The organism is Pseudomonas sp. SJZ074 (assembly GCF_007828215.1).
Lineage (GTDB): Bacteria > Pseudomonadota > Gammaproteobacteria > Pseudomonadales > Pseudomonadaceae > Aquipseudomonas.
Genome location: NZ_VIUE01000005.1, coordinates 224161 through 280729 on the forward strand (window position 1 = coordinate 224161; position 56569 = coordinate 280729).

The following is a 56569-nucleotide window of genomic DNA, read 5'->3' on the forward strand; positions in this document are numbered from 1 at the left end:
CTATTCGCAAGAGCCTGGAAAACCTTCAGCTCGAAGTACCGATCGAAGCCATCTCCGCCAGCCCGATGGCCGGCCTGTATGAAGTCAAGCTCAAGGGCAGCCGCGTGCTCTACGCCAGCGCCGACGGTCAGTACATCGTCCAGGGCAACCTGTTCGAGCTCAAGGACGGCAAGCCCGTCAACCTCACCGAATTGACCGAGCGCCAGGGCGTTTCCAAGCTGATCAACGGCATTCCGGTTGCTGAAACCGTGGTCTATCCGGCGGTGGGTGAAACCAAATCCCACATCACGGTGTTCACCGACACCACGTGCCCGTATTGCCACAAGCTGCACGCCGAAGTGCCGGAGCTGAACAAGCGCGGCATCGAAGTGCGCTACGTCGCGTTCCCGCGTCAGGGCCTGGGCTCGCCGGGCGATGAGCAGTTGCAGGCCGTATGGTGCTCCAAGGACAAGAAAGCGGCCATGGACAAGATGGTCGATGGCAAGGAAATCAAGTCCGCCAAGTGCGATAACCCGGTTTCCAAGCAGTTTGCTCTGGGGCAGTCAATAGGCGTGAACGGTACGCCGGCAATTGTTTTGGCTGATGGTCAGGTAATTCCGGGCTACCAGCCGGCGCCGCAAGTCGCCAAACTGGCCCTTGGCGCGAAATAATCATGGGCAATGTGCTGATGAAGAGCATGGCTCGGCGAAAACCTTCGCCGGGCCGTTAAACGCAGAGCCGCGTTGCTGCGCGGCTGTATTTCACGGCCGACCTTGTGTCGGCCGTTTCATGGGGAGTCAAGAGTGAATCCGGTCAAAGTAGGCATCTGTGGGTTAGGTACCGTCGGTGGCGGCACCTTCAACGTACTTCAGCGTAACGCCGAGGAGATTGCCCGCCGTGCCGGGCGTGGAATCCAAGTGGCACAAATTGCCATGCGTACGCCAAAGCCTCAGTTCCAGACGACCGGTATTTCGATTACCAACGATGTATTCGCCGTGGCAGCCAACCCTGAAGTCGATATCGTCATCGAGTTGATGGGCGGCTACACCGTGGCTCGTGATCTGGTGCTCAAGGCCATCGAGAACGGCAAGCACGTGGTCACTGCCAACAAGGCGCTGATCGCCGTGCACGGTAACGAAATTTTCGCCAAGGCCCGTGAAAAAGGCGTGATCGTGGCGTTCGAAGCCGCCGTGGCCGGCGGCATCCCGGTGATCAAAGCCATCCGCGAAGGTCTGTCGGCCAACCGCATCAATTGGGTGGCCGGTATCATCAACGGCACCGGTAACTTCATTCTCACCGAAATGCGCGAGAAGGGCCGGACCTTCGAGGACGTGCTCACCGAAGCCCAAGCCCTGGGTTACGCCGAGGCCGATCCGACGTTCGACGTGGAAGGCATCGATGCGGCACACAAGTTGACGATCCTGGCGTCCATCGCCTTTGGCATCCCGCTGCAGTTCGACAAGGCCTACACCGAAGGCATCACCCAGCTGACTACCGCTGACGTGAACTATGCCGAAGCCTTGGGCTATCGCATCAAGCACCTGGGGGTTGCCCGCAGCACCGCCAGTGGCATCGAGCTGCGCGTGCATCCGACGCTGATCCCGGCCGACCGCCTGATCGCCAACGTCAACGGTGTGATGAACGCCGTGATGGTCAACGGTGACGCCTCTGGCTCGACTCTGTTCTACGGCGCTGGCGCCGGCATGGAACCGACCGCCTCGTCGGTCGTGGCCGACCTGGTGGACGTGGTGCGTGCCATGACGTCCGATCCGGAAAACCGTGTGCCGCACCTGGCGTTCCAACCGGACTCGCTGTCGGCTCATCCGATTCTTCCGATCGAAGCGTGCGAAAGTGCCTACTACTTGCGCATTCAGGCCAAGGACCATCCGGGCGTACTGGCACAGGTGGCGAGCATCCTGTCGGAGCGCGGCATCAACATCGAGTCGATCATGCAGAAGGAAGTCGAGGAGCACGATGGCCTGGTGCCGATGATTCTGCTGACCCACCGTGTGGTCGAGCAGCGTATCAACGATGCGATCGCCGCGCTGGAGGCCCTGCAGGACGTCGTTGGCCCTGTAGTCCGTATCCGCGTAGAACATCTGAATTAATCAAAGCTGCAAGCTTCGAGCCTCAAGCTGCAAGTAAAAGCCGATCCGCTTTCAATTTGTAGCTTGCGGCTTGAAGCTCGAAGCTCAAACCAAAGGTTTGCCCTTATGCGCTATATCAGCACCCGCGGCCAGGCACCGGCCCTGAATTTCGAAGATGTCCTGCTGGCTGGGCTGGCCACGGATGGCGGCCTCTATGTGCCGGAGAACCTGCCGCGTTTCACCCAAGAGGAAATTGCCTCCTGGGCCGGCCTTCCGTATCACGAGCTGGCCTTCCGGGTCATGCGTCCGTTCGTCACCGGCAGCATCCCGGACGCCGACTTCAAGAAGATCCTGGAAGAGACCTATGGCGTCTTTTCCCACAACGCCATCGCTCCGCTGCGTCAGCTCAACGGTAATGAATGGGTGATGGAGCTGTTCCACGGCCCGACCCTGGCATTCAAGGACTTCGCCCTGCAATTGCTCGGTCGTCTGCTGGACTACGTGCTGCACAAGCGTGGCGAGCGCGTGGTCATTGTCGGCGCAACCTCCGGAGACACCGGTTCGGCCGCCATCGAAGGTTGCAAGCACTGCGAGAACGTCGACATCTTCATCCTGCATCCGCACAACCGCGTCTCGGAAGTGCAACGCCGGCAGATGACGACGATCTTCGGCGATAACATCCACAACATCGCCATCGAAGGCAACTTCGATGACTGCCAGGAAATGGTCAAAGCCAGTTTCGCCGACCAGGGCTTCCTCAAGGGCACACGGCTGGTGGCAGTGAACTCGATCAACTGGGCGCGGATCATGGCCCAGATCGTCTATTACTTCCATGCGGCCCTGCAGCTGGGCGGTCCGGCCCGTTCGGTGTCGTTCTCGGTGCCTACCGGCAACTTTGGCGACATCTTCGCCGGCTACCTGGCGCGCAACATGGGGCTGCCGATCAATCAACTGGTCGTCGCCACCAACCGCAACGATATCCTGCACCGCTTCATGAGCGGCAACCAGTACGTCAAAGAAACCCTGCACGCCACGCTGTCGCCCTCCATGGACATCATGGTGTCGTCGAACTTCGAGCGCCTGTTGTTCGACCTGCACGGTCGCAACGGTGCGGCGATTGCCGGCCTGATGGACAGTTTCCGCCAGGGTGGCGGTTTCAGCGTCGAGGCCGAGCGCTGGACCGAAGCCCGCAAGCTGTTCGACTCCCTGGCGGTGGACGACGCACAGACTTGCGAAACCATTGCCGAGGTGTTCGGGCAGAGCGGCGAGCTGCTTGATCCGCACACGGCCATCGGCGTGCGGGCTGCCCGTGAGTGCCGCCGCAGTCTGGATATCCCAATGGTGATCCTGGGGACCGCTCACCCGGTCAAGTTTCCGGAAGCGGTGGAGAAAGCGGGTGTAGGAAAAGCGCTTGAACTACCTGCACATCTTTCGGATTTGTTTGAGCGAGAAGAGCGCTGCACAGTGCTGCCTAATGACCTGAAAGCCGTGCAGGCCTTTGTCAGTCAGCATGGCAACCGTGGCAAGCCTCTCTGACCGCTGAAACCTGTCACATTTTGAAGCCCGTCTCCTGACGGGCTTTCTTGTTTCTGCATGCCAAACTGATCGGGTTTTCGCCCCTGGGAGGGACGGGCGAGTCATCTCGAAGGAAATGCAGATGTTGTTTTTTATCAAATGCAAACCAGCGCTGAGCTGGATGACAGGGCTGGCCTTGATGTGCTGGATGCAATGGAGCGTGGCGGCACAATTGGCAGCCTTTGAAGCGCCGCCGTTTCAGTCCGGCGAGCGGCTGGTGCTGGATGCGCAGGAATTGCAGTGGATCCAGGAACACCCCAGGGTCGTCGTGGCCTCGATGCAGTTTCCGGTGTACCTGTTCAAGAATGAACGTGGGCAATGGAACGGCCTGAACAACGACATCCTCCTGCGTATTGCGCGCATGACGGGCCTCGAGTTCGTGCACCGGGAGTCGTTCTCCCCCGACCAGTTACTGGCGATGCTGGAACGGGGCGAGGCCGATATGACGACCACCCTGGCGATGAACGACGAACGCCGGGATTTTCTCAACTTCAGTCACGCATTTGGCGGTTCCGGCTGGGTATTCGTCGGTCGCGACGGAGAGCCGGCGCTCCGTTCGCTGGAACAGCTGGAGGGAAAGGTCCTGGCGCTGCCAGCACGGCATGCCTTGGAGACGGAAATCCGCCGTGATCACCCTTCCGTCGCGCTGCGCACGGTCAAGACCTACGCAGAGGCGAGGGCCCTGGTCGAAAGTGGGGAAGCCCATGCCACCATCGAAAACGAGACCGGGGTGCATCTCTACCCGGCGGGACAGTTGAAGGTAGGGAAAAACCTCGATGGCAAATGGGAGCCGGACTATCTGGCCGTACGTCAGGATCTGCTGCCGCTGCTGAGTATCCTGAACAAGGCACTGGAAGCATTTCCGGCCGAGGAAATGCGTGCCCTGCGTTCCAAGTGGATGGCGGGTGTCATCCCCAGCAAGGCGCCGTCGCTTTGGTTGCGGGTGTCCCAATGGGGCTACTGGTGCGTCGTCGTGTTCGGCGTCTCCGGCCTTCTGTCGCTGCTGTGGAATCGCCGCCTGCAGATACAGATCGATCAACGCCACAAGGCCGAAGCCGTCCTCAGCGACCAGGTGATGCTCCAGAGGGCCTTGATGGATGCCATCCCCGATCCGATTTTCATCCGTGATCTGGAAGGGCGCTTGCTCATGTGCAACAAGAGCTACGAGGAACAGTTCGCGACTCGCTTCGAAAAGCTGCGAGGAACACGCCTGACCGATTGCCCCGCGTTTCCGGCGGCCACGGCTGAATTGTTGCATGGAGAAATGATGGAGCAACTGCGAACCGGACAGTCCCGCTTCAGCGACCGCCAGTTGATGTTCAATAGTGGATTACGGGATATCCACCATTGGTCGGTGCCATTCTACGGCGCCGATGGACAGTTGCGCGGTCTTCTGGGCGGCTGGAGCGATGCTGGGCGGCGATGGCGGCGTTCGCAGAGGATCCTGGCCTGATGCAAGCAGGCGATGAAAAATGGCGACCCGCGAAAGCTGTTCTTTCCCTGTCATATTGAACGCGCATGCTCGGTTGAACAGCGCCGGTTCGGTGCGCTGACGAACTTTCTACTGCGGCCCACGGTCATTTACTGTGTACACGCAGTTGTTTTCGGACTATTGAAGGGTGATCGAATGGAAAGTATCAGCCTATTGCTGGGTGAGGCTTTGAGCCCGTATCAGGTCACGCTGACCCCCTCCGGCGCCGGTGGCGAATGCCTTGTGACGCTGAAAAATGCTTCTGGAGCCATTATGGTTGAGAGGGTGTTCAATCAGGCGCAGTTGACCGACAAGCGTCAACTGACGGATGTGGTCGATGGTCTGCATCGGGATGTATTGATCGCCGAGGGGCGCCTGGAGCCCTGTGTGATCGCGGCACTGCGTAATCTGGATCGCGACAAGGTCATGACCGCAGCGAATTGAATGGCAGGTTGTGGGAACCTTCCTACCACCTGAGGAGTCAGACCTTTTACCAGCAAGATCGAGCATTGTGCTCCGGTGCTTGTCGCTTGTTGCACGGACCTCGAATGGTCACGTTTAACCCCGAGTCGTCTCCCCACTTCTCGGGGTTTCTTTTTGCCTATCGTTTGCCGCCTGGCGTGGAAATGCCTCAACGGACGGTTCCACGTTCGACAGCTTCAGATTGCCCCCTCCGCGCGCAGGCGAGCGACTTGCTGCGCGTCATAGCCAAGTTCGCCAAGCACCTGGGCATTATGTTCCCCCAGCGTGGGCCCGACCCATTCGGCGCTGCCCGGCGTGTCGGACAGTTTCGGTACGATACCCGGCATCTTGAACGCCTTGCCGTCTGGCAGCTTGGCTTGCAGGAACATTTCACGGGCCAGGAATTGTGGGTCGTTGAACATGTCTTCGGCGCTGAAGATCCGGCTGGCCGGCACTTCTGCACGGTTCAATTGTTCGATGACGGTATCGAGCGGCAGTGAATTGACCCAGCGGTCTATGACGCCGTACAGCTCGTCGCGGCGACTGTCACGGCCGTCGTTGCCGGCCAGTTGCGGATCATTGGCCAGGTCGTCACGACCGATGAGCTGCATGAACCGCTTGAAGATCGCGTCACCATTGGCACCGATCTGCACATGCTTGCCATCGGCGCTGGTGTGAATCGATGACGGGGTGATGCCGGGCATGATGTTGCCGGTGCGCTCGCGGATAAAACCGAACACGTCGAACTCCGGCACCATGCTTTCCATCATGGCGAATATCGCCTCGTACAACGCCACGTCCACCACTTGTCCGCTGCCGCCGTTGACTTCGCGGTGACGCAAGGCCATCAGTGCGCCAATCACGCCCCAAAGGGCGGCGATAGAATCACCGATGGAAATCCCGGTGCGCACCGGCGGACGGTCTTCGAACCCAGTGATGTAGCGCAGGCCGCCCATGGATTCGCCCACTGCGCCAAACCCAGGCTGATCTTTCATCGGCCCGGTCTGGCCGAACCCGGAGAGGCGCACCATCACCAGCTTAGGATTCAGTGCGTGCAGCACCTCCCAGCCCAGGCCGAGCTTTTCCAGTACGCCGGGGCGAAAGTTCTCGATCAGGATGTCGGCTTCGCCAATCAGCTGTTTCAGAATCGCCAGGCCGTTGGGGTGTTTCAGGTTCAGGGTCAAGGATTTCTTGTTGCGCGCCTGGACGAACCACCACAGGGAGGTGCCTTCATACAATTTGCGCCACTTGCGCAGTGGGTCACCGCCGTCAGGCGATTCGACCTTGACCACTTCGGCACCGAATTCCGCACAGATCCGCGAGGCAAAAGGCCCGGCGATCAGGGTGCCGAGTTCGATGACTTTGACCCCGGCAAGGGGTTTGGCTGTGAGCGACATGAAAGATCCTGTAGGACAAAACGGAACGAATGGAGCGTTTTATCATAGGCCAGCATCCGTCGCCGCGGGTTGATGGTCGGCAATTCGTGGATTTGCCGTTTCATCGGTTAGACTTGCCGCCTTTCCACGTATCAAGAAGCCCGTTCATGGCCCAGCCGTCCACGACCTACAAGTTTGAACTGAACCTCACCGACCTCGACCGCAACGTCTACGAGAATGTGAAGCAGACCATCGCCCGCCATCCTTCGGAAACCGAGGAACGCATGACTGTGCGGTTGCTGGCCTACGCGCTCTGGTACAACGAGCTGCTGTCGTTTGGTCGCGGTCTGTCAGATGTCGATGAACCAGCACTGTGGGAAAAAAGCCTGGATGACCGCGTGCTGCACTGGATCGAAGTCGGTCAGCCCGACGTCGATCGCCTGACCTGGTGCTCGCGCCGTACCGAACGCACCAGCCTGCTGGCTTATGGCAGCTTGCGGGTCTGGGAGGGCAAGGTGATCCCGGCGGTAAAGGGCCTGAAGAACGTCAACATCGCGGCTGTGCCCCAGGACGTGCTGGAAACCCTGGCCCAGGACATGCCCCGCGTGATCAAGTGGGATGTCATGATCAGCGAAGGGACAATATTCGTGACCGACGACCGTGGCCAGCATGAAGTCCAGTTGCAGTGGTTGCTGGGCGAGCGCGGTTGATCGGGCCACTGTGAAAGCGGGCTTGCTCGCGAATGCGGTGTATCAGTCGATGCGCGGCTGCATGCCGTACCGCATTCGCGAGCAAGCCCGCTCCCACATAAGCTTCTTCGCCAGAACTTCCATAATTAATAGAGAAATGTCTGTCCCCCCATGCGCATAGAACCCCGCCAGCTCCCCGACACCCTGCCGTTCCTCGGTGACCTGCCGCCCCTGCTGACCCGCCTTTACGCGGCACGCGGCGTGCAGTCCGAGGCCGAACTGGACAAGAGTCTGGCGCGCCTGATTCCCTACCAGCAACTCAAGGGCATCGATGCGGCGGTGGATCTGCTGGTGGTGGCCCTGGAGCAGCGCCAACGGATCCTGATCGTCGGCGACTTCGATGCCGACGGCGCGACGGCCAGTACCGTGGGCCTGCTGGGGCTGCGCCTGCTGGGCGCGGCCCATGTCGACTATCTGGTGCCCAATCGCTTCGAATACGGCTATGGGCTGACCCCGGAAATCGTCGAAGTCGCCCTGACCCGCGAGCCGCAATTGTTGATCACGGTGGACAACGGCATTTCCAGTGTGGAAGGCGTGGCGGCGGCGAAAGCGGCCGGGCTCAAGGTACTGGTAACCGACCACCACTTGCCGGGCATCGAGTTGCCGGCGGCCGATGCCATCGTCAATCCGAACCAGCCGGGCTGCGAATTCCCGAGCAAGGCGCTGGCCGGGGTCGGGGTGATTTTCTACGTGTTGATGGCGCTGCGCGCGCGGCTGCGCAGCCTGGGTTGGTACGCCAGCAAACCGCAGCCGAACATCGGTGAACTGCTGGACCTGGTGGCCCTGGGCAGTGTGGCCGACGTGGTGCCCCTGGACGCCAACAACCGGATCCTCGTGCATCAGGGGCTGGAGCGCATTCGCGCCGGGCGCGCGCGCCCCGGCATCAAAGCCATTCTGGAAGTGGCCAAGCGTGATCACTCGCGCATTACCTCCACCGATCTCGGCTTCATCCTGGGGCCGCGCCTGAATGCGGCGGGGCGCCTGGACGACATGAGCCTGGGCATCGAATGCCTGCTCACCGACGACGAGGCGCTGGCCAGGGAGATGGCCGCGCAACTGGATGGCATGAATCAGGATCGCAAATCCATCGAGCAGGGCATGCAGCGTGAGGCGCTGGCCCAGCTCAAGGAGCTGCCGGTGGAATCGATGCCGTTCGGCCTGTGCCTGTTCGATCCGCAGTGGCACCAGGGCGTCATCGGGATCCTTGCCTCCCGCATGAAAGAGCGTTACTTCCGTCCGACCATTGCTTTCGCCGATGCCGGAGACGGCATGCTCAAGGGCTCTGGCCGCTCGGTGCAGGGATTTCATATTCGCGACGCCCTGAGCGTCGTGGCGGCGCAACATCCGACCCTGATCACCAAGTACGGCGGGCATGCCATGGCGGCAGGACTGTCATTGCCAGAGGCGAATTTCCCGTTGTTCGCCGAGGCTTTCGATGCGGAAGTGCGCAGGCAGTTGCGTGAGGAAGACCTGACCGGGCGGCTGTTGTCGGATGGCACCCTGGCGGTGGAAGAGTTTCATCTGGAACTGGCCCGGGCGCTGCGTCATGCCGGACCCTGGGGCCAGCATTTTCCAGAGCCGATGTTCCACGGTGTGTTCCAGCTGGTGGAGCAGCGAGTGGTGGGCGAGCGGCACCTGAAGGTGGTCCTCAAGAGCGAATGCGGTTCGGTGAAGCTCGACGGCATCGCCTTTGGCATCGACCGCGACGTCTGGCCGAACCCGACCGTACGCTGGGTTGAACTGGCCTACAAACTCGACCTCAACGAGTTTCGTGGTCAGGAAACGGTGCAGTTGATGATTGCCCATATCGAGCCGCGGTAGGCACATGGATTTCCGGGGCGATGATCTTCCCTCGCCACAGGAGCTTGTTTTAAACGCGGAACCCTGCCTTATCCCACGTTGTCGACTAGGCTCTAAACACTGGTTGATAGCCCTTGTGACGTCTTGTCCATTTTCTTTGCCCGCGGGGGCGGGTGCTGCACCTTTTGTCACTCGTCGACTTTTCAAACAGAACCTGGAGCCTGCCCACTGATTCGAAGAGGTGCCCCATGAGTCTGCTGCTTGAACCCTATACCGTACGCCAATTGACCCTGCCCAATCGCATCGCGGTATCACCGATGTGCCAGTATTCAAGTGTCGATGGCCTGGCCAACGACTGGCATCTGGTGCACCTCGGTAGCCGTGCCGTGGGCGGCGCCGGCCTGGTGTTCACCGAAGCCACCGCCGTCACCGCCGATGGCCGCATCACCGCCCAGGACCTGGGGCTGTGGAACGATGAACAGATCGAGCCCCTGCAACGCATCACGCGTTTTATCACCGCCCAGGGCGCAGTGCCGGGCATTCAACTGGCCCACGCCGGGCGCAAGGCCAGTACCTGGCGGCCCTGGTTGGGCAAGCATGGCAGCGTGAAGCCTGCGGATGGCGGCTGGGTGCCGGTCGGTCCCTCGCCGATTGCCTTCGACCCGCAGCACACGCAGCCGTCTCAACTGGACGAAGGACAGATCAACGCCGTCATCCAGGCGTTCGTGGAGGCGGCCAGACGCGCCTTGACGGCCGGGTTCAAGGTGGTCGAGGTCCACGCGGCCCATGGTTACCTGCTGCATCAATTTCTGTCTCCGCTGAGCAATCAGCGGCGCGATCAATATGGTGGGTCGTTCGAGAACCGTATCCGGCTGGTGCTGCAGGTCACCGAAGCGGTCAGGGCCGTATGGCCCCAGGAGTTGCCGGTGTTCGTGCGCGTCTCTGCCACCGACTGGGTCGAGGACGGCTGGAATCCCGACGAGACTGTCGAGTTGGCGCGGCGATTCAGGGCGTTGGGGGTGGATCTGATCGATGTGTCATCGGGCGGTACCGCGGCGAATGCGGAAATCCCGACCGGTCCGGGTTACCAGACGCGTTTTGCTGAACGGGTGCGCAAAGAGTCGGAAATCGCCACCGGCACCGTTGGCATGATTACCGAACCGGCCCAGGCCGAGCACATCCTGCGCACCTGCCAGGCCGACATCATTTTCCTGGCCCGCGAGTTGTTGCGCGACCCCTACTGGGCGTTGCATGCCGATGATGACCTGGGTGGGCGCAAGGCCGTCTGGCCGGCGCAGTATCAGCGGGCGACCCATCGGGACCAGCCGATCCATGAGTCGGATCTGCGGGACTGAGTGCCCAGTAAAGCAAAAAGCCCCGGTCGTCATTGGCCGGGGCTTTTTCATCTCTGCGATCATTGGTGCCTGTACTGCCGTCTTCGCGAGCAAGCCCAGGCACCCGATCACTGTCCGGGATACTTGCGCTTATCCGGTGCGGGCGGGAAGTACTGGTACAGCCAGGTCTCGCTCAGGGTCCGGTCCTTGCTGCGAATGAACAGGCGCATCTGCACCGGGTCCACGCGGTCATCGGTCGGGTACCAGTCGAAGGTGATGCGATAGCCCTTGATCGCATCCATTACCAGCACGTTGAAGTCTTTCACCTCGCCATGGGAGCAGGTCACCACTGGTTCGATACCGGTTCCAGGAGGTAGCTGGTCGAGACCGCCGCCACTGAAGTCCACTGCAAAGCGTCGGGCCCAGACGGTCGGGTAATGCTCGCCCGGTGCCCAACCTTCGATGAACCCCCCCATGCCGGAACGGCTCGCGTGGACCTGGGCCAGCTCGGTGCTTACCGGTGGCAGGGCGCTCCAGTAGAGTTTGTAGCCGTAGTTCAGCGAATCGCCGGCCGCGACCGGTTTCTTCGGCGACCAGAACGCGACGATGTTATCCAGGGTTTCGCCGGTTGTAGGAATTTCCAGCAGATCCACAGAGCCTTCACCCCAGGCCGTTGTCGGCTCGACCCACAGGCTTGGGCGCTTGCTGTACCAATCGACCGTGTCCTGGTAGCTCTCGAAGCTATGGTCGGTCTGCACCAGGCCGAAGCCTTTCGGATTCTTGTCGGCAAAGGCGTTGAATTGCAGGGTGGCGGGGTTGTTCAGCGGACGGCAGACCCATTCGCCGTTGCCGCGCCACATGGCCAGTCGGTCGGAGTCGTGGATCTGCGGGTGAATGGTGTCGCACATGCGTCGCTCGACGGTGCCGCAACTGAACATGCTGGTCATCGGCGCAATGCCCAATTGCTCGATGGCGGTACGCGCATTGATATGGGCGTCGACTTCCATCACGACCCGTGTGGGCTGGCAATCGATGTCAAAACGATAAGCGCCGGTGGCGCTGGGGGAGTCGAGCAGGGCATAGACCACGAAACGGGTGCTGTTCTTGTCCGGGGTTTCGAACCAGAACTGAGTGAAATCCGGAAATTCTTCGGGGTGCTTGGCATACGTATCGATTGCCAGTCCGCGGGCCGAGAGCCCGTACTGACCAGTGGCGTCCACGGCGCGGAAATAACTGGCACCCAGAAACGAAACGATGTCGTGGCGATCCAGTTCCGGCGCCTTGAAGGCGCGGAACCCGGAGAACCCCAGGTCACCCTTCAGTTGCGCGGTGTTGACCGTGGTTTTCTCGTAGTTGAACAACTCCGGGCGGAAGTGTACTTCACGGGCCAGGCGGCTCTTCGGATCGACACTGTGCATGCGCACCGGCTGCTTGAACCCCATGCCGACGTGAAAAAACTGTACGTCAAGTTGGCCATCCAGCTCATTCCACAGCGAATGGTTGGCGTCATACCGGATAGCGTTGAACTGCAGTGGCGACATCATAGCCAGTGTTTCTGGCAAGACTTGCTTGGTATCGACGTACCGTTGTCCGGCCAGCCGCTTGGCCTGGTCTTTCAAGGTCTTGAAGTCGAAGGGACGGGCTTCGCCGTCTGCCGTCTGATCGGCGGCCCAGGCTCGTGCGGCCATGAGGCCTGAAGCCGTGAGTCCGGTATAGGCGGCAAAAGCCATGGAGGCCTTGAGCAGGTTCCTGCGATGCATAAATACAACCTTTCTCGAAACAATCCCCAGCCGTTCCTGGCAACAGGGACTGATACAACTGATAAAGGAGTTCGGACATGCCTTTGGCCAAACGAACGTTAAAACAGATGCCTGAGAACCGGATCGGTTCACCGAGGCGCAAAATCATAGGGGATACGTCGACGACTGAGAAAAGGAAAGCGTGGCTCGGTTAAATTTCCTTACAGATATTTCTTTTTTCTTGGAGGCCTCTGCATTTTTTTGACTAATTACTCTAAAACTGCCTCCTCGCTGTGTGAATCGCCCCTATTCTTAGCTTGGCAAGGGGTTCCGTCCGCGGGCCCGGCAGGCTCCGGGAATCAATTCGACGTACACAAGGACACCGTTCATGACGAAACTACAGGGCATTGCCGAAATGCTGGGGCTTCTTCCATGCCTGCATAGCGCGCGCCGGACGCGGCGCCTTAGCCTGGAGGAACTGCGACTGGTGGAACGCTACCGCGAGCTGTCGGAAAACGACCGGATCGCCATGCGTTACCTGGTGGATGCGATGAGGAGTGTTTCGCGGTTTTGAGCCGGTTGTCGTACTGGAGCCGGTCCGGGCGGCGTCAATGCTTATTCCATCGACCAGTCCCGGGGACGTTCTGTGCGCTGGTGCAATATGCGCAGGATCTGCAATTGATCTTGCACGACCCGGTAAGGTGCAACGAATGGGTAGCGTGTCAGCACCAGTTCTCGAACATCCGGAACGACTGAAGGACGGCCGCAGCCGGGGAAACGCTGCAGCTGTTGCAGCGCCTCCAGAATGAAGGTGATGACATCGGTGGCGTCTTGCGTGCCGATGGCACCCTGATAGTGTTCATGAATCGAATCGAGGTCACTTTGTGCTTTATCTGTCAGTACGATGCGCAGCACGCTTTGCCCACTTAGCCTTCACGGCATCCAGATCGGTCAGATTTCCAGCGTCGGCATCTGCCATGCCTTCGCTGATGGCTTGCAGATGCCAGGACTCGGCTTCCACATATCGGACCAGTGCACGCTTGAGGTGATACTGACGGTCGCGCTCGGTGGCGGCGGCTAACAAGTCCAGCTGCTGGGCCAGACCTTCTTCCACACGAAACGACAAAACAGGCGAGGCCATGAGAGATACCCTTGGGTGTATACGTTGTAGACAACCCTAGGGCCTGCCAGGATTTCCGTCAACCAGCGAGGGTGCACCGGTTGACGGAAACCTTAGCAAGACCAAGGCGGGCAGGCTGTGAGCATGTGTTTCCAGATACTTATTGCGCTCAATGCTTGAACATCACATGCCGTACCACTGTGTAGTCCTCCAGCCCGTACATGGACATGTCCTTGCCATACCCGGAATGTTTCTGACCACCATGGGGCATTTCGCTGACGAGCATGAAGTGGGTATTCACCCAGGTGCAGCCGTATTGCAAGCGTGCCGAGAGGCGATGGGCCCGGCCGACGTCGCGGGTCCATACCGATGAGGCCAGGCCGTAGTCCGAATCATTGGCCCAATCCAGCACCTGTGCTTCATCGAGGAACGGCGTGACGGACACCACCGGGCCGAAGACCTCCCGGCGCACGATCTCGTCGTCCTGCTGGGCATCGGCCAGTACCGTCGGTTCGAAGAAGAATCCGTTGCCGTCCACGGCCTTGCCACCGGTGATCAAACGGATATGCGGCTGGGCGATGGCGCGCTCGACGAGCCCGGCCACGCGGTCGCGATGCTGGGCGGTGATCAGCGGGCCCATCTCAGTGTCCGGTGCGGTTTGCAGACCGTACTTGATGCTGCCCACCGCGGCGCCGAGTTTTTCGACGAACTGGTCATAGACGCCTTGCTGGGCATAGATGCGACAGGCAGCGGTGCAATCCTGGCCGGCATTGTAGAAACCGAAGGTGCGGATGCCTTCCACGGCGGCGTCGATGTCGGCGTCGTCGAAGATGATGACCGGGGCCTTGCCGCCCAGTTCCATGTGGGTGCGCTTGACGCTGTCGGCGGTGCTGGAAATGATGTGCGAGCCAGTGGCAATGGAGCCGGTCAGCGAGACCATGCGCACTTTCGGATGAGTGATCAACGGCTGGCCGACGGTCTGCCCACGACCGAACACCACGTTGAGTACACCCGCCGGGAAAATCTCCGAGGCCAGCTCCGCCAGGCGCAATGCCGTCAGGGGCGTCTGTTCCGATGGCTTGAGTACCACGGTATTACCGGCGGCCAGGGCCGGGGCGATTTTCCAGGCAACCATCATCAGCGGATAGTTCCAGGGCGCGATGGAAGCAATCACGCCCACCGGGTCGCGACGGATCATCGAGGTATGCCCCGGCAGGTATTCGCCTCCCGCCGAGCCGTTCATGCAGCGACTGGCGCCGGCAAAGAAACGGAACACGTCGGCGATGGCCGGGATCTCGTCGTTCAGGGCGGCGCCCAGGGGTTTGCCGCAGTTGTCCGATTCCAGCTTCGCCAGTTCTTCGCCATGGGCTTCAATGGCGTCGGCCAGTTTGAGCAGCAATAGGGAGCGGTCCTTGGGCGGGACCTGCGACCAGCTGTCGAAGGCGTCATCGGCGGCGCGCACGGCGGCATCGACCTGGGCTTCGCTGGCTTCGTTGATTTCCACCAGCACCCGACCCAGCGCCGGGTTGAACACGGCCTGTCCGGGACCTTCGCCGTTCACCAGGCGACCGTTGATCAGCAGTTTGGTTTGCATGTCCATGTCCTCTTGAGTCTTGTTTGTGGTCTTGGTGGGAGCGGGCTTGCTCGCGAATGCGGTGTGTCATCCAACCTATCCATGACTGAAACACCGGCTTCGCGAGCAAGCCCGCTCCCACAGGCGATCTGGTTATCCATTGGCGAGTTATTTCCCCCCGCTACCCGCCACGCTCTCACCCCCACGGGTCAGGTAATAGGCGCCGAGTATCGGCAGCATGGTCACCAGCATCACCAGCATGGCGACGACGTTGGTCACCGGCACGTCGCGGGGGCGGCTGAGCTGGTTGAGCAGCCAGAGCGGCAGGGTGCGTTCGTGGCCGGCGGTGAAGGTGGTGACGATGATTTCGTCGAACGACAGTGCGAACGCCAGCATGCCGCCGGCCAGCAGGGCCGAGCCGAGATTGGGCAGGATGATGTAGCGGAAGGTCTGCCAGCCATCCGCCCCCAGGTCCATCGAGGCCTCGATCAGGTTGTGGGAGGTGCGGCGCAGCCGGGCGATGACGTTGTTGTAGACGATCACTACACAGAAGGTCGCGTGGCCGACGACGATGGTGAATATGCCCGGTTCGATCCCCAGGGTCTTGAATGTGGCCAGCAACGCGATGCCGGTGATGATCCCCGGCAGGGCAATGGGCAGGATCAGCATCAGCGAAATCCCCTGCTTGCCGAAGAAGTCGCGGCGGTACAGCGCGGCCGAGGCCAACGTGCCGAGCACCATGGCGATCAGAGTGGCGATGCTCGCCACCTGCAACGACAACTTGATCGCCTCCAGTACATCCGCACGGGCGAAAGCCACGCTGAACCATTTCAGGGTCAGGCCCTTGGGCGGGAAGCTGAACGCGGCGTCCTCGGTGTTGAAGGCGTAGAGGAAGATGATCAGGATCGGGAAGTGCAGGAACACCAGCCCGCCCCAAGCTGCGATGCGCAAACCCCATGAAGCCCGGGATGAAGAATCAGAGTGCATCGAAAGCCCCCAGGCGCTTGACGATAGACAGGTAAATGGCGATCAGCACGATGGGCACCAGCGTGAAGGCTGCGGCCATGGGCATGTTGCCGATGGCGCCTTGCTGGGCGTAGACCATGCTGCCGACGAAATAGCCCGGTGGGCCCACCAGTTGGGGCACGATGAAATCCCCCAGGGTCAGCGAAAAGGTGAAAATCGAACCGGCGGCGATGCCCGGGACCGACAGCGGCAGGACCACTTGCATGAACGTCTGGCGGGGCCTGGCGCCCAAGTCCGCCGAGGCTTGCAGCAGCGAGGGCGGCAGGCGCTCCAGGGACGCCTGGATCGGCAGGATCATGAACGGCAGCCAGATATAGACAAAAACCAGGAAACGTCCCAGGTGCGACGTGGACAACGTGCTGCCGCCGACGCCGGGGATGCTCAACACGAACTGCAACACCGGCTCCAGGCCAAGGTGCTGAATGAACCACTGCGCCACGCCGCCCTTGGCCAGCAATAATGTCCAGGCATAGGCCTTGACGATGTAGCTGGCCCACATGGGCAACATCACCGTGATGTAGAAAAACGCCTTGGTCTTGCCGCTGGTGTAGCGCGCCATGTAATAGGCGATGGGGAACGCGACGACGGCGCTGGCGATGGACACCGCGATGGCCATGCTCACGGTGCGCAGGATGATGTCGAAGTTCGACGGTTGGAACAACGCCGCGAAATTCGCCAGGGTCAGGTCGGGTGTGACTGCCATGGTGAAATCGTCGAAGGTATAGAAACCTTGCCACAGCAAGGTCAGCAGTGACCCCAGATAGATCGCGCCGAACCAGATCAGCGGCGGCACCAGCAGCATCGACAGATACAGGTTGGGTCGCCGGTAGAGCAGGTTGGAAAACCGTCGCAGCGAGCCTGGCGCGGGTGTCCGGGGCAGGGCTAGTGTGTTCATCTCAGGCCTCGCCGCCGACGGTATCGTGCAGAGCGATCATCGCCTCGCGGGCCCAGCGGACCGTGAGCTGCTGGCCGGTCTGGTGCAGGGCGCTGCTGTCGGTCCACTGAGTGTTGGCCTGGCTGAGATTCAGGGTCTGGCCGTTTTCCAGTTTCAACTCGAAGCGGGTGGCGCTGCCCTGGTATTGAATGTCGTGAAGCAGTCCCTGGACTTCGATTTCATGGCCGCCCAACGGGCCCTCGGCGAAACGCACATGTTCCGGGCGGATCGAAAACGGCTGTGGATAACCGCTCAGCTGTCGCGCCAGCTCGCCGCGAATCACGTTCGAGGTACCGACAAACTCCGCGACGAAGGTGGTCGCCGGTTTCATGTACAGGTTGCGCGGCGTATCCACCTGCTCGATGCGGCCCTTGTTGAACACCGCCACCCGGTCGGACATTGACAGGGCCTCGGTCTGGTCATGGGTGACGAAAACGAATGTGATACCCAACTGGCGTTGCAGTTTCTTCAATTCGCCCTGCATCTGTTCGCGCAGCTTCAGGTCGAGGGCCCCCAAGGGTTCGTCCAACAGCAACACCCGCGGGCGATTGACCAGTGCACGCGCCAGGGCTACGCGCTGACGTTGGCCACCGGAGAGTTGCACCGGTTTGCGCTCGCCATAGCCGCCCAGGGCCACCATCTCCAGAGCTTCGTCGGCGCGCTGGATTCGCTCCACCTTGGCGACGCCTTTGACTTTCAGGCCGTAGGCCACATTGTCGCGCACGTTCATGTGGGGAAAGAGCGCGTAATCCTGGAACACCGTATTGACGTCCCGTTGATAGGGCGGCAATCCGGCGGCCTCTTCGCCATGGATGCGGATGGAGCCGGCGCTCGGCTGTTCGAAACCGGCAATCAGCCGCAGGCAGGTGGTCTTGCCCGACCCGGAGGGGCCCAGCATGGAAAAGAATTCGCCGTCCTCGATGTCGATGGAGACCCGGTCAACGGCCTTCACCTCGCCGAATTGACGGGAAACCTGGGTGAACTGGACTGCGAGTGTCATGGTGCGGTGCTCCATAAGCGCAACTGCTGTTGAATCATTAATGATGACGGGCACCGAACCTGTGGCGAGGGGATAAATCCCCTCGCCACAAAGGCAGTGTTCGTCGCCACTTTTCGTGGCGACGGAATAACCCTACCGCCCGCCCATGATCGCGATGTAATCCTGGGTCCAGCGGCTGTACGGCACGAACTTGCCGCCCTCGGCCTGTGGGGTTTTCCAGAAGGCGATCTTGTCGAACTGGTCGAAGCCGTTGGTCTTGCACCCTTCGGCCCCCAGCAGCTCGCTGCCCTGGCACGCCGCAGGCACTGCCGGCAAGGAGCCGAACCAGGCAGCCACGTCACCCTGGACCTTCGGTTGCAGCGACCAGTCCATCCATTTGTAGGCACAGTTGGGGTGCTTGGCCTCGGCGTGGAGCATGGTGGTGTCGGCCCAGCCGGTGGCGCCCTCCTTCGGAATGGTCGAGGCGATCGGTTGTTTTTCGTTGATCAGGCCGTTGACCTGGTACGGCCAGGCGCCGGACGCCACCACGCCTTCGTTCTTGAAATCACTCATCTGCACGGTGGTGTCATGCCAGTAGCGGTGTATCAACGGTTGCTGGGCCCGCAGCAGCTCCAGCACGGCTTTGTACTGGGTTTCGTCGAGTTGATACGGATCCTTGATGCCCAGCTCGGGCCTGGCCGTCTTGAGGTACAACGCCGCATCGGCGATGTAGATCGGCCCGTCGTAGGCCTGCACGCGCCCCTTGTTCGGCTTGCCATCGGGCAGGCTCTGGGCACTGAACAACACGCTCCAACTGGTGGGCGCCTGCTTGAACACGTCGGTGTTGTACATCAGCACGTTCGGCCCCCACTGATACGGCGTGCCGTAGGTCTGCTGGTTGACCACGTACCACGGCGCGTCCTTGAGGCGCGGATCGAGGTTCTTCCAGTTGGGGATCAACGCGGTATTGATCGGCTGCACCCGCTTGCCGGCGATCAGTCGCAACGAAGCATCGCCCGAGGCAGTGACCAGGTCGTAGCCACCTTTGCTCATCAGGCTGACCATCTCGTCGGAGGTCGCGGCGGTTTTCACGTTGACCTTGCAACCGGTTTCCTTCTCGAAACCGGTCACCCAATCGTAGGCCTTGTCGCTTTCGCCCCGCTCGATGTAACCCGGCCAGGCGACAATATCCAGCTGGCCTTCGCCCGCGCCGACGGTCTTTAGCGGTTCGGCGGCCTGGACGCTGACGCTGGTCAGCAGCGCCAGGGTGATTGCACTGAGCAATACGGTGTTGTGCGCGTACATGGGAATCCCTCTTGCTTTAATTATGGTCGGGGCAGTGTTTTCAACGGGTGAAGCGCCATGGATGGCCTGTTATCAGCGTAGTGCTGTTTATAAATGCTGGCCGTGGCGGGCCATGATGTGACGCACCACGCTGTAGTCCTGGAGCGAGTCGCTGGAGAGGTCTTTGCCATAACCCGAGCGCTTGAGGCCGCCGTGGGGCATTTCGCTGACCAGCATGAAGTGACTGTTGATCCAGGTGCAGCCGTATTGCAGGCGCGCCGCCACCTGCATCGCCTTGTCCAGGTTCTGGGTCCATACCGAGGACGCCAGGCCGTATTCGGAATCGTTGGCCCAATCCATCGCCTGGCTGAGTTCGTCGAAGCGGGTCACGGTGACCACCGGGCCGAACACTTCTCTCTGGACGATTTCATCGCTTTGCTTGCAGCCGGCCAGCAAAGTCGGTTGGTAATAGAAGCCGGCACCGGAATGCACCGCCGCGCCGGTGATGCGCTCGATGTGCGGCTGGCCGAGGGCGCGTTCGACGAAACTGGCGACGCGGTCGCGTTGGCGAATGCTGATCAACGGGCCGATTTCGTTGTCGGCGTCGCGTTTTCCGGCAAAGCGCAGGCTGCTGACCGCCGCGCCGAGTTCGGTCACCAGCCGGTCGTGAATGGCGCCCTGGGCGTAGATCCGGCAGGCCGCGGTGCAGTCCTGCCCGGCGTTGTAATACCCGTAGGTGCGCACACCATCGACCACCGCGTGGATGTCGGCATCGTCGCAGACGATCACGGGGGCCTTGCCACCCAGCTCCAGGTGCGTGCGCTTGAGGGTTTTCGCCGCGGCCTGAAGGATTTTCTGGCCGGTGACGATATCGCCGGTCAGCGAGACCATGCGCACCTTGGGATGGCTGACCAGATGGCTGCCGACCCCTTCGCCGCCTCCGCAGATGACGTTGATGACACCCCGGGGCAGGATCTCGGCCAGCAGTGGCGCCAGGGCGAGGATGGACAGCGGCGTATGTTCCGAGGGCTTGAACACCAGGGTATTGCCGGCGGCCAGGGCTGGGGCGATTTTCCAGGCGGCCATCATGATCGGGTAATTCCATGGGGCGATGGACGCGACCACGCCGATGGGGTCGCGGCGGACCATGCTGGTGTAGCCGGGCAGGTACTCACCGCAGAGCTGGCCGGTCTGGCAGCGTACGGCGCCGGCGAAGAAACGGAACACATCCACTGTGGCGCTGAGGTCGTCCTGTCGCGCCAGGTGCAGTGGCTTGCCGCAGTTCAGCGATTCGAGGCGGGCCAGGTGATCGGCATGCTTTTCGATGGCGCCAGCGATCTCCAGAAGCAGGTTCGAGCGTTGTTGCGGGGTGGTGCGCGACCATCCGTCGAAGGCGTGGTGGGCGGCCAGGATCGCTGCCTCGACCTGTTCGATGCTGGCCTCGGCGATAGAGACCAGGACCTCGCCGGTGGCCGGGTTGAGGATCGGCTCGACAAAACCCTCGCCGGAAACGAGCTCCCCATCGATCAGCAACGCGGTGCACAGTGGAGTTTGCGTGCCAGCCATGTTTGATTTTCTCTTTTTGAATGGCCCGGAGGATGCAGCAAGACTAGTGCGGAGCCGGTGGGCCGACAAATTCTAAATACTCAAGTCTGCATTCGATTAAATAGATGGCTTGCGCCCGCCGTGGGGTTGTTCCCGGGCGACGGTCAGGAATGGATCGACCAGCGCCGGTCGTGACGTGCCGCGGCGCCAGGCCAGCCCGACGTCGAGGGTCTGGTTGAGGTCGGCGATCGGGCGCGCTTCGATGATGTCGCCCTCCAGGGACCAGGGGCGGTACGTCATGTCCGGTTGGATCGACATCCCCAGTCCCGCCGCCACCAGGCTACGCACCGCCTCGGTAGAGGCGGTGCGTAGCGTGATCTTCGGTTGCAGGCCGGCACCGCGCCACAGGCGCTGGGCGTTGCGCTCCATCTCATCGACGTTCAGTTGGATCAACGGTTCGCAAGCGACATCCGCCAGACTGATACTGTCGTGTTCCAGCAGTGGATGCTGGGCCGGCAGCCATAAGCGGTGCGGGGAATGGGTCAGTACTTCGGTCTGCAAGGCATGGCGATCTTCGAGGTTGGAAAGGATGAGCACGCCGACATCGATTTCACCGCTGACCAGCAGATGCTCGATATAAGGTCGCTCGTCTTCCATCACGCGGATCACCACATTCGGGTAGGCGCGCTGGAAGCGGGTCAACAGGTCCGCCAGGTAGTAGCCGGCGACCAGGCTGGTGACCCCGACGGTCAGATGGCCGGCCACCTGGTCGGTACTTTGCTGCAGGCTGCGCTTGGCGTTATCGACAGTGGCGAGGATCAGGTGGGCCTGGCGCAGGAACTGATGGCCTTGATGGGTCAGGGTCATGCCCTTGGCATGGCGGTTGAACAGACTGACACCGATCTCCTGCTCCAGTTGCTGGATGGCCAGGGTCAGGGTGGATTGGGAAATGAACGCGGCTTGCGCGGCGGCGGAAATCGAGCCGGTCTCGGCTACAGCGATGAAATGACGGATCTGACGCAGGGTCATCATGGGCGAATACCCGGTGGGCTGTTTTTATCGATGTTCTGCAGTCTATATCGTTTTTCCTGAAGGAGAGTGGAAGCGCTCGAAGAGATGAGCAACATCTCGAAGCAATCTCGCCCCACGACGCCGGGCACTTTCGATTTAGGCTGATGGCCTTGCTCATCCGGTTACCCGAACATAGGGAGGCAACGAAAATGAATACCCGTGGATTGCTCGATCAGCTGCTCAAGTCCGGCCAGGACCTTTTGCAGAACAAGGCGGGCGGCGCGCAGAACAAGCCGGCCGGTGGGCTTGGCGACCTGCTGGGCGGCAAGGCCGGGGCGGGCGGGCTTGGCGGCCTGCTCTCCGGTGCCGGCGGCGGAGCATTGGCGGCGGGCGCCATGGGCTTGCTGCTGGGCAACAAGAGAATCCGCAAGACCGGCGGCAAGGTCGCGCTCTACGGCGGTCTCGCCGCGCTGGGTGTAATCGCCTACAAGGCCTATGGCAACTGGCAGGCCCAGCAGGGCCGCGCGCCGCAAACGGAGCCCCAGACCCTGGACCGCGTCCCTGCGGCGCAGGTCGAGCAGCACAGCCAGGCCATCCTCAAGGCGTTGGTCGCGGCGGCCAAGGCCGACGGTCATGTGGATGAGCGTGAGCGGCAATTGATCGAAGGCGAATTCACCAGGCTCGACAACGACCAGGAGCTGCGGCACTGGCTGCATGCCGAGCTCAACAAGCCCTTGGACCCCACCGATGTCGCCCGCGCCGCTGGCACCCCGGAAATGGCCGCGGAAATGTACATCGCCAGCGTGATGCTGGTGGACGAGGAAAACTTCATGGAAAAGTCCTACCTCGATGAACTGGCGCGGCAACTCAAGCTGGAGCCGGGATTGAAGGTCGAGCTGGAGAATCAGGTGCGGCAGGCGTCGGCGTGAACGTTGCAGCGAGACCTCGGGCCTTGTTGTAGGAGCTGGCGAAGGCTCGGGCCGCGTTCGGACGATCTTTTGATCTTTCGCTTGAGATTAAAGTGTCAGTGGGAAGATCGCAGCCCTTACGCAGCCCGGCGGTGCTACGGGGCGTCACACCCCTTGCAACAAGGTTCGGTGTTGAGCCCGGTGGTTGATTCAATCTGAACCTCATTACCCCCTCAAGCCGCCAGGCGGGCTGCCGCTGGCGCTTGATTACGTTATACTCGCCGGCTTTCAAAAGTTCGCCAATGAGTGCTGCCCGTCATGGAAATCAACCCGATCCTGAACACCATCAAGGACCTGTCCGAGCGCTCCGAAACTATTCGGGGGTATCTTTGACTACGATCAAAAGCATGAGCGTCTGACCGAGGTCAACCGCGAGCTTGAAGATCCGAGTGTCTGGAACAAACCTGAGTACGCCCAGGAGCTGGGCCGTGAGCGCTCTGCGCTGGCACAGATCGTCGAAACCCTGGACGAATTGTCCAGTGGCCTGGCCGATTGCCGCGACCTGCTGGACATGGCTGTCGAAGAAAACGACGAAGGCGCGGTCGGTGACGTGGTCGCCGAGCTGACACGCCTGGACGAGGCCCTGGCCAAGCTGGAGTTCCGCCGCATGTTCAGCGGCGAGATGGACATGAACAACGCCTACCTGGACATCCAGGCCGGTTCTGGTGGCACCGAAGCCCAGGACTGGGCCAACATCCTGCTGCGCATGTACCTGCGCTGGGCCGACAAACGTGGCTTCGACGCGACCATCATGGAGCTGTCGGCCGGCGAAGTCGCCGGGATCAAGGGCGCCACCGTGCACATCAAGGGTGAATACGCCTTTGGCTGGCTGCGTACCGAGATCGGTGTGCATCGTCTGGTGCGCAAGAGCCCGTTCGACTCCGGCAACCGTCGCCACACCTCGTTCTCGGCGGTGTTCGTTTCCCCCGAGATCGACGACAAGGTGGAAATCGAGATCAACCCGGCAGACCTGCGCATCGACACCTACCGCTCCTCGGGCGCCGGTGGTCAGCACGTCAACACCACCGACTCGGCGGTACGGATCACCCACGTACCGACCAACACCGTGGTCAGTTGCCAGAACGAACGGTCCCAGCACGCCAACAAAGACACCGCGATGAAAATGCTTCGGGCCCGCTTGTACGAGCAGGAGATCCAGAAGCGCAACGCGGCGTCCCAGGCCCTGGAAGACAGCAAGTCCGACATCGGTTGGGGTCACCAGATCCGTTCCTATGTGCTCGATGCCTCGCGCATCAAGGACCTGCGCACCAACATCGAACGCAGTGACTGCGACAAGGTGCTGGACGGCGACATCGACGAATATCTGGAAGCGAGCCTCAAACAAGGGCTGTAACGCGACACCCATGCGGCAGGCGGGCACGCTTTTGCGAAAGCGCGGCCCGTCGGCAAACTCTGGCCCCGGAGCCAGGGGCAACGAACCTGTGATGGAATCCTTAAAGACATGAGCGACCTAGAACTCGACCCGCAAGCCCTGCAACAGGAAGAAAACTCCCTGATCGCCCTGCGCAAGGAAAAGCTTGCTGCCGAGCGCAACAAGGGCCAGGCCTTCCCCAACGACTTCCGCCGCGACGCCTACTGCGACGCCCTGCAGAAGAAGTACGCGGACAAGACCAAGGAAGAGCTGGCCGAGGCGGCGATTCCAGTCAAGGTGGCCGGTCGTATCATGCTCGACCGTGGTTCGTTCCTGGTGATCCAGGACATGACCGGTCGCATCCAGGTCTACGTCAACCGCAAGACCCTGCCGGAAGAAACCCTGGCCGCCGTCAAGACCTGGGACCTGGGCGACATCATTGCCGCCGAAGGCACCCTGGCCCGTTCCGGCAAGGGTGACTTGTACGTCGAAATGACCAGCGTGCGCCTGCTGACCAAATCCCTGCGCCCGTTGCCGGACAAGCATCACGGCCTGACCGACACCGAGCAGCGCTACCGCCAGCGCTACGTCGACCTGATCGTCAACGAAGACGTGCGCCAGACGTTCCGCGTGCGCTCCCAAGTGATCGCCCACATCCGCAGCTTCCTGATGAAGCGTGACTTCCTGGAAGTCGAGACGCCGATGCTGCAGACCATTCCCGGCGGCGCGGCGGCCAAGCCGTTCGAAACCCACCACAACGCCCTGGACATGGAAATGTTCCTGCGCATCGCGCCGGAGCTGTACCTCAAGCGGCTGGTGGTCGGCGGGTTTGAAAAAGTCTTCGAGATCAACCGCAACTTCCGTAACGAAGGCGTTTCGACCCGGCACAACCCCGAGTTCACCATGCTCGAGTTCTACCAGGCCTACGCCGACTACGAAGACAACATGGACCTGACCGAGGAGCTGTTCCGCGAGCTGGCGCAGCTTGTTCTCGGGACTACCAACGTGCCGTACGGCGACAAGGTGTTCCACTTCGGTGAGCCGTTCGCTCGCCTGTCGGTGTTCGATTCGATCCTCAAATACAACCCTGAAATCACCGCCGATGACCTCAACGACATCGACAAGGCCCGCGCCATCGCCAAGAAGGCCGGTGCCAAGGTGCTCGGCTTCGAAGGCCTGGGCAAGTTGCAGGTGATGATTTTCGAAGAGCTGGTGGAGCACAAGCTGGAGCAGCCGCACTTCATTACCCAATACCCGTTCGAAGTGTCGCCGCTGGCTCGCCGCAACGACGATAACCCGAACGTGACCGACCGCTTCGAGTTGTTCATCGGCGGCCGCGAAATCGCCAACGCCTACTCCGAGCTCAATGACGCCGAGGACCAGGCCGAGCGCTTCATGGCCCAGGTGGCCGACAAGGACGCCGGCGACGACGAAGCCATGCACTACGACGCCGATTTCGTGCGCGCCCTGGAGTACGGCATGCCGCCCACGGCCGGCGAAGGGATCGGTATCGATCGCCTGGTGATGTTGCTGACCAACTCACCGTCGATCCGGGATGTGATCCTCTTCCCGCACATGCGGCCTCAAGCGTAAGTGTTTCAATTAAAAAACCGCCTGGAAGGGCGGTTTTTTATTGCCTGTCTGGTACAAACGTATCAATTGGTTACTTTTGAAATAGCGAGGAAAGACCTGTCGTGAATCGTGCAATGTCTCCAGAAGGTGCAGCGGGCGTCGCCACTGCAGTCGCTGAAAGTGTTCAGTACCAGGGCCGCAAGGCGAGCCGACAGGGCAGTGAACAGCGTCGCCAGGAGATTCTCGATGCGGCCATGCGCATTGTGGTGCGCGATGGTGTGCGAGCCGTGCGACACCGGGCTGTGGCCGCCGAAGCGGGCGTGCCGTTGTCGGCCACTACGTATTATTTCAAGGACATCGATGACCTGCTCACCGATACCTTCGCCCAGTACGTGGAACGCAGCGCGGCGTTCATGGCCAAGCTATGGACCAACAACGAAGGCTTGCTGCGGGAAATGGTCGCGTACGGCGACGGCAGCCCCGAATCCCGTTCGCAACTGGCCGATGACATTGCCCGGATGACTGCTGACTACGTGCAGCATCAACTGGACAGCCGCCGCGACTACCTGATGGCCGAGCAGGCCTTCCGCCAGGAAGCGCTGCTCAACCCGCGTCTGGCGGAACTGGTGCGCTCGCACCAGCAGATCCTGCTGCACGGCACCTGTCAGTTTTTCCAGGTGTTGGGCTCCCGCGAGCCGCAACAGGATGCCAAAGTGTTGACGGCGATTATCGGACGGATGGAATATCAGGGCTTGCTCAATGGTACCGAGCCTGTCGGCGGTGAAGACATGCTCGGCATTTTGACCCGCTACATGCACTTGGTATTGGCGTCGGTGTAACCCGTTAAGGGACACCACAGTCCCTGTGGCGAGGGGATTCATCCCCGCTGGGGCGCGTAGCGGCCCTGAAACCCAACAACTCGGTGCGTCAGGTAGACCGCGTTGAAGGGTTTGGGTCTGCTGCGCAGCCCAGCGGGGATAAATCCCCTCACCACAAAGGACAAAGCTGCCATATGCCATAGGGAGTTCCAATGAAAGCCTGGCGTGCCGTTGTAATGGCCGTGTCGTTGCTGCTGCTCAGCGGCTGCCTGGTGTCCTTCAAGGCGCCGTTGCCCGACGCCGAGGTCGCGCCCAAGGGCTTGCTCGGCCACTGGACCAGTACCAACGCCTGGGGCGAGCCGCTGAACCTGGAACTGACGAAAGTCGGCAGGCACCGCTACCAGGCCATCAGTTATTTCAGGGCCAGGCCCCAGGAGCGGGAAGCCATTCCTCTGACCGTTTCCCGTCACGGCAGCCGCTGGTACCTGTCGGCCAAGGTACCGGCCCGGTACGGTGGGCATTTCGTGATCGCTGGTTTCGAACTGACCGACAAGCAGGAACTGGTGGTCTACAACCTGGACATGGAACAGATCAACCAGGCCATCGGCCAGAAAATCCTCAGCGGCCAGCCGAACCGGAGCGAGGAGGGCGACGGGGTCTTGGTGGACAGCGACATGAGCAAGGTCTTCAGTTACCTGGACGATCCGGCCAATTCCGATGTGTTCTCGGAAGCCGTGCGTTACCAGCGGCTCAAAGCCCAATAGACTCAGGCATCGATAACAGCAACGAGTGGACGTTTTTCACAGGAGTTCCGGGTGGACGATTACCAGCAGACGATACGCACCTTGTCCGATCGCATAGTGCTGGCGCAAACGCCGATTCGCATTCTCGACGCGGTGAAATGGGACGAGAACATCCGCAAAGGGTTTCTCAAGGCCAAGGGCAAGGAACCGCCTGCCGTAGACCGTGATTATTACCTCAACCGACCGCTGTCTTTCGATTCCAGCAAGGTCAAGCTGGAGTTCCAGAACATCGAGCGCGACATTACCCGTCAGCTCGGGCAGTTCAACCCGGTCGGCCAGATCATGCGTCGCATGTGCAAGGAATACCGCATGGTGGTGCGCATGCTCGAAGCGCGCGGCACCGAGGACTTCGGGCTGATTTCCCAGGAGCTCTACGGCGCCGCCTCCGACGCCTTCCATGCCGGCGACCCGACCCTGTCCGACCTGGGCCTGATGCTGTCCGACTATCTGAACAACATCGATGGCCGTGGCGATTTGAAGGACGAGCCCAAAGTCCTTAGCGCCAAGGAAGCGGTCGGCCTGCTGCAGCACCGCCTCAACCGGGTCTTTGGCGAAGCCGAGGAAACCATTCGGGTGTTCGAGTCCGACGGGATCGTCGCGGATGCGGCGGCGGGTGCCGACTACATCAAGATTCGCGCCGATGCGATGTTCAATGAACGGGACGTGCGGGCCCTGGAGGTCCATGAAGGGCTGGTGCACGTCGGTACGACCCTCAACGGCTTGAATCAGCCGATCTGCACGTTCCTGTCCAAGGGCCCGCCCTCGTCCACCGTGACCCAGGAAGGCCTGGCGATCCTGATGGAGATCATCACATTTGCCTCCTACCCGAGTCGCCTGCGCAAGCTCACCAACCGCACCCGCGCCATCCATATGGTGGAGGAAGGGGCCGACTTCCTGCAGGTCTTCGAGTTCTTCCGCGAGCAGGGCTTTGAAATGGCCGAAAGCTACGGCAATGCCAGCCGGGTTTTCCGTGGCTCGGTGCCGAACGGTCTGCCATTTACCAAAGACTTGTCCTACCTCAAGGGCTTCATCATGGTTTACAACTACATTCAGTTGGCCGTGCGTAAAGGCAAACTGGAGCAGGTGCCGCTGCTGTTCTGCGGCAAGACCACCCTGGAGGATATGCGTACCCTGCGGCAACTGGTGGACGAAGGCCTGGTGGTGCCACCCAAATATCTGCCCGACCAGTTCCGTGACATGAACGCACTGTCGGCCTGGATGTGTTTCTCGAACTTCCTGAACCATCTGAGCCTGGACCGGATCGAAGCGGATTATTCCAATATCCTTTGACCAACACCGACCCCCGTGGGAGCGAGCTTGCTCGCGAAGGCGGTATGTCAGTCACCCGGTAAGTTGCTGACCCGACGCCTTCGCGAGCAAGCCCGCTCCCACAGGGACTGTGCTTCAACTTCAAATTTATGCGAGGTTCACCGGATGCGAACCCTCGGCATCATTTGCCTGCTACTGGCCCTTGGCGGCTGCAGTTCGCTGTTGTTCTACCCCGAGCGCGGCCAGCCCTTCACCCCGGAGCGGGCGCGACTCGAATACCGTGACGTCACCCTGCTCACCACCGATGGCTTGAAGCTCCACGGCTGGTGGCTGCCGGTCAAGCAGGGGGTCGAGGTCAGGGGTACGGTGCTGCACCTTCACGGTAACGGCGGCAACCTCGCCTGGCACTTGGGCGGTAGCTGGTGGCTGCCGGAGCAGGGTTATCAGGTGCTGATGGTGGACTATCGCGGTTATGGCTTGTCCGAAGGCGAAGCGAGCCTGCCGGCGATCTACCAGGACCTCGATACGGCATTCAAATGGCTCGACCAGGCGCCGGAGGTTCAAGGCAAGCCGTTGGTGCTGCTCGGCCAAAGCCTGGGTGGCGCGCTGGCGGTGCATTACCTGGTCGATCACCCGCAGCGCCAGCAGCAACTCAAGGCCCTGGTACTCGACGGCGTGCCCGCCAGCTATCGCGATGTTGGACGCTTTGCCCTGAGCACGTCGTGGCTGACCTGGGCCTTCCAGGTACCCTTGTCCTGGCTGGTGCCTGACGGTGACAGCGCCATCGGCTCCATCGCGCAATTGAATGGCGTGCCGAAATTGATCTACCACAGCCTCGACGATCCCATCGTGCCTCTTTCCAACGGTATCCGCCTGTATCAAGCTGCGCCGCCGCCGCGGGTCCTGCAACTGACCCGTGGCGGGCACGTGCAGACGTTCGCCGACCCGGTCTGGCGCACCGTGATGTTGCGCTACCTCGACGATCCGCAACACTTCGACGGGCTGCGCCGCCTCGGCGAAGTCCCGAATTACCCGAAATCACCCGCTGAATCTCCAGAGAGCCCGCAATGAGCGAAGAACGCAACGCCATCCCCCTGATCATCACCGGTATCTGCAGCATCCTCGGCACCGTCGCGGTGCTGTGGTACTACGGTTACCTGCACTTCGCCAAGCCCGAGGATGCGCTGTTGCTCAATGAGTTCACCATGCTCAAGACCATGCCGGGCGAAGACTACAAGGTTTCCCTGGAGCCGGCGTCCCAGGTGGCCCAGTGCATCGATGGCGTGCTGGTGCTGTTCGACACCGAACAGAAAGGCCTGACGGGCGTGCTGATCAATGACAAGAAACGCGCGGTGCGGTGCATGGGGCAGGAGACGCCGCAGAAGCTTCAGCCGTGATGCCATGAATTTCGATGATCCCTGTGGGAGCGAGCCTGCTCGCGATGGCGGAGTGTCAGCCGATGCATGACTGGCTGAACTGACGCCATCGCGAGCAGGCTCGCCCCACAGGGGAAAGTGTTCGTTCGATAAAGAGCCCCGCCTGAGCGAATCAAGCGGGGCTGTTTCTATTGCCTGATCGATCAGTTGGCGCTCATGCTCGAGCGTGGTGCTACTGGTTGGTTGTCGTTGGAGATGGTGACTTCCACCCGACGGTTCATGGCCCGACCCGAAACGCTGTTGTTGTCGGCCACCGGGAATTCCTTGCCATAACCCTGGATCATGATGCGACTCGGATCGACACCCATGTTCACCAGGGCGGTGCGCACGGAGCTGGCGCGGCGTTCGGACAGCGATTGGTTGTAGGAATCCGAACCGGTGCTGTCGGTGTAGCCTTCGACGATCACCTTGCGGTCAGGGTTTTCCTGGAGGAACTGCGCCAGCTTATTCACGTTGGCCAAGCCGCTGGAACGCAGATCGGACTTGTTGGTGGCAAACAGCACGTCACCGAAGGTCACCAGGGTACCGCGTTCGGTCTGCTTGGCGTTGAGGCTGTCCTGCAGTTGCTTGATCTGCGCGTTGCGGGCGTCGAGCAAGGCACGGGCGCGTTCGTCGCCGGCGTTTTTCAACTCCATCTCAGCGGTACGCAGGGCAATGGTCTGCTTGGCCACTTCGACACGCTGGTTGGTCAGGTAGGCCAATTGATCGACCTTGGCTTCGTCTTCCCGGTCCAGGTAAGCCTTGTCGGCCTTGGCCAGGAAATCGGCGGCGTCCTTGGTTTCCAGCGCGGCCACCTTGGTCGCTGCCGGGTTGGCCTGCAGGCCGTTGTAGTTGGTGCGGGCCTGTTCCAGGTTGACGTTCGGATCGTGGGAGCAAGCGGCCAGGGCTACGCAGGCAGCGAGCAGGGCGGGCATCATCAAATGTTTGTGCATCATAGTCTGTCGTCCTTTTATCGATGAGAAGTACGTCGTGGCGTGAACGGCTTACTGAACCTTGTTCATGCCTTCCTGACGCAGTTCCTGAACCCCTTTCTGGGAATCCTTGAGTGCCTGTTCGGCCTTGGCGGCCTGGGCCTTGCGTTCGGCGACGCGGGCGTCCCACTCGGCCTGTTCGGCCAGACGCTTGGCTTCGTCGTATTTCTTGTCGTGCATGGCCAGCTCGGCTTGCTTGAGTTTGTCCTGAGCCGACTTCATTTCCACCGCGGCGAATTCGGTACCGCCGGCGCTGACCGCGCTGTTGACGGCCGATTGCGTGACTGCGTACTGCTCCGAAGGGGGATTGCCGGCGCATCCTGCGAGGATGAAGCTGCTTCCGATGGCCAGGGCAGCCAACTTCAGACCACGCAGGCCATTGAATGAGGGTTTGGCAGTGCAGGTATTCATAGGCTTCAACTCCATTGGAAAACTCCTGGGAAACTACAAATCCATGCCGGAACCGAAGCCTTGACGTCCGTTTAGATGCTGGTGCCAGGCGCGTTTATTTAAACAATCGTTCCAGTATGGTTACTCGGTGTGACCCGAGGCGTTTTTCAAAAGTTCAGCAAAGATGGCCAATCGCCAAAAAGCATTGCTGACTGATTGGTCAGGCGCAAAAAAGGCTGAACTTTCCTGGCGCGCAGCGGTATTCCAGCGCCGCTCATGGCGCTGGAACAGGGGGAGGAGGGATCAGTGCTTGGACTCGTCGTTCTGTGAACTGAGTTGATGCAAATGACGCCGGGACAGGGCGAGGAAACGCGGCGTCGGGCCGACGTCTTCATACAGCGGGTCGCCTTCCTCATCGGTGGCGACCACTTGGGAGCCCTTGATGTACGGGAAACTCGCTTCCAATTCCTCCAGGGCAGCCCCGATCAGTTCGCCCAGCAGTTCCTCGGGCTGGCGCTTGGGGTACATGTCGCAGATCGCGGCGAGGCGCGCGGCGGCTTCCATGTCCAGGTGAATGGTGTAGCCGGTCTGGGTCAGGTGGCCCTTGGCGTTCTCTTCCCAATGCTGGGCAAGCTCACGGATTTTCATGATGGCCTCATTAAACCTGCTCGTGGCAGGTGCGGTGAGTGACAAGCCGTCGTGTGGCTTACTGTTGAGACTAGTGTCCTGCTTCGCAAAGACGTTCTTTTTTTGACGAGTGGCTGTCTTCGTCCGACAAGGTTTAAAGACCCTTCGTCGCTTGTCATACGTGACTGGCATCGGCACTCTCTTGTGAACGTCTCACCCAAGAGCTGTCCGGACCTTTTTTGCTGGAGAACTGCTGATGACCGATATCGATGCCCGCTTGCGCGAGGATGTCCACCTGCTCGGCGAGCTGCTGGGCAATACCATCCGCGAACAGTACGGGGACAGGTTTCTCGACAAGATCGAGCAGATCCGCAAGGGCGCCAAGGCCGATCGACGCGGCTCCGTGGATGCCGAACTCAGTGCCAGTCTCAACCAGTTGAGCGAAGACGAACTGCTGCCGGTGGCGCGGGCGTTCAACCAGTTCCTCAACCTGGCGAACATTGCCGAGCAGTACCAACTGATCCACCGCCGCGAAGAGTCGCAACCAGCGCCATTCGAGGCGCGGGTGTTGCCTGAGTTGCTCGCCCGGTTGCGCACCGAAGGCCATGCCGCCGAGTCCCTGGCGCGGCAGCTGGGGCGCCTGGAGATCGAGCTGGTGCTCACGGCCCACCCCACCGAAGTCGCCCGCCGTACCCTGATCCAGAAATACGATGCCATCGCCGCGCAACTGGCGGCCCAGGATCACCGCGACCAGACCAGTGCCGAGCGTGCGCAGATCCACGAGCGCCTGCAACGGCTGATCGCCGAAGCCTGGCACACCGAGGAAATCCGCCGCACCCGGCCGACCCCCGTGGACGAGGCCAAGTGGGGCTTCGCGGTGATCGAGCACTCGCTGTGGCAGGCCATCCCCAATTACCTGCGCAAGGCCGACCAGGCCCTGCATGCCGCCACCGGGCTGCGCCTGCCGTTGGAGGCGGCGCCGGTGCGCTTTGCCTCGTGGATGGGCGGTGACCGCGACGGCAATCCGAATGTCACCGCCGCGGTGACCCGTGAAGTGCTGTTGCTGGCGCGGTGGATGGCGGCGGATTTGTATCTGCGCGACGTCGATCAACTGGCCGCCGACCTGTCCATGCAGAAGGCCAGCGAGGCCTTGCGTGCCCAGGCCGGCGACAGCGCCGAACCCTACCGTGCCGTGCTCAAGCAACTGCGTGAACGCCTGCGTGCCACGCGCAATTGGGCCCAGGCATCCTTGAAAGCCACCACACCGGCGAGCGCGGATGTATTGCAGGACAACCGCGAGCTGCTGGATCCCCTGGAGCTGTGCTACCAGTCGCTGCACGACTGCGGCATGGGCGTGATCGCCGACGGTCCGCTGCTCGATTGCCTGCGCCGCGCGGTGACCTTCGGGTTATTCCTGGTACGGCTCGACGTGCGCCAGGATTCGACCCGGCACACGGCGGCCATGACTGAAATCACCGACTACCTGGGGCTGGGGCGCTATGAGGAGTGGAGCGAGGAGCAGCGCATCGGCTTCTTGTTGGACGAACTGAATAATCGTCGGCCATTGCTGCCGACGAACTTCAAGCCGTCGGCCGATACGGCGGAAGTCCTGGCCACCTGCCGGGAGGTCGCGGCGGCGCCGGCGGCGTCCCTGGGTTCCTATGTGATTTCCATGGCTGGCGCGGCTTCCGATGTGCTGGCGGTGCAACTGCTGCTGAAAGAGGCCGGGGTGCTGCGGCCGATGCGGGTGGTGCCATTGTTCGAAACCCTGGCCGATCTGGACAACGCTGGACCGGTGATCGAGCGGCTGTTGCTGCTGCCGGGCTATCGCGCACGCCTTCATGGGCCCCAGGAAGTGATGATCGGCTATTCCGATTCGGCCAAGGACGCGGGGACCACCGCGGCGGCCTGGGCACAGTATCGGGCCCAGGAACGTCTGGTGGAGATCTGTCGCGAGCAGCAGGTCGAATTACTGCTATTCCATGGCCGTGGCGGTACGGTCGGCCGTGGCGGCGGTCCGGCCCACGCGGCGATTCTGTCCCAGCCCCCGGGATCGGTGGCGGGGCGTTTCCGCACCACTGAGCAGGGCGAAATGATTCGTTTCAAATTCGGCCTGCCGGACATCGCCGAACAGAACCTCAATCTGTACCTCGCGGCCGTGCTCGAAGCGACCCTGCTCCCACCGCCACCACCTACGCCCGAATGGCGCCACCTGATGGACGAACTGGCGGCCGACGGCGTCAATGCCTACCGTGCCGTGGTGCGGGAAAACCCACAGTTCGTCGAGTACTTCCGGCAGTCCACCCCGGAGCAGGAATTGGGACGCTTGCCCCTGGGCAGTCGGCCGGCCAAGCGCCGGGCCGGTGGCATCGAAAGCCTGCGGGCGATTCCGTGGATTTTCGGCTGGACCCAGACCCGCCTGATGCTGCCGGCCTGGCTCGGCTGGGAAACCGCCCTGGGCAAGGCCCTGGAGCGGGGCGAGGGCCAATTGCTGGGGCAGATGCGCGAGCAGTGGCCGTTCTTCCGTACCCGCATCGACATGCTGGAAATGGTGCTGGCCAAGGCCGATGCCGATATTGCGCGCTCCTACGACGAGCGTCTGGTGGAGCCGGCACTGCGACCTTTGGGTGCGCATTTACGCGACCTATTGTCGCAGGCCTGCTCCGTGGTGCTGGGGTTGACCGGCCAGTCTCAACTACTGGCACATAGCCCAGAGACGCTCGAATTCATTCGCCTGCGCAACACCTATCTCGACCCCCTGCACCTGTTGCAGGCCGAACTGCTGGCCCGCTCGCGGCAACAGGACGTCGCCCAGGGCAGCCCCGTGGAGCAAGCATTGCTGGTGTCTGTGGCGGGTATCGCCGCCGGATTGCGCAACACCGGCTAAGCTCAAGCGGCGCCTCGAAACGGCTCGCCCGGTGTCGCCGGGTGGTGCCGTGCAGAAATGGCGGCAGGTCGGCCGGGCGACACTTTGTTGCCCGGTTGCGACTCTCGCCACCCCCTCCAAAGGTCGCGCCGGACGCCGGTTCCTCCGACTTTCGGCGGCTTGTGTGGGTCGGGCCCGCTGTGTATCTTGATCAGCCTTTGGCCGTTTGGGCGGTCACGATTCCAGTTTTCCGAGATTGGCCCGACGAGGCGAATCCGAGCGTTTTACATATAAAAATTGAGGAGCACATCGATGCGCGTCATTCTGCTGGGAGCTCCCGGGGCCGGTAAAGGTACTCAGGCAAAGTTCATCACCGAAAAATTCGGTATCCCGCAAATCTCCACCGGCGACATGCTGCGTGCAGCGGTCAAGGCCGGCACCGAGCTGGGCATCAAGGCCAAGAGCATCATGGATGCCGGCGGCCTGGTGTCGGATGACCTGATCATTGCCCTGGTCAAGGATCGCATCGCTCAATCCGACTGCGCCAAGGGCTTCCTCTTCGACGGTTTCCCACGCACCATTCCCCAGGCCGAAGCCCTGGTGGAAGCCGGCGTTGAACTGGATCACGTCGTTGAAATCGCCGTCGACGACGAAGAGATCGTCCAGCGCATCGCCGGGCGCCGCGTCCACGAGCCTTCCGGCCGCGTCTACCACACCGTCTATAACCCGCCGAAAGTGGCTGGCAAGGACGACCTCACCGGTGAAGAACTGGTGCAGCGCAAGGACGACACCGAAGAAACCGTGCGTCATCGCCTGTCGGTCTACCATTCCCAGACCAAGCCGCTGGTGGACTTCTATCAGAAGTTGTCCGCCAAGACCGGCGGCAAGCCCAAGTACAGCCACATCCCGGGCGTTGGCACGGTCGATGCGATCACCGGCAAGGTGCTTGAAGCGTTGAGCTGAAAAGTCTGCTCGGTTGCACCAACTACGGCCCGCTTGCGGGCCGTAGTTGTTTATACTGGCGCCCCCTTTTTTCCCCTGATTGACGGACACATCGATGAGCACCTTGCTGGCCCTGGACACCGCGACTGAAGCTTGCTCCGTTGCCCTGCTGCACGACGGCAAGGTCACGAGCCATTACGAGGTGATTCCACGCCTGCACGCTCAGAAACTGTTGCCGATGATCCAGCAGTTGCTCAGCGATGCCGGTACTACCTTGCAGGCTGTGGATGCGATTGCCTTTGGTCGTGGCCCGGGGGCCTTCACCGGTGTGCGCATCGCCATCGGCGTCGTACAGGGGCTGGCGTTCGCATTGCAGCGCCCAGTGTTGCCGGTGTCGAACCTGGCGGTGCTGGCCCAGCGTGCCTTGCGTGAAAACGGCGCCCATCAGGTGGCGGCAGCCATCGATGCACGCATGGACGAGGTGTACTGGGGCTGCTACCGCGAGATCGCTGGCGAGATGCGTCTGGTGGGTGCCGAAGCCGTGCTGCCGCCCGAAGTAGCGGCTTTGCCGGCAGATGCGGCGGGTGAGTGGTTTGGCGCCGGTACCGGTTGGGGCTATGGCGAGCGCATCGCCGTCAAGCTCAGTGGTCAGGACGCCAGCCTGCTGCCACACGCCGAAGACCTGTTGGCCCTGGCCCGTTTCGCTTGGGAGCGCGGCGAAGCCATCCCGGCCGACGATGCTCAGCCGGTGTACCTGCGAGATAAAGTCGCTACCCCCAAGTCGGAACGATAATCCCACTCTCAAGCGGACAGTGTTGTGGCGAGGGAGCTCCCGCGCCACAAAGGCTTCCAGATCCAAGGTCTCCCGGGATCCTCAAAAGTCATTTGCACCGCAAAAAGTCACACCTGATATCACCAGTCGTCATTTTTTTGCCCGGTTTTTAAACCTTTTCGACTTTATGTGTTCTAGTTATCACTTGCGCGTTTGCGCGGCTGGGAAAGTGCCGCTAAATTGCCATCATTGATATTGAGCATTCTGTTATGCGTATAGACGGATATTCACCGCAGTCTTATCCCATCAAGCGCCGGCCCAGGACGGGCAAGGTCGCTGATCAGGAATCCTTCGACGACGTCGATGGCGAATTGGAGTTTCCGTCTGAAGAGCAACTGGCCGCCCGCGCCGCCAAAGCTTCCGCACAGCGCTTGAGCAATCTCCCCGCTCGCCAGCAAGACATGCTCTACCACCGCTCCATGAGCCGCAGTGTCGCCACGGCCCTCGCCAGTTACCTGAGCACCGCCGGCTTCGTCGATTGGGATATGGAAGTGCTGGGGCTCGACCTCTACATCTGATGGCGTTGTCTTACTACCTCGGCTGCCCCTCCTGGAGCGAAAACGCCTGGCGTGACTATCTCTATCCCCTGGACGCCAGAAGCTCCGACTTCCTGAATCTGTATTCCCAAGTGTTCAACGCCGTGGAAGGCAACACGACCTTCTACGCGAGCCCGTCCGCGGCCATCGTGCAGCGTTGGGCCGAAACCATGCCCGCGCACTTTCGCTTTACCGCCAAGTTTCCCGGTGAGATCAGCCACAACGGCGATCTGCGCGAGCACCAGACGGCCGTCGACACTTTCCTGCAGTTGCTCAGCCCTTTGGGCGAACGGGTTTCGCCACTCTGGCTGCAGCTGTCCAAGGCGTTCACGCCAAATCGATTAGCGGAACTGGCGGGGTTTATCGACGCCTTGCAGCGCCCGCTGGCGGTGGAGGTCCGTCACGATGAGTTCTTTGCCAAAGGCGATGCCGAACGGCAACTCAATCGCCTGCTGCTCGATCGTGGTGTCGAGCGTATCTGCCTCGATCCCCGGGCCCTGTTCAGTTGCACTTCCACCGATCCTGCCGTGCTCCATGCCCAATCGAAAAAGCCGCGGGTACCACCCCGGCCGGCGGCCTTCACCCAATATCCGCAGGTGCGCTTCATCGGTCATCCGGTGCTGGAGGCCAACGAGCCATTCCTGACGCCCTGGGTGGAAAAAATCGCCGGCTGGATCGAAGAAGGGCGCACGCCCTACATCTTCCTGCACACCGCCGACAATCTGCTGGCGGCGAAACTGGCGCTGCGTTTTCATAGCCGGCTGATGCAGCGATTGCCTGGCTTGCCGGCCTTGCCTGAGTTATATAGAGAGCCCGCCGCCGAGCAACTGGGTTTGCTCTGAGGCTGAAATCCTTCTCTGCTCAGGAGTAACCTCCATGGATGCGCAAACCCGTCGGGCCCAGGCGTTCAAAGCTTTGCACGAACGTGAAGAGGCTTTTGTCATTCCCAACCCGTGGGACGCCGGTTCCGCGAAAATGTTGGCCAGCCTGGGGTTCGAGGCCTTGGCCACCACCAGCGCCGGTCACGCTTTTTCCCTGGGCCGCCCGGATGGCGCGCTGGGGCTGGAAGACACCTTGGCCAATGTCCGCGCGATCGTGGCCGCCACTGACCTGCCGGTGGCGGTCGATTTCGAGAACGGTTTCGCCGACGCCCCCGAAGATTGCGCCCGCAACCTGCTGCGCGCGGCAGAAGCCGGCGCGGTCGGCGGGTCCATCGAGGATGCCACGGGACGCGAAGAGAGCCCGATCTATTGCTTCGAGCATGCCGTGGCGCGGGTCAAGGCCGCGGCCGAAGCGGTACGCAGCCTGCCGTACCCGTTCCTGCTGACTGCCCGGGCGGAGAACTTCCTGCACGGCAACCCCGATCTGAATGACACGATCCGTCGCCTGAAAGCATTCGCCGACGCCGGTGCAGACGTGCTCTATGCCCCTGGGTTGAGTACTGCCGAGCAAGTGCTCGCGGTGGTGCAAGCCGTGGCGCCGAAACCGGTGAACGTGCTGATGTCCGGGGCGCTGGACCTGACACTCGCGCAGTTGAGCGAGCTGGGTGTCAGGCGCATCAGCGTCGGCTCGGCCCTGGCCTTGGCGGCGTACGGTGAGTTCATGCGCGCCGCTGGGGAAATCCGCCAGCAGGGCACGTTCACCTTTACCCGCCGCTCGATGACGTTCAAGCAGGCCAACCAGCTGTTCAAGGGTTGATGCTCGGTCGTGAGAATTGCCAAAGGCTTGATGTTGTTGCTGGTGCTGATTGTCGGCGTCGCGGTGTTGGGGGTGTGGCGGGGCTGGTTGTCGGTGCCGCCGCAGTGGAATCCCTGGGCACCCCTGGACGTCCGGGCGCCACCGAACCTGCTGACCCGCTACAAACTCATGGCCTTGCGCAATGACCCGCAATTGTGTGAGCAGGCCTTGGCCACCTCGGGGCTGCGGGTCGCCCACCAGGCCGACAGCAACCCGGCCGCCAGTTGCCCGTTGACCAATGTGCTGCGGGTGCAGGGTGGCGAGGTGGCGCTGAGCAGCAGTTTCCTCGCCAGTTGCTCCCTGGCGGTGGCATTCGCCTTGTTCGAGCATCATGCGCTGCAACCGGCCGCACAGGCCGCCTATGGGCAGAAAGTGACCCGAGTCGATCACCTCGGAAGCTTCGCCTGTCGCAACATGTACGGCCGTGAAAGCGGCGCGCGCAGCCAGCATGCCACGGCTAGTGCGTTGGACATCGCCGGGTTTCGCCTGGCCGATGGTCGCACGGTCAGCGTCCTCCGGGACTGGCCGAAGGACAATGCCGACGCGCGTTTCCTGCACCAGGTGCGCGACGGTGCCTGTGACATGTTCAGTGTGGTCTTGAGCCCGGACTACAACGCAGCCCACCGAAACCACTTCCACCTGGATGTGGGGCCTTGGTGGATCTGTAGGTGATCAGGCGGCGATGCGCAGGTTCTGCAGCACGATCGGGCGTGCCCAGCGGGTGTCGAAGTCCAGCGCTTTCTGTTGGGCGACGATTTCTTCTTCCGGGAACGGCGGGAATGGCTTGTCCAGCAGATCGAGTTCGAATTCGGCAATCGGCAGGTGCAATGGGCGTGGCTGCGGTGCCGGGCCGGGTTCCGGTAATGGTTGGCCAGCAGCGAGGACAATGGGACGAACCCAATTGCTCTCGAAGTTCTGCTGTTTTTGCTGTGCGCTGATTTCTTCCGGTGGGAAGGGTGGGAACGGCTTGTCCAGCAGGTCCAGTTCGAATTCGGCGATGGGCAGGAACAGCGGCTCAGGCGGTTTGACCTGGGTCTCTTTCACATCGCAGGTGCGCTGGCTGACGATGTGGTCCAGCAGTTCGGCGCCGAGGGTCGGTTCAACGGCCTCATCGAGTGCGACGGGCTGGTAGCTGCCGGGCGCGGGTGCGTTTTCACCCAACTGATCGGCCAGGGCCCGGGCAAAAAAATCTTGCCACAGGTGACTGACGCGGCTCAGGGCCTGGGTGTTGCGCAGGCTGTAATCACCGTAACGGGAGATAACGCCTATCGATGTGGAATGAATGTCTGACATTTTTTTCGGTCGACGCTCAGCTCTGGCAAAATGCCGTTCACCGTTGTTATCGGCCGTTTTTGCCGATCCTTAATTTTTTGAGCATGTTTCCATAATGAACAACTTCCATGAGTGAGCAACCCGCGGCCTGCCGCATCCACGTCGAGGCCCTGGGTGCGGCCTTCCAGCCTCAGGCCGAGGACTGGGCCCAGCGCCTTGGCCTGCCCTTGCAGATGGACGATGGCGAGTTTGCCCTGCAGGTCGGCGAACACGGGCTGCAATTGCAGCAGCTGGGGCCGGACGCGCCGGGGCCGGTGCGGGTGGATTTTGTCGAGGGCGGCGCGGCCCATCGCCGGTTGTACGGTGGCGGCAGCGGCCAGATGATCGCCAAGGCCGTCGGGATTGCCCAGGGGGTGCGTCCCCGTGTTCTGGATGCCACGGCCGGGTTGGGCAAGGACGCCTTCGTGCTGGCCAGCCTGGGCTGCGAGATGAGCCTGATCGAGCGCCAGCCGCTGATCGGCGCATTACTGGAGGACGGTCTAGCCCGTGGCGCGGAGGATTTCGACGTGGCGCCCATCGTGGCGCGCATGCACTTGCTCAAGGGCAATTCCATCGAGGTGATGCAAAACTGGGAAGGCGAGCCGCCCCAGGTGATCTACCTGGACCCGATGTTTCCCCATCGTGAGAAAACCGCCCTGGTGAAAAAGGAAATGCGCCTGTTCCGGCCCTTGGTCGGCGACGACCCCGACGCCCCTGCCTTGCTGGCCGCGGCCCTGGCCCTGGCGACGCACCGGGTGGTGGTCAAGCGCCCGCGCAAGGCGCCGTGCATCGAAGGGCCGAAACCGGGCCATGGGCTCGATGGCAAATCCAGTCGCTACGATATCTACCCCAAAAAGGCGCTCAAGGCCTGAGACCGGGGTGTCTTCACCGCGAGCAGGCTCGCTCCCACACTGGTTCGGCGTCGTTCACCGATGTTGTGGCCCACACCAACACCTGTGGGAGCGAGCCTGCTCGCGATGAGGCCCTTCAGTACACCGGGAATTAAGGCCGATAAGCCCGCATGAACAACCCCACCACCTCCTGAACATGCTCTTCGGCCGCTTCTGCCTCCAACGGCGCGCCGCAGCCATACAGTAAGCGGAAATTCGCTGCGCCCTTGATCAGGCAGAAGAAATGCTCCGCCGCATGGCGGGGTTTGTCGATGCACAGGGCGCCGCTCTGGTTGACCTTGGTCAGCAGCCGCTCCATGCCCGAGAGCATCCGCTCGGGACCGGCCTGGTAGAAAATCGTCGAAAGCCTGGAGTCCTGGCTGCCCAGGGCCATGATTACCCGATGCAGGTTCACCGATTCGTCGCTGTTGACCAGCAGATGGAAGCCACGGGCGATGTTCAACAGCACGCGTTCAATCGGCACGCCCTCCGGCCACTCGAAGAACAGTGGTGGCACCTGCTCTTCGCACTTGGCAATCACGGCGGCGGAAAACAGCGTTTCCTTATCGTTGAAGTGGCTGTAGACCGTCAGCTTCGACACGCCCGCTTCAGTGGCGACGGTATCCATGCTGGTATTGGCATAACCCAATTCTATGAACAGCCGTTTGGCAGCGTCGAGAATGGCCTGGCGCTTGACCAGATCCTTCGGACGGCCAGGCCCGCTGGGGGGTGAAAGATTGTTCGACATTCTTCGCTTTAATACTGGACTGGTGAGTTTGCTATTAATAACATACCCGCCAGTATAATTATTCCAAGCACCATTAGCGAAAGGTCTGCCGCCATGTTCCGCTATGCATTGCCCCTCGCCGTGCCAGTCAGCCTGGCTTTTTTATTGTCTGCGTGTGGTCATGACGAACCGGTACCGGTCGCCGTGCGCCCTGCCATGGTCGTGAAACCAGAGCCTTCGGCCCAGGCGACGGACAGTTATCCCGGCGAAGTGCGGGCCCGTTTCGAGCCGGACCTGGCTTTTCGCATTGGCGGTAAAGTGAGCCGACGACTGGTCGAAGAGGGGCAGCGGGTCAAGGCTAACCAACCACTGGCCGAACTCGACCCCCAGGACGTGCGCTTGCAACTGGAAGCGACCCGGGCCCAGGTGGCTGCGGCCGAGGCCAACCTGAACCTGGTGCGTGCCGAGCGTGATCGCTACAAAACACTGCTGGACCGGCAGATGGTCAGCCGTTCCCAGTACGACAACGCCGAGAACCTCTACCGCTCCGGCGCCGCGCGTCTCAAGCAGATCCAGGCGGAGTTCGACGTTTCCAGCAACCAGGCCAGCTATTCGGTATTGCGGGCGCCCCAGGATGGTGTGGTCGCCCGGCGTTCGGTGGAAGTCGGCCAAGTGGTGCAGGCCGGGCAGACCGTCTTCACCCTCGCCACCGATGGCGAGCGTGAAGTGCTCATCAGCCTGCCGGAACAGAGTTTTGGTCGGTTCAAGATCGGCCAACCGGTCTCGGTCGAACTGTGGAGCCAGCCGGGCCAGCGTTTCAATGGACATATCCGTGAACTCTCGCCCGCCGCCGATCCGAAGTCCCGTACCTTCGCCGCCCGTGTCGCGTTCACTGGGGGCAGCGTTCCGGCCGAATTGGGTCAGAGCGCCCGGGTGTTCATCCAGACCGTCGATAAGGTGCCGTTGTCGGTGCCGCTGTCGGCCCTGACGGCTGAAAACGGCGCGACGTACGTCTGGGTGGTCAACCCCAACAACACCTTGAAGAAGGTCCCGGTGCGGGTCGGCGCCTTCGGTGAAAAGACCGTTCCGGTGCTTGAGGGCCTCAGTGCCAACGACTGGGTGGTGGCGGCTGGCGTGCATGTGCTCCTCGACGGCCAGCAGGTACGGCCGGTGGATCGCTCCAACCGCGTGGTCAACCTGGCGGCCAAGGAGTAATCCCCGATGGGTTTCAATCTTTCCGAATGGGCGTTGCGTAATCGCCAGATCGTACTATTCCTGATGCTGTTGCTGGCCATTGTCGGCGCGCTTTCCTACACCAAGCTCGGTCAGAGCGAAGACCCTCCGTTCACCTTCAAGGCCATGGTCATCAGTACCAACTGGCCAGGGGCCACGGCTGAAGAAGTGTCGCGCCAGGTCACCGAGCGGATCGAAAAGAAGCTGATGGAGACCGGTGACTACGAGAAGATCGTCTCGTTTTCCCGTCCGGGTGAGTCCCAGGTGACCTTCATGGCCCGGGACTCCATGCATTCTGCGCAGATCCCTGAGTTGTGGTACCAGATCCGCAAGAAGGTCAACGATATCCGCCACACCTTGCCGCAAGGTGTTCAGGGGCCGTTCTTCAACGATGAATTCGGCACCACCTTTGGCAACATCTACGCCCTGACCGGCGATGGTTTCGACTACGGCGTGCTCAAGGACTACGCCGACCGTGTCCAGATCCAGCTGCAACGGGTCAAGGATGTGGGCAAGGTCGAGTTGCTCGGTCTGCAGGACGAGAAAATCTGGATTGAGCTGTCGAACGTCAAGCTGGCAACCCTCGGCCTGCCTTTGTCGGCGGTCCAGCAGGCCCTGGAAAAGCAGAACGCGGTCTCCACCGCGGGCTTTTTCGAAACCGGTAGCGAGCGTTTGCAGCTACGGGTATCGGGCAATTTCCAGACCGTGGAAGAGATCCGCAACTTTCCGATCCGGGTCGCCGACCGCACATTCCGTATCGACGACGTGGCGGACGTGCGTCGCGGTTTCAACGAGCCACCGGCGCCACGCATGCGCTTCATGGGCGAAGATGCCATTGGTCTGGCCGTGGCGATGAAGGAGGGTGGCGACATCCTGATCCTGGGCAAGGCGCTGGAAACCGAATTTGCCCGGATCCAGAACAATCTGCCGGCCGGCATGCAGTTGCGCAAGGTGTCAGACCAGCCGGCGGCGGTGAAGACCGGCGTCGGTGAGTTCGTCCAGGTGCTGGTGGAAGCCCTGACCATCGTCTTGCTGGTGAGCTTCTTTTCCCTGGGGCTACGCACCGGGATGGTGGTCGCCCTGGCGATTCCGCTGGTGCTGGCGATGACCTTCGCGGCGATGTATTACCTGGGGATTGGCCTGCACAAGATTTCCCTGGGCGCGCTGGTGCTGGCGCTCGGGTTGCTGGTGGACGACGCGATCATTGCGGTGGAGATGATGGCGATCAAGATGGAGCAGGGTTTCGACCGGATCAAGGCGGCCAGCTACGCCTGGACGAGCACGGCATTCCCGATGCTCACCGGTACGCTGATCACGGCGGCGGGCTTCCTGCCGATCGCCACGGCGCAATCGGGCACCGGCGAATATACCCGTTCGATCTTCCAGGTGGTGACCCTCGCGCTGCTGGCCTCCTGGGTGGCTGCCGTGGTGTTCGTGCCCTACCTGGGGGAAAAACTTCTGCCGGACCTGGCAAAAATTCATGCGGCCAGGCACGGCATTGGTCACGGTCAGCCCGACCCTTACGGCACGCCGTTCTACCAACGGATCCGGCGCTTGGTGGAGTGGTGCGTGCGTCGGCGCAAAACCGTCATCGCCTTGACCGTGCTGTTGTTCATCGGCTCGGTGATGCTGTTCCGTTTTGTCCCGCAGCAGTTCTTCCCGGCGTCGGGGCGACTGGAATTGATGGTCGATCTGAAGCTGGAGGAAGGCGCCTCCCTGAGCAACACCGCCGAACAGGTCAAGCGCCTGGAGGCGATGCTCAAGGACCATCCGGGCATTGACAATTACGTGGCCTATGTCGGCACCGGTTCGCCACGTTTCTACCTCCCACTGGATCAACAACTTCCGGCACCGAGCTTTGCCCAGTTCGTGGTGCTGGCCAAGACCATCGAAGACCGTGAGCCCCTGCGCAGCTGGTTGATCAGTACCCTGAACGAACAGTTCCCGACCATGCGCTCCCGGGTCACGCGCCTGGAAAACGGCCCGCCCGTGGGGTACCCGGTGCAGTTCCGGGTGACCGGCGAGCACATTGAAGAAGTCCGCGCCCTGGCGCGGAAAGTGGCGACGAAAGTTCGCGAAAACCCCTACGTGACGAACGTGCATCTGGATTGGGAAGAACCGAGCAAAGTCGTGTACCTGAACGTCGACCAGGAGCGTGCCCGGGCCCTGGGCGTGAGCACCGCCGACCTGTCGAAGTTCCTGCAGAGTTCCCTGATCGGCTCCAGCGTCAGCCAGTACCGGGAGGACAACGAACTGATCGAGATCCTGTTGCGTGGCACGGTGCATGAGCGCACCGAACTGACGCTACTGCCGAGCCTGGCGGTGCCTACCGAGAATGGCCAGAGTGTCGCGCTGTCACAGATCGCGACGCTGGAATACGGCTTTGAAGAGGGGGTGATCTGGCATCGCAATCGCCTGCCCAGCGTGACGGTGCGGGCCGATATCTACGGCAAGGAACAACCGGCGTCCCTGGTGCAGCAGATCTTCCCGACCCTGGACCCGATTCGCGCTGAGTTGCCGGACGGTTACCTGTTGGAAGTCGGTGGTACCGTCGAGGATTCGACCCGAGGGCAGAAGTCGGTGAACGCTGGGGTACCGTTGTTCATCGTGGTGGTGCTGACCTTGCTGATGCTCCAACTGCGCAGTTTCTCACGCACGGCCATGGTGTTTCTGACGGCGCCCCTGGGGCTGATTGGCGTCACGCTGTTCCTGCTGGTGTTCCGCCAGCCGTTCGGTTTCGTCGCCATGCTGGGCACCATCGCCTTGTCGGGGATGATCATGCGCAACTCGGTGATCCTGGTGGACCAGATCGAACAGGACATTGAGGCGGGGCTGACACCGTGGCAGGCGATCATCGAAGCCACGGTGCGACGCTTCCGTCCGATCGTGCTCACCGCACTGGCGGCAGTGCTGGCAATGATTCCCCTGTCGCGCAGTCTGTTTTTCGGCCCAATGGCGGTGGCGATCATGGGCGGGCTGATCGTGGCGACGGCGTTGACGTTGCTGTTCCTGCCGGCGTTGTACGCGGCCTGGTTCAGGGTCAAGAAAACCTGACTGAGAGGCTATGAACACCAAGTCTTTTTGTGGGAGCGGGCTTGCTCGCGAAAGCGGTGGATCAGCTTGCATCGATGTTGTTTGTGCCACCGTCATCGCGGGCAAGCCCGGCTCCCACAGGGGCCGAGGTGATCGCAGATTTGCCGTCCACCGCAAAGCAATGTGGGAGCGAGCCTGCTCGCGATAGCGGTGTAACAGCCAACGACGAGGTCATGGCTGAAGCCGCTATCGCGAGCAGGCTCGCTCCCACAGTTGCTTATCGCGTTCAGAGGCTACCAAACACCTTCTTCGCCAGGCTGGTAGCCGCGGCCGCCGGGTTCTGGCGAATCGCGGCTTCCTGCTTGCCGATCATTTCGAACAAGCCGTCCAGTGCCTGCTCGGTCACGTAGTTTTCGACGTTGGCGCTTTTGGCATCCAATACACCGAACGTCGCGGCCTGGCCGGCAAAGGCATTGTATTTCTGGGCCAGGCCGACCTTGTCGGTGGCTTGTTTGACGATGGGCAGGAACTTGGCGCGGATCTGCTCGCGGCTGCTCTTGTTCAGGTACTGCGTCGCCGAGTCGTTGCCACCGCTCAAGATGCCCTTGGCATCGTCCACGCTCATATTCTTCACGGCATTGACCAGAATCGGCTGGGCCTGGACCACGGCTGTCTCGGCTGCCTGGTTCATGCTGGCTTCCAGTTGATCGACCTGATCACCCATGCCAAAGGCTTTCATTTTGCTGGCGACTTTGCCCAGCTTGCCGGGCAATTCTATTTTCACATCCGGGTTGTTGCTGAAGCCGCCGGGTGTGCCCAGTTGTTTGACCGCCACCTGCGCGCCCTGGGTCAAGGCGTCCTTGAGACCTCCCGTGGCATCTTTTTGCGACAGATCACCCAGGGACAGAGCCATGGCATTGGCGCAGATCAACAGACCCGCGCACAGGCCGGTGAAACGGAGGGTAGAGCGGAGCATAATGGCGTCCTTGTAAAAGTTGGAAAAAAGCAATCAGCGTGCGGCGTTGACGCGAATCTTCAACGGCTGCGGATCCTGACCATCGAGTTGTACGGCGTGTTGTTCAGTGGTGATGAACATCAACTGGCCGTCCACTTCGATGCGGGCGCTCACGGCATAACGATGGCCGGGCTTGACCTGGGCGGGATCATAACTGAGGCGGAACGGCAGCGGGACCTGGCCTTTGATCGGGCCGCTCTGCTCATCGAGCACCACCGCAGGAGCGTCGGCCAGTGAAACATCTTGCAGGCTCACGCGCAGGGTCGCGCTGGGCGGCAGGGCAATGCGTTGCAAATAGAACACTTCGCCGGCGAGGTAGTTCTTGCTCGCCAGCGGCGCGCTGGAGCAGGCGCCGAGCAGTGCGGCAATGGCCAGCAGGGTCATTTTTTTCATGGCGCAATTCCTTGTTCGAGGGCACCAGGAAACAGCCTGGCGCCGGTGGGAATCAATCCTGGGTCACCGGAGCAACCTGATCCGCCGCATCTTCACTGCGATGCAACGCCACTTGGCGGATCGACAAACGAATCTCCGCCGGCAGCACCCGTTTGGCGGCGCCTTCGGCCAGTTCGCCCAGCAGTTCGTGATAGCTTAGCTTGCCGGCTTCGTCCCGGCGCAGAACATCGAGGTCCAGCATCGTCTGGATGAAATGGCGGAACAGGGTCTTGTCGAAGAATTCCGGTGCGTTCAGGCCATGCAAGATCGACAGGCGCTGGGCCATGACGGTGCAGAGATCTTCCAGCTCTTCGGCACTGATGCTGTTCTGACCGCTGTTGAGCAACAGCGAGACGGTCATGTAGAAGCGTTGCAGGGCCTGGGCGATGCTCTTGGACAGCAGGGTCAGCAACACGAAGTGCCGCGAACTCGGCGCCGGACGCAGGTACAGGTTATTTTCGAAACGCAGCAGGCCCTGTTCGACGAACGCTTCGAGCCACTGGTCGATCACGTCGTCCAGTTGTTCCAGTGACCAGCGAATGAACAACTCCGATTGCAGGTACGGGTACAAGGCGTGGGTGTAGCGCAGGATCTGCTCGCGGCTCATGCGCGAAGCACTCTGGAAGAAGCTCGCCAGCAACGCCGGCAGGGCGAAGATGTGCAGCACATTGTTGCGGTAGTAAGTCATCAGCACCGCATTCTGCTCATCCAGGTACAGGATCTTGCCCAGGGCATCGTTCTGTTCCGACAGCAGGTCCATGCCTTTCACGTGTTCGATCAGCGCCCGGCCATCCCCTTCGGGCAATGTGGTGTGGGGGGAGTACGGTACTTTGCGCAGCAACGCCAGGTACAGGTCCAACACCCGGGCCATGGCCTGATCGTCGAGTGCCAGGCGGCTGGTGGACAACAGCGCCAGGGCCACGAGATTGACCGGATTGATGGCGGCGGCTTCGTTCAGGTGCCGGGCCACGCGTTCACCCAGGCGATGGGTGGTCGCGTTGAGCCAGGCCGGTTTGAACTGCGGCCCCAATTCCTGCTGGCGCCAATCCGGCTGTTCGCCATCGAGGAACTCAGCCAGTTTGATCGGTTCGCCGAAGTTCACCGCCACCTGGCCGAAGCGTTGCTTGAGGGCTCCGATGACCTTGAAGATGTCGAAGATCGATTCCTTCTTCTTGCTGGCCCCGCGTAACTCACCCAGGTACGTACGACCTTCCAGCACCCGCTCATAGCCGATGTACACCGGCACGAACACAATGGGTGTGCGCGATGAACGCAGGAAGCTGCGTAAGGTGATGGCGAGCATGCCGGTCTTGGGTTGCAGCATGCGTCCGGTGCGCGAACGACCGCCTTCGACGAAGTACTCCACCGGAAAACCCTTGGTGAACAGCGTGTGCAGGTATTCATTGAACACCGCGGTGTAGAGCGGGTTGCCCTTGAAGGTGCGGCGCATGAAGAACGCCCCGCCACGGCGCAGCAGGCTGCCGACCACCGGCATGTTGAGGTTGATGCCGGCGGCGATATGCGGTGGGGTCAGGCCATTGCGGAACAGCAGGTATGACAGCAGCAGGTAGTCGATGTGGCTGCGGTGGCACGGCACATAAATGACTTCATGGCCTGGGGCGATGTTTTGCACGCCTTCGATATTGTTGACCTTGATGCCATCGTAGATCTTGTTCCAGAACCAGCTCAGCACCACTTCCAGGAAACGAATGGCGGTGTAGGTGTAGTCCGAGGCGATTTCGTTGCCGTAGCGCAGGGCCAGTGCCTTGGCTTTTTCCGCCGAGATTTTTTCCCGCTCGGCCTCGTCGGCAATCGCTTGCTTGACCAATGGCTGGTTCACCAGGCCCTTGACCAGGTTGCGCCGATGAGAAAGGTCGGGGCCGATGACCGCCGCCTTCAGGTTGCGGAAATGCACTCGCAGGATCCGCTGGGCCATGCGCACGGTACGTTCGTGGCCTTTGTCGTGCTCGATCAGGTTGCGCAGATGAATCGGCGCAGAGAACTGCACGCGGGTCTTGCGTCCCAGGATCATGATGCTCAACAGGCGACGCAGGCGTCCGGTGACGGCCCAGCTGTCGGCGAACAACAGTTTCCACGGGCTGGATTCGCTGTCGGGCGACTGACCCCAGAACACACTGACCGGGATGATCTGCGCATCTTCGGCGGCGTCGTGGGTCAACACGTTGACCAGTCGCGTCAGGGTCGGTGGCGCGCCGCGCTTGTCCTGGCGTCCGAGCCAATCCGGCGCCGGCGTCAGGTAGAAGAATGCCGCCGGTTCCAGCAGGTTGCCCACCGACACCGGCAACACCGGGCGGGGCAGGCCGGCCTTGGTGCACTCGGCGTCGAGTACCGCCAGGTCGGTGAGCGAGGGATCTTGCAGGACGTAGAACACCGGACGACTGCGGTCGAGGTTGAGGGTGAAGGACGACTGGTTGATCGTCTCTGAGCGAACCCAGAGGTACAACAGTCGGCGCAAGGTGCCAAACACAAGACGGCGGAACGGGGAGCGGGTCATACGGCTTCTGCGTGAGTGGATGGAACCGAGCAACTGCTCGGGTCGTTAGTGTGCCGGATTCGCCTGGGATCGGCAAAAAAGCGGCGATGTTGCTGGGTTCTTTATTCGAGGCTTTTGTGGTTTCCGGTATTGCGGTGCATGTACCTGTCAGGTCTGCCAGTAGACGCGTCGTTGGATCAGCGTCATACATTCGTCGTAGCTTCGAATGGAGAGGGCCGATCATGAAAGATTACTGGAAGATATTGTTGTTTAGCGCATGGGTGTGTTCAGTGTGTACTCCGCTTACGGCACTCGCGTTGGCACTGTCCCGCCCGACGATTGAGACGCCCGGATTAAACGGTTCAAGTTACCGTCTGCCATGGCTGTCCGGTACAGGAATCCCGGGAGCGACGGTGCAAATAGCAACGAGCCATACCGGCACATGGATAGCCAGTACGACAGTTGACGCCGAAGGCCGCTGGCAGGTTCGCAGTACGGTGGCGCTCCCGGTCGGGCCCTATTCGATAGCAAGCCACCAGACCTTAAATGGGGGAAACGTCCGATTGGGGGGAAAATGTGGCCTTTACCGTGACCGATACACCGGATCCCCCCGTGATCACCTCGCCGATGGAAAACAGTCTGGGTGAGCCATGGTTATTGTTCTCCGGCACAGGCATTGCGGGGGCGACCATTCAAGTGGCAAGGAGCCATTTAGGCACCCTGTTAGCCAGTACGACAGTCGGTGCCGATGGCCGTTGGCAAATTCGCAGCGAGGGCCAACTCCCGACGGGCCCTTACTCGATAAGCGCCTACCAACGTCTCAATGGCATCGCTTCGAATTGGGGGCCGAATATACCGTTCCATGTGGCAACGTGGACGAGTGAGGGGGATCGGGTTGCCAAAGAACTCAATGTGCTGTTTGCAAGCACGAACACCAGTTGTCTGAATAACAGGGCGGCGTTCTATTGCAGCGGGATCTTGATGCGCACAGCGGGCTACTCCACGGCCTATCATGTTTGGAATCCGAGTTTTAGTGCTATCAACCTGGGGGGTGTTTCGTTCAGTTACCTGCGAGCCGGGCTGGGTATGAACCATCTACCGGGCAATCGTGTCCAGGGCCTGATCCTTGAGCCAGCCCGGTCCTTTGCCAATGGCAGTTATCCACTGCAGGTACTTTGTGCGTACCCCTACGATGGCGAATCCGTGCGCAGGGCATCCAATGGTTGCGGGGTCGGTTACGAGTTTCCCCAGGACAGCGGGCCCTGTATCACTCAAAACATCACGACGCTGGACGCTTGGCGCGCGCACTTTCAACAGTATCCGAGTGCCCCTGACCGGTACCGTCATCAGTGTAGTTTTGGCGTCGATCAGGCGGGGTTTGCCTTGAGTCTTGCCGCTCGGGAACACCCGGATGCGGAACATCCGGATTGGCAACACAACGAAGTAGTCATCAAGACTTGGCCACAAGATACACCCAACCTTCCGATCAAGGCGTTCTTCCATTTCGGCACGAATGAGCAGGGTGTCGAAGAGGCCAAGAATATGCAGCGGGATTTTTTCAACACGACAGGACGGCGTGTTCCGGTGGTCCGGCTTACCCTCGACGGCCCGGCGGGGGATAACTTCAGTTATATCATGGAGGATCAAGGTGTCTTCTAGGTCGTGAAAACGCAGCGATCACATTGCAAATCGGCAAAAATGGCGACCCGCACGCCAGTTGAGAGTTTTGGGCGCTGTAATATACTCGGCAGTCTGTCACCGACGCCCTCGGGCACGGCCGACATTCCCGAGGCTTTCCCATGAAAAGCCGTTCAATAATAACAATGGGGTATGAGCAGATGGCAGCGCGCGAGACCGGCAATGTGAAATGGTTCAATGACGCCAAGGGATACGGCTTCATCCAGCGCGAAGGTGGAGCGGATGTATTCGTGCATTACCGCGCGATCCGCGGTGAGGGCCACCGTTCGTTGACCGAAGGCCAACAGGTCGAATATGCGGTGGTGCAAGGGCAGAAGGGTTTGCAGGCTGAGGATGTGGTGGGGTTGTAACCTTTTTCAGCCATACCAGGGATCCCTGTGGGAGCGAGCCTGCTCGCTCCCACAGGGGATTTGCTTTACATCCTCAAAGGCTGCGTCAGGCAGTCCGCCAGGTAATCTCTTCTTCCCCATCGGCACTGATGCGAATCCAGCGATCAGCCGACTCTTCCCCTTCCTCTTCAACCCACGAACCAGGCGCGCAACGCACTTCGACATTCAGTGCGGCAAATGCGGCACGGGCGCAGGCGATGTCGTCATCCCATGGGGTCCGGTCGCTTTCCAGGTACAGGCTGTTCCATTTGCCCACGGCCTTGGGCAGCCAGGTCACCGAGATGTCGCCGGCCTTGCACTTGTAGGTCTGGCCTTTCTGGGTCCATTCGCTGCACGGGCCCAGCGCCTGGGTCAGCCAGGCGGCGATGGCCTTGTGGTCGACGTCAGCGTCTTTGAGGTAGATCTCGATATCGGGTTGGCGCATGGATATCCTCACTGCGGTCTTGAAAAATCCATTCGCGGATTTGATCGGTTATTGAAGAACGAAATAATCGTAGCGCATCGACACCGTGACTTCGAACGGCTCGGCCTGCTCGATCACGCTGGCGCGGCGCTCGGCACTGGCGCGCCAGCCGTGGGGCGTCATCGCCAACAGGTTGGCACGGTCCTGGCCGTGTTTCAGGACCAGCTTGAATTCCAGGGTTTCGCTGTGCGCCAGCGCCATGCCCGAAGGGACCAGGGCCAGATGCTTGTCATCGGTGTACTCGCGCACTTCGTCGTACAGGCGTTCGCGCAACTCCATCAGGTGACCGCGGGTGGGACCGACTTTCATCAGGCCACCACCGGGGCTGAGCAGGCGCTTGGCCTCCTGCCAGTCCAGCGGGCTGAACACGCTCGCCAGGAATTGGCAGCAGCCGTCAGCCAGCGGCACCCGCGCCATGCTGGCGATCAACCAGGTCAGCTGTGGGTCGCGTTTACAGGCGCGCTTGACTGCCTCGCGGGAAATGTCCAGGGCATAACCATCGGCATCAGGCAGCGCGTCGGCGATCTGCGCGGTGTAATAGCCCTCGCCACAGCCGATGTCCAGCCAGCGGCCGGGGTTACGCTCAGCCGCCAGTTCGGCCAGGCGGCGGGCGACGGGGGCGTAGTGCCCGGCATTGAGGAAGTCGCGACGGGCTTCGACCATGGCCTGGTTGTCGCCAGGGTCGCGGCTGTTCTTGTGTTGCACCGGCAACAGGTTCAAGTAGCCCTGGCGGGCGCGGTCGAACCGATGCCCGGCCGCGCAGGCCACGCCATTATCCACCGCGTTCAGCGGTTCACTGCAGATCGGACACGCGAGCATCAGGCGAGCAACTTGACCAGCGTTTTGTAATAGATCTCGGTCAGTACATCGAGATCGGCCGCCAGCACGCGTTCGTTGACCTGGTGGATGGTCGCGTTGACCGGCCCCAGTTCCACCACTTGGGTGCCCATGGTGGCGATGAAACGACCGTCGGATGTGCCGCCGCTGGTGGAGGCCTGGGTTTCGCGACCGGTCACGTCCTTGATGCTCGACGATACGGCGTCCAGCAGCGCGCCCGGCTCGGTGAGGAACGGCAGGCCGGACAGGGCCCAGTCGATGTGCCAGTCCAGCTGATGCTTGTCGAGAATGTCAGCGACGCGCTGTTGCAGGCCTTCGACAGTGGACTCGGTGGAGAAGCGGAAGTTGAACACCGCCACCAGGTCACCCGGGATCACGTTGGTCGCGCCGGTGCCAGCGTTGAGGTTGGAGATCTGGAAACTGGTGGGCGGGAAGAAATCGTTGCCATGGTCCCAATGCTCGGCGGCCAGTTCCGCCAACGCCGGAGCCGCCAGGTGGATCGGGTTCTTCGCCAGGTGCGGGTAGGCCACGTGGCCTTGCTTGCCGCGCACGGTCAGCTTCGCACCGAGGGAGCCGCGACGGCCGTTCTTGACCACGTCGCCCACCAGGGTGGTGCTCGACGGCTCGCCGACGATGCACCAGTCCAGGCGCTCCTGGCGGGCCTTGAGGCGCTCGACCACGGCCTTGGTGCCGTGGTGGGCCGGACCTTCTTCATCACTGGTGATCAGGAACGTGATCGAGCCCTTGTGGTCCGGGTAGTCGGCGACGAACCGCTCAGCCGCCACTACCATCGCCGCGAGGCTGCCCTTCATGTCGGCCGCGCCACGGCCACAGAGCATGCCTTGGTCGTCGATGACCGCATCGAACGGGTCGAGCTGCCAGGCCTGCACCGGACCGGTCGGCACTACGTCGGTGTGCCCGGCGAAGCACAGTACCGGACCGTCGTGCTTGCCATGGCTGGCCCAGAAGTTATCCACATCCTCGATGCGCATCGGCTCGAGCTTGAAACCTGCATCGCCCAGGCGCTGCATCATCAGTTTCTGGCAATCGGCATCCACCGGCGTCACGGACGGACGGCGGATCAGGTCGCAGGCGAGTTGCAGGGTCGGCGAGAGGTCGGCGTGGGCCGTCATGGAAAGCTCCGGATCAGGGAATAGAGACATAGATCCCATGTGGGAGCGGGCTTGCTCGCGAAAGCGGTGTATCAGTCACACATGTATTGCCTGACACACCGCTTTCGCGAGCAAGCCCGCTCCCACAGGATCTGAGTCTGGCCATCGGTTAATGTTCGGCCAGCACTCACAAAATGGCGGTTATCTTATAGCAAAACGACGACCGATTGGTTTCCGGTGCCCTATAATGCGCGCCGGTTTTCAGGGTAATGGTCATGAGTACAGAAGATCCACGGTTTGCCGGCATCGCCCGTTTGTATGGCCTCGAAGGCCTGGAGCGCCTGCGGGCGGCCCATGTGGCGATTGTCGGGGTGGGTGGCGTCGGTTCCTGGGCGGCGGAAGCCATTGCCCGGTGTGGCGTGGGCGAGATTTCGCTGTTCGACCTGGACGATGTCTGTGTCAGCAACGCCAACCGCCAGTTGCACGCCCTGGACAGCACCGTCGGCAAACCCAAGGTCGAGGTGATGGCCGAGCGCCTGCGCGGGATCAATCCCGATTGCACGGTGCACGCCGTGGCGGACTTCGTCACCCGCGACACCATGGCCGAGTACATCACGCCGAACATCGACTGCGTGATCGACTGTATTGACAGTGTCAACGCCAAGGCGGCGCTGATCGCCTGGTGCAAGCGCCGCAAGATCCAGATCATCACCACCGGCGGCGCGGGCGGGCAGATCGACCCGACGCTGATCCAGGTCTGCGATCTGAACCGTACCTTCAATGACCCGCTGGCTTCGAAAGTCCGTTCTACCCTGCGCCGCGACTACGGTTTTTCCCGTACCGTGACCCGTCACTACAGCGTGCCCTGTGTGTTCTCCACCGAACAACTGCGCTACCCGAAACCGGACGGCAGCATTTGCTTGCAGAAGAGTTTCGTCGGCGACGGCGTGAAGCTCGACTGCGCCGGCGGGTTTGGCGCGGTGATGATGGTAACGGCGACGTTTGGCATGGTCGCGGCGACCAAGGCTGTGGATAAGATCGTGGCGGGTGTGCGGCGGCCGGTTGACAGGCTAAAGAGCGGGCAGTAACGGCTTTTGTGGCGAGGGGATAAATCCCTCGCCACAATCATTGTGCCAGTTGGTGCATCCGCTGTAACACCGCATTCAACCCATTGCTGCGCGACGGCGAAAGCTGGCGCGATAATCCCAACTCACTGAACCACCCCGGCAAATCCACCTGCTGCAACTCGGCGGCGGTCAACCCGTTGACCCGCGCCAGCAGCAGCGCCACCAGCCCACGAATCAACCGCGCATCGCTGGCCGCAGAGAATTGCCAGTGCCCATCCTGTAACTGGCCCACCAGCCACACCTGGCTTTCACAACCGCTGACCAGGTTGGCATCGCACTTTTCCGTCTCGCCCAAGGGCGGCAGACGCTCGCCCCATTGCATCAACAGCCGGGCGCGTTGTTCCCAGCCCGAGGCGTCCTGGAAGATTTGCAGCGCCGTGGCGGCATCGGCGGGCAGGTTCATCGCAGCATCTCCAGGGCCTGGTCGAGGGCTTCGAAGAAACGCTCGATATCGGCTGAGTCGTTGTACAGCGCCAGCGACACCCGGATCGCGCCCGACAACTGCAGATGCTTGAACAGTGGCATGGCGCAGTGATGCCCGGCGCGTACGGCAATGCCTTGTTCGGTCAATAGATGAGCGAGGTCGGCGTTGTGCACGCCGTCCACTACGAAACTGACCAATGCC

54 protein-coding genes (2 of these 54 running past the window's edge) are annotated in these 56569 nt (G+C 61.4%); 30 read left to right on the forward strand and 24 right to left on the reverse strand.

Going from position 1 to position 56569, the window contains the following annotated elements; translation table 11 throughout:
* The 5 genes from FBX99_RS09040 to FBX99_RS09060 all read left to right on the forward strand — a co-directional run.
* Positions 1-650, forward strand: the 3' portion of a protein-coding gene (locus tag FBX99_RS09040; protein WP_144923232.1) for a DsbC family protein. It extends 82 nt beyond the left edge of the window; the window shows 650 of its 732 coding nt (coding positions 83-732); the start codon falls outside the window, past its left edge; the stop codon is at positions 648-650.
* A gap of 132 nt (positions 651-782) precedes the next feature.
* Positions 783-2087, forward strand: coding sequence for a homoserine dehydrogenase (locus tag FBX99_RS09045; protein WP_144923235.1), 1305 nt, complete (start codon positions 783-785; stop codon positions 2085-2087).
* A gap of 105 nt (positions 2088-2192) precedes the next feature.
* On the forward strand, positions 2193-3602 hold the full coding sequence (thrC, locus tag FBX99_RS09050) for a threonine synthase (protein ID WP_144923238.1): 1410 nt from the start codon (positions 2193-2195) through the stop codon (positions 3600-3602).
* Positions 3603-3723: 121 nt separating this feature from the next.
* Positions 3724-5094 carry a transporter substrate-binding domain-containing protein gene (locus FBX99_RS09055; protein WP_144923241.1) on the forward strand — a complete coding sequence of 457 codons (1371 nt, stop codon included), beginning with the start codon at positions 3724-3726 and terminating at the stop codon, positions 5092-5094.
* A 174-nt stretch (positions 5095-5268) separates the two neighbouring features.
* Positions 5269-5556 carry a DUF3509 domain-containing protein gene (locus FBX99_RS09060; protein ID WP_047702122.1) on the forward strand — a complete coding sequence of 96 codons (288 nt, stop codon included), beginning with the start codon at positions 5269-5271 and terminating at the stop codon, positions 5554-5556.
* A 215-nt stretch (positions 5557-5771) separates the two neighbouring features.
* Here FBX99_RS09060 and FBX99_RS09065 read toward each other — a convergent pair whose 3' ends face one another.
* A complete protein-coding gene (locus FBX99_RS09065) occupies positions 5772-6971 on the reverse strand; it encodes a CaiB/BaiF CoA-transferase family protein (protein ID WP_144923244.1) in 1200 nt (399 codons plus the stop codon).
* Between the two features lie 146 nt (positions 6972-7117).
* On the opposite strand from FBX99_RS09065, the gene FBX99_RS09070 reads away from it, so the two are divergent.
* The 3 genes from FBX99_RS09070 to FBX99_RS09080 all read left to right on the forward strand — a co-directional run bounded on the left by FBX99_RS09070 (position 7118) and on the right by FBX99_RS09080 (position 10854).
* A complete protein-coding gene (locus FBX99_RS09070) occupies positions 7118-7660 on the forward strand; it encodes a YaeQ family protein (protein ID WP_144923247.1) in 543 nt (180 codons plus the stop codon).
* Positions 7661-7810: 150 nt separating this feature from the next.
* Entirely contained in the window at positions 7811-9520 is a 1710-nt protein-coding gene (recJ, locus tag FBX99_RS09075; protein WP_144923251.1) for a single-stranded-DNA-specific exonuclease RecJ, read from the forward strand.
* 227 nt (positions 9521-9747) lie between these two features.
* A complete protein-coding gene (locus FBX99_RS09080; RefSeq protein WP_047702118.1) occupies positions 9748-10854 on the forward strand; it encodes an NADH:flavin oxidoreductase/NADH oxidase in 1107 nt (368 codons plus the stop codon).
* Positions 10855-10961: 107 nt separating this feature from the next.
* On the opposite strand, the gene FBX99_RS09085 is transcribed toward FBX99_RS09080, so the two are convergent.
* A complete protein-coding gene (locus FBX99_RS09085) occupies positions 10962-12593 on the reverse strand; it encodes a glucan biosynthesis protein D (protein ID WP_145131281.1) in 1632 nt (543 codons plus the stop codon).
* A gap of 367 nt (positions 12594-12960) precedes the next feature.
* Between FBX99_RS09085 and FBX99_RS09090 the strand changes: the two genes are divergently transcribed.
* Positions 12961-13146: a hypothetical protein gene (locus FBX99_RS09090; RefSeq protein WP_144923260.1), complete on the forward strand. Its 186-nt coding sequence runs from the start codon at positions 12961-12963 to the stop codon at positions 13144-13146.
* A gap of 41 nt (positions 13147-13187) precedes the next feature.
* Here FBX99_RS09090 and FBX99_RS09095 read toward each other — a convergent pair whose 3' ends face one another.
* From FBX99_RS09095 to FBX99_RS09135, 9 genes are all read right to left on the reverse strand, one after another.
* Entirely contained in the window at positions 13188-13487 is a 300-nt protein-coding gene (locus tag FBX99_RS09095) for a type II toxin-antitoxin system RelE/ParE family toxin (protein ID WP_144923263.1), read from the reverse strand.
* A complete protein-coding gene (locus FBX99_RS09100) occupies positions 13462-13713 on the reverse strand; it encodes a CopG family ribbon-helix-helix protein (protein ID WP_144923266.1) in 252 nt (83 codons plus the stop codon). The genes FBX99_RS09095 and FBX99_RS09100 overlap by 26 nt, the downstream gene beginning before the upstream one ends.
* Before the next feature lie 148 nt (positions 13714-13861).
* Positions 13862-15286: a gamma-aminobutyraldehyde dehydrogenase gene (locus FBX99_RS09105; protein ID WP_144923269.1), complete on the reverse strand. Its 1425-nt coding sequence runs from the start codon at positions 15284-15286 to the stop codon at positions 13862-13864.
* A gap of 147 nt (positions 15287-15433) precedes the next feature.
* Positions 15434-16252 (reverse strand): ABC transporter permease, encoded by an 819-nt coding sequence (locus FBX99_RS09110; protein WP_145131283.1) that lies wholly within the window; start codon positions 16250-16252, stop codon positions 15434-15436.
* On the reverse strand, positions 16242-17186 hold the full coding sequence (locus FBX99_RS09115) for an ABC transporter permease (protein WP_144923275.1): 945 nt from the start codon (positions 17184-17186) through the stop codon (positions 16242-16244). Before FBX99_RS09115 ends, FBX99_RS09110 begins: the two co-directional genes overlap by 11 nt.
* A gap of 1 nt (position 17187) precedes the next feature.
* Complete coding sequence (locus FBX99_RS09120; protein ID WP_144923278.1) at positions 17188-18225, reverse strand: ABC transporter ATP-binding protein; 1038 nt, start codon at positions 18223-18225, stop codon at positions 17188-17190.
* Positions 18226-18357: 132 nt separating this feature from the next.
* On the reverse strand, positions 18358-19509 hold the full coding sequence (gene ydcS, locus FBX99_RS09125) for a putative ABC transporter substrate-binding protein YdcS (RefSeq protein ID WP_144923281.1): 1152 nt from the start codon (positions 19507-19509) through the stop codon (positions 18358-18360).
* Between the two features lie 87 nt (positions 19510-19596).
* Entirely contained in the window at positions 19597-21054 is a 1458-nt protein-coding gene (locus FBX99_RS09130) for a gamma-aminobutyraldehyde dehydrogenase (RefSeq protein ID WP_144923284.1), read from the reverse strand.
* Between the two features lie 96 nt (positions 21055-21150).
* Positions 21151-22065 carry a LysR family transcriptional regulator gene (locus FBX99_RS09135; protein ID WP_144923287.1) on the reverse strand — a complete coding sequence of 305 codons (915 nt, stop codon included), beginning with the start codon at positions 22063-22065 and terminating at the stop codon, positions 21151-21153.
* Positions 22066-22253: 188 nt separating this feature from the next.
* Between FBX99_RS09135 and FBX99_RS09140 the strand changes: the two genes are divergently transcribed.
* From FBX99_RS09140 to FBX99_RS09175, 8 genes are all read left to right on the forward strand, one after another.
* Positions 22254-22973, forward strand: a complete 720-nt coding sequence (locus FBX99_RS09140; RefSeq protein WP_144923290.1) for a tellurite resistance TerB family protein — start codon at positions 22254-22256, stop codon at positions 22971-22973.
* A 297-nt stretch (positions 22974-23270) separates the two neighbouring features.
* Positions 23271-24366 (forward strand): peptide chain release factor 2 gene (gene prfB / locus FBX99_RS09145; protein WP_139646090.1). Its coding sequence is split into 2 segments (ribosomal slippage): positions 23271-23342 and positions 23344-24366, totalling 1095 coding nucleotides; the frame shifts between segments, so codons are not numbered across the junction.
* A 108-nt stretch (positions 24367-24474) separates the two neighbouring features.
* The gene (gene lysS / locus FBX99_RS09150; protein WP_144923293.1) at positions 24475-25977 is read left to right on the forward strand and encodes a lysine--tRNA ligase; all 1503 of its coding nucleotides are present in this window, start codon (positions 24475-24477) and stop codon (positions 25975-25977) included.
* A gap of 113 nt (positions 25978-26090) precedes the next feature.
* On the forward strand, positions 26091-26795 hold the full coding sequence (locus FBX99_RS09155) for a TetR/AcrR family transcriptional regulator (protein WP_371921392.1): 705 nt from the start codon (positions 26091-26093) through the stop codon (positions 26793-26795).
* Between the two features lie 191 nt (positions 26796-26986).
* Positions 26987-27538, forward strand: a complete 552-nt coding sequence (locus FBX99_RS09160; protein WP_145131285.1) for a hypothetical protein — start codon at positions 26987-26989, stop codon at positions 27536-27538.
* Positions 27539-27589: 51 nt separating this feature from the next.
* Positions 27590-28867 (forward strand): flavohemoglobin expression-modulating QEGLA motif protein, encoded by a 1278-nt coding sequence (locus tag FBX99_RS09165; RefSeq protein ID WP_047702097.1) that lies wholly within the window; start codon positions 27590-27592, stop codon positions 28865-28867.
* 144 nt (positions 28868-29011) lie between these two features.
* Complete coding sequence (locus FBX99_RS09170; RefSeq protein WP_145131287.1) at positions 29012-29917, forward strand: alpha/beta hydrolase; 906 nt, start codon at positions 29012-29014, stop codon at positions 29915-29917.
* Positions 29914-30243 carry a hypothetical protein gene (locus FBX99_RS09175; RefSeq protein WP_144923305.1) on the forward strand — a complete coding sequence of 110 codons (330 nt, stop codon included), beginning with the start codon at positions 29914-29916 and terminating at the stop codon, positions 30241-30243. The genes FBX99_RS09170 and FBX99_RS09175 overlap by 4 nt, the downstream gene beginning before the upstream one ends.
* 182 nt (positions 30244-30425) lie before the next feature.
* Here the strand turns inward: FBX99_RS09175 and FBX99_RS09180 are convergent, their stop codons facing one another.
* The 3 genes from FBX99_RS09180 to FBX99_RS09190 form a co-directional block, all read right to left on the reverse strand.
* Positions 30426-31214: an OmpA family protein gene (locus FBX99_RS09180; protein ID WP_144923485.1), complete on the reverse strand. Its 789-nt coding sequence runs from the start codon at positions 31212-31214 to the stop codon at positions 30426-30428.
* Between the two features lie 51 nt (positions 31215-31265).
* A complete protein-coding gene (locus tag FBX99_RS09185; RefSeq protein WP_047702094.1) occupies positions 31266-31679 on the reverse strand; it encodes a DUF4398 domain-containing protein in 414 nt (137 codons plus the stop codon).
* 267 nt (positions 31680-31946) lie between these two features.
* Positions 31947-32291: a pilin assembly protein gene (locus FBX99_RS09190; protein ID WP_145131289.1), complete on the reverse strand. Its 345-nt coding sequence runs from the start codon at positions 32289-32291 to the stop codon at positions 31947-31949.
* Positions 32292-32526: 235 nt separating this feature from the next.
* Here FBX99_RS09190 and ppc point away from each other — a divergent pair, with 235 nt between their 5' ends.
* From ppc to FBX99_RS09225, 7 genes are all read left to right on the forward strand, one after another.
* Positions 32527-35157: a phosphoenolpyruvate carboxylase gene (gene ppc, locus FBX99_RS09195; protein ID WP_145131291.1), complete on the forward strand. Its 2631-nt coding sequence runs from the start codon at positions 32527-32529 to the stop codon at positions 35155-35157.
* A 291-nt stretch (positions 35158-35448) separates the two neighbouring features.
* On the forward strand, positions 35449-36099 hold the full coding sequence (gene adk / locus FBX99_RS09200) for an adenylate kinase (protein WP_041024798.1): 651 nt from the start codon (positions 35449-35451) through the stop codon (positions 36097-36099).
* A gap of 94 nt (positions 36100-36193) precedes the next feature.
* A complete protein-coding gene (gene tsaB, locus FBX99_RS09205; RefSeq protein ID WP_144923326.1) occupies positions 36194-36871 on the forward strand; it encodes a tRNA (adenosine(37)-N6)-threonylcarbamoyltransferase complex dimerization subunit type 1 TsaB in 678 nt (225 codons plus the stop codon).
* Positions 36872-37119: 248 nt separating this feature from the next.
* Positions 37120-37428, forward strand: a complete 309-nt coding sequence (locus tag FBX99_RS09210; protein ID WP_024778986.1) for a hypothetical protein — start codon at positions 37120-37122, stop codon at positions 37426-37428.
* Positions 37428-38288, forward strand: coding sequence for a DUF72 domain-containing protein (locus tag FBX99_RS09215; protein ID WP_144923329.1), 861 nt, complete (start codon positions 37428-37430; stop codon positions 38286-38288). The genes FBX99_RS09210 and FBX99_RS09215 overlap by 1 nt, the downstream gene beginning before the upstream one ends.
* Before the next feature lie 34 nt (positions 38289-38322).
* The gene (locus tag FBX99_RS09220; protein ID WP_144923332.1) at positions 38323-39144 is read left to right on the forward strand and encodes an oxaloacetate decarboxylase; all 822 of its coding nucleotides are present in this window, start codon (positions 38323-38325) and stop codon (positions 39142-39144) included.
* A gap of 9 nt (positions 39145-39153) precedes the next feature.
* Complete coding sequence (locus tag FBX99_RS09225; protein WP_145131293.1) at positions 39154-39855, forward strand: extensin family protein; 702 nt, start codon at positions 39154-39156, stop codon at positions 39853-39855.
* Here the strand turns inward: FBX99_RS09225 and FBX99_RS09230 are convergent, their stop codons facing one another.
* Positions 39856-40476: an energy transducer TonB gene (locus FBX99_RS09230; protein WP_144923338.1), complete on the reverse strand. Its 621-nt coding sequence runs from the start codon at positions 40474-40476 to the stop codon at positions 39856-39858.
* A gap of 107 nt (positions 40477-40583) precedes the next feature.
* On the opposite strand from FBX99_RS09230, the gene FBX99_RS09235 reads away from it, so the two are divergent.
* Positions 40584-41366: a class I SAM-dependent methyltransferase gene (locus tag FBX99_RS09235; protein ID WP_144923341.1), complete on the forward strand. Its 783-nt coding sequence runs from the start codon at positions 40584-40586 to the stop codon at positions 41364-41366.
* Positions 41367-41496: 130 nt separating this feature from the next.
* Here the strand turns inward: FBX99_RS09235 and FBX99_RS09240 are convergent, their stop codons facing one another.
* A complete protein-coding gene (locus FBX99_RS09240; RefSeq protein ID WP_144923344.1) occupies positions 41497-42132 on the reverse strand; it encodes a TetR/AcrR family transcriptional regulator in 636 nt (211 codons plus the stop codon).
* A gap of 93 nt (positions 42133-42225) precedes the next feature.
* Between FBX99_RS09240 and FBX99_RS09245 the strand changes: the two genes are divergently transcribed.
* Entirely contained in the window at positions 42226-43326 is a 1101-nt protein-coding gene (locus FBX99_RS09245; RefSeq protein WP_144923347.1) for an efflux RND transporter periplasmic adaptor subunit, read from the forward strand.
* Between the two features lie 6 nt (positions 43327-43332).
* Complete coding sequence (locus FBX99_RS09250; RefSeq protein WP_144923350.1) at positions 43333-46398, forward strand: efflux RND transporter permease subunit; 3066 nt, start codon at positions 43333-43335, stop codon at positions 46396-46398.
* A 265-nt stretch (positions 46399-46663) separates the two neighbouring features.
* Here the strand turns inward: FBX99_RS09250 and FBX99_RS09255 are convergent, their stop codons facing one another.
* From FBX99_RS09255 to plsB, 3 genes are read right to left on the reverse strand one after another with little or no spacing between them, the layout of a single operon-like run.
* On the reverse strand, positions 46664-47353 hold the full coding sequence (locus tag FBX99_RS09255) for a DUF4197 domain-containing protein (RefSeq protein WP_145131295.1): 690 nt from the start codon (positions 47351-47353) through the stop codon (positions 46664-46666).
* Between the two features lie 33 nt (positions 47354-47386).
* Positions 47387-47785: a YbaY family lipoprotein gene (locus tag FBX99_RS09260; RefSeq protein ID WP_145131297.1), complete on the reverse strand. Its 399-nt coding sequence runs from the start codon at positions 47783-47785 to the stop codon at positions 47387-47389.
* A gap of 52 nt (positions 47786-47837) precedes the next feature.
* Entirely contained in the window at positions 47838-50339 is a 2502-nt protein-coding gene (gene plsB, locus FBX99_RS09265; protein ID WP_144923359.1) for a glycerol-3-phosphate 1-O-acyltransferase PlsB, read from the reverse strand.
* 591 nt (positions 50340-50930) lie between these two features.
* Here plsB and FBX99_RS09270 point away from each other — a divergent pair.
* Both FBX99_RS09270 and FBX99_RS09275 read left to right on the forward strand, forming a co-directional pair.
* Positions 50931-51977 (forward strand): carboxypeptidase-like regulatory domain-containing protein, encoded by a 1047-nt coding sequence (locus FBX99_RS09270; RefSeq protein WP_145131299.1) that lies wholly within the window; start codon positions 50931-50933, stop codon positions 51975-51977.
* Positions 51978-52156: 179 nt separating this feature from the next.
* Complete coding sequence (locus tag FBX99_RS09275; RefSeq protein WP_144923488.1) at positions 52157-52366, forward strand: cold-shock protein; 210 nt, start codon at positions 52157-52159, stop codon at positions 52364-52366.
* Positions 52367-52451: 85 nt separating this feature from the next.
* Here the strand turns inward: FBX99_RS09275 and FBX99_RS09280 are convergent, their stop codons facing one another.
* The 3 genes from FBX99_RS09280 to dapE are packed head-to-tail and all read right to left on the reverse strand — an operon-like array spanning position 52452 to position 54838.
* Positions 52452-52829, reverse strand: coding sequence for a hypothetical protein (locus tag FBX99_RS09280; RefSeq protein WP_144923365.1), 378 nt, complete (start codon positions 52827-52829; stop codon positions 52452-52454).
* A gap of 48 nt (positions 52830-52877) precedes the next feature.
* On the reverse strand, positions 52878-53687 hold the full coding sequence (locus FBX99_RS09285) for a putative RNA methyltransferase (RefSeq protein ID WP_144923368.1): 810 nt from the start codon (positions 53685-53687) through the stop codon (positions 52878-52880).
* On the reverse strand, positions 53687-54838 hold the full coding sequence (gene dapE, locus FBX99_RS09290) for a succinyl-diaminopimelate desuccinylase (protein WP_144923371.1): 1152 nt from the start codon (positions 54836-54838) through the stop codon (positions 53687-53689). Before dapE ends, FBX99_RS09285 begins: the two co-directional genes overlap by 1 nt.
* A gap of 248 nt (positions 54839-55086) precedes the next feature.
* On the opposite strand from dapE, the gene tcdA reads away from it, so the two are divergent.
* On the forward strand, positions 55087-55905 hold the full coding sequence (gene tcdA / locus FBX99_RS09295; protein WP_145131301.1) for a tRNA cyclic N6-threonylcarbamoyladenosine(37) synthase TcdA: 819 nt from the start codon (positions 55087-55089) through the stop codon (positions 55903-55905).
* A 37-nt stretch (positions 55906-55942) separates the two neighbouring features.
* Here tcdA and FBX99_RS09300 read toward each other — a convergent pair whose 3' ends face one another.
* Positions 55943-56347: a SufE family protein gene (locus FBX99_RS09300; protein WP_144923377.1), complete on the reverse strand. Its 405-nt coding sequence runs from the start codon at positions 56345-56347 to the stop codon at positions 55943-55945.
* On the reverse strand, positions 56344-56569 hold the 3' end of the coding sequence (locus FBX99_RS09305; RefSeq protein ID WP_144923380.1) for an aminotransferase class V-fold PLP-dependent enzyme. It continues 980 nt past the right edge of the window; 226 of the gene's 1206 nt are visible here — the last part of the coding sequence; its start codon lies off the right edge, out of view — the gene reads right to left on this strand; the stop codon is at positions 56344-56346. Before FBX99_RS09305 ends, FBX99_RS09300 begins: the two co-directional genes overlap by 4 nt.

Coding starts and splice junctions, on each gene's coding strand:
- FBX99_RS09240 (WP_144923344.1), bottom strand. CDS start 42,132: ATGTCGAACAATCTTTCACCCCCCAGCGGGCCTGGCCGTCCGAAGGAT.
- ppc (WP_145131291.1), top strand. CDS start 32,527: ATGACCGATATCGATGCCCGCTTGCGCGAGGATGTCCACCTGCTCGGC.
- FBX99_RS09060 (WP_047702122.1), top strand. CDS start 5,269: ATGGAAAGTATCAGCCTATTGCTGGGTGAGGCTTTGAGCCCGTATCAG.
- recJ (WP_144923251.1), top strand. CDS start 7,811: ATGCGCATAGAACCCCGCCAGCTCCCCGACACCCTGCCGTTCCTCGGT.
- FBX99_RS09280 (WP_144923365.1), bottom strand. CDS start 52,829: ATGCGCCAACCCGATATCGAGATCTACCTCAAAGACGCTGACGTCGAC.
- FBX99_RS09260 (WP_145131297.1), bottom strand. CDS start 47,785: ATGAAAAAAATGACCCTGCTGGCCATTGCCGCACTGCTCGGCGCCTGC.
- FBX99_RS09210 (WP_024778986.1), top strand. CDS start 37,120: ATGCGTATAGACGGATATTCACCGCAGTCTTATCCCATCAAGCGCCGG.
- dapE (WP_144923371.1), bottom strand. CDS start 54,838: ATGACGGCCCACGCCGACCTCTCGCCGACCCTGCAACTCGCCTGCGAC.
- lysS (WP_144923293.1), top strand. CDS start 24,475: ATGAGCGACCTAGAACTCGACCCGCAAGCCCTGCAACAGGAAGAAAAC.
- FBX99_RS09110 (WP_145131283.1), bottom strand. CDS start 16,252: ATGCACTCTGATTCTTCATCCCGGGCTTCATGGGGTTTGCGCATCGCA.
- FBX99_RS09285 (WP_144923368.1), bottom strand. CDS start 53,687: ATGCTCGCGTGTCCGATCTGCAGTGAACCGCTGAACGCGGTGGATAAT.
- FBX99_RS09220 (WP_144923332.1), top strand. CDS start 38,323: ATGGATGCGCAAACCCGTCGGGCCCAGGCGTTCAAAGCTTTGCACGAA.
- plsB (WP_144923359.1), bottom strand. CDS start 50,339: ATGACCCGCTCCCCGTTCCGCCGTCTTGTGTTTGGCACCTTGCGCCGA.
- FBX99_RS09245 (WP_144923347.1), top strand. CDS start 42,226: ATGTTCCGCTATGCATTGCCCCTCGCCGTGCCAGTCAGCCTGGCTTTT.
- FBX99_RS09185 (WP_047702094.1), bottom strand. CDS start 31,679: ATGGAGTTGAAGCCTATGAATACCTGCACTGCCAAACCCTCATTCAAT.
- FBX99_RS09065 (WP_144923244.1), bottom strand. CDS start 6,971: ATGTCGCTCACAGCCAAACCCCTTGCCGGGGTCAAAGTCATCGAACTC.
- FBX99_RS09085 (WP_145131281.1), bottom strand. CDS start 12,593: ATGCATCGCAGGAACCTGCTCAAGGCCTCCATGGCTTTTGCCGCCTAT.
- FBX99_RS09055 (WP_144923241.1), top strand. CDS start 3,724: ATGTTGTTTTTTATCAAATGCAAACCAGCGCTGAGCTGGATGACAGGG.
- tcdA (WP_145131301.1), top strand. CDS start 55,087: ATGGTCATGAGTACAGAAGATCCACGGTTTGCCGGCATCGCCCGTTTG.
- FBX99_RS09135 (WP_144923287.1), bottom strand. CDS start 22,065: ATGATGACCCTGCGTCAGATCCGTCATTTCATCGCTGTAGCCGAGACC.
- FBX99_RS09105 (WP_144923269.1), bottom strand. CDS start 15,286: ATGCAAACCAAACTGCTGATCAACGGTCGCCTGGTGAACGGCGAAGGT.
- ydcS (WP_144923281.1), bottom strand. CDS start 19,509: ATGTACGCGCACAACACCGTATTGCTCAGTGCAATCACCCTGGCGCTG.
- FBX99_RS09115 (WP_144923275.1), bottom strand. CDS start 17,186: ATGAACACACTAGCCCTGCCCCGGACACCCGCGCCAGGCTCGCTGCGA.
- FBX99_RS09175 (WP_144923305.1), top strand. CDS start 29,914: ATGAGCGAAGAACGCAACGCCATCCCCCTGATCATCACCGGTATCTGC.
- FBX99_RS09090 (WP_144923260.1), top strand. CDS start 12,961: ATGACGAAACTACAGGGCATTGCCGAAATGCTGGGGCTTCTTCCATGC.
- FBX99_RS09170 (WP_145131287.1), top strand. CDS start 29,012: ATGCGAACCCTCGGCATCATTTGCCTGCTACTGGCCCTTGGCGGCTGC.
- FBX99_RS09070 (WP_144923247.1), top strand. CDS start 7,118: ATGGCCCAGCCGTCCACGACCTACAAGTTTGAACTGAACCTCACCGAC.
- tsaB (WP_144923326.1), top strand. CDS start 36,194: ATGAGCACCTTGCTGGCCCTGGACACCGCGACTGAAGCTTGCTCCGTT.
- FBX99_RS09230 (WP_144923338.1), bottom strand. CDS start 40,476: ATGTCAGACATTCATTCCACATCGATAGGCGTTATCTCCCGTTACGGT.
- FBX99_RS09215 (WP_144923329.1), top strand. CDS start 37,428: ATGGCGTTGTCTTACTACCTCGGCTGCCCCTCCTGGAGCGAAAACGCC.
- FBX99_RS09250 (WP_144923350.1), top strand. CDS start 43,333: ATGGGTTTCAATCTTTCCGAATGGGCGTTGCGTAATCGCCAGATCGTA.
- adk (WP_041024798.1), top strand. CDS start 35,449: ATGCGCGTCATTCTGCTGGGAGCTCCCGGGGCCGGTAAAGGTACTCAG.
- FBX99_RS09100 (WP_144923266.1), bottom strand. CDS start 13,713: ATGGCCTCGCCTGTTTTGTCGTTTCGTGTGGAAGAAGGTCTGGCCCAG.
- FBX99_RS09120 (WP_144923278.1), bottom strand. CDS start 18,225: ATGACACTCGCAGTCCAGTTCACCCAGGTTTCCCGTCAATTCGGCGAG.
- FBX99_RS09275 (WP_144923488.1), top strand. CDS start 52,157: ATGGCAGCGCGCGAGACCGGCAATGTGAAATGGTTCAATGACGCCAAG.
- FBX99_RS09160 (WP_145131285.1), top strand. CDS start 26,987: ATGAAAGCCTGGCGTGCCGTTGTAATGGCCGTGTCGTTGCTGCTGCTC.
- FBX99_RS09180 (WP_144923485.1), bottom strand. CDS start 31,214: ATGCACAAACATTTGATGATGCCCGCCCTGCTCGCTGCCTGCGTAGCC.
- FBX99_RS09130 (WP_144923284.1), bottom strand. CDS start 21,054: ATGGCTGGCACGCAAACTCCACTGTGCACCGCGTTGCTGATCGATGGG.
- FBX99_RS09235 (WP_144923341.1), top strand. CDS start 40,584: ATGAGTGAGCAACCCGCGGCCTGCCGCATCCACGTCGAGGCCCTGGGT.
- FBX99_RS09190 (WP_145131289.1), bottom strand. CDS start 32,291: ATGAAAATCCGTGAGCTTGCCCAGCATTGGGAAGAGAACGCCAAGGGC.
- FBX99_RS09080 (WP_047702118.1), top strand. CDS start 9,748: ATGAGTCTGCTGCTTGAACCCTATACCGTACGCCAATTGACCCTGCCC.
- thrC (WP_144923238.1), top strand. CDS start 2,193: ATGCGCTATATCAGCACCCGCGGCCAGGCACCGGCCCTGAATTTCGAA.
- FBX99_RS09155 (WP_371921392.1), top strand. CDS start 26,091: ATGTCTCCAGAAGGTGCAGCGGGCGTCGCCACTGCAGTCGCTGAAAGT.
- FBX99_RS09255 (WP_145131295.1), bottom strand. CDS start 47,353: ATGCTCCGCTCTACCCTCCGTTTCACCGGCCTGTGCGCGGGTCTGTTG.
- FBX99_RS09140 (WP_144923290.1), top strand. CDS start 22,254: ATGAATACCCGTGGATTGCTCGATCAGCTGCTCAAGTCCGGCCAGGAC.
- FBX99_RS09300 (WP_144923377.1), bottom strand. CDS start 56,347: ATGAACCTGCCCGCCGATGCCGCCACGGCGCTGCAAATCTTCCAGGAC.